The following is a 57,671-nucleotide window of genomic DNA, read 5'->3' as shown; positions in this document are numbered from 1 at the left end:
TCCGCCGCCCGGGTCCGGCGGTACCTGGCCACGCTGATCGCGCTCGCCGTGGCGCAGGGGCTCGCGTTCGCCGTGATCGTGCCGGTGCTGCGCGCCCTGCTCGGCGGCGACCTGGACGCGGCCTGGCCCTGGCTGGGGGCGCTGGCCGGGATGGTCGCGGTCTGCGCCGTCCTGCAGTACCGCCAGGCGATGATGGGCTTCGCCGTGGGGCTCGACCTGTCGCGCAGCCTGTACCACAGGCTCGGCGACCACCTGTCCGCGCTGCCGCTGGGCTGGTTCGACACCGACCGGGTGGGGCGCGTCGGGCAGCTCGTCGTCCAGGGCGTGCGCGCGGTGATGAACGTGCCGGCGCACCTGCTGCAGCCGCTGGTCATCGCCTATCTCACCCCGGCGACCGTGGTCGTGGTGAGCGTCGTGTTCGACTGGCGGCTGAGCGTCGCGCTCGCGGTCGCCGGGCTGCTGCTGGTGCTCACCTACCGCTACACCGCCCGGGTCAACGAGCGATCCGACCGGCGGCTCGACGCGACCGGCGTCGAGGCGGGCTCCCGGGTGGTGGAGTACGCCCAGGCCCAGGCGGTGCTGCGCGGCTTCGGGCGCAGCGGGGAGGCGAACGCCGAGCTGGAGGCGGCGCTGACGGCCCAGCACGCGGCCGGGCGTCGCCAGATCACCTCCCTGGTGCCGGGGCTGGCGCTGAACGCGCTGGTCGTGCAGGCCGCCTACACCGTGCTGATCGCCCTCGGCACGTATCTGGTGCTCGGCGGCTCGCTGGGCGCGGCCGAGCTGATCGCGCTGCTCGCGCTGGCCACCCGGTTCACCGAGCCGCTGATGCTCGCCGCCGAGCTCGGCGGGACCGTACGGGTGGGGCGGGCCAACCTCGAACGCTTCGCCGAGATCTTCGCCGTCGAGCCGCTGCCCGAACCGGCCGAAGGATCGCGCCCCGCCACGCCCGCCGGCGACACCCCGCCGCCCGCCGTCGAACTCGACCGCGTCACGTTCGGCTACGACGCCGCCGCGCCCGTGCTGCACGAGGTGTCCCTGCGCATCCCGCCCCGCACGATGACCGCGCTCGTCGGCCCCTCCGGCTCCGGGAAGACCACCGTCACCCGGCTCATCGCCCGCTTCCACGACCCCGAGTCCGGCGTCGTGCGCGTGGACGGCCACGACGTACGCGACCTGACCACCGAGGACCTGATGTCCCGGCTGTCGCTCGTCTTCCAGGACGTCTACCTGTTCGACGACACCATCGAGGAGAACATCCGCCTCGGCCGCCCCGGCGCCACCGAGGAGGAGGTACGGCACGCCGCCGCCCTGGCCCGGGTGGACGAGATCGTCGAGCGGCTGCCGGACGGCTGGCGTACCCGCGTGGGGGAGAGCGGCGCCACCCTGTCCGGCGGGGAACGCCAGCGCGTCTCGATCGCCCGCGCGATCCTCAAGGACGCCCCCATCGTGCTGCTGGACGAGGCCACCGCCGCCCTCGACCCGGAGAACGAGGCCGCCGTCACCGCCGCCCTGCACGCCCTCACCAGCGGCAAGACGCTGCTGGTGATCGCGCACCGGCTGTCCACGGTGATGGCCGCCGACCAGATCGTCGTCCTCGACCGGGGCCGCGTCGCCGAGTCCGGCGACCACGCCTCCCTGCTCGCTTTGGACGGCCGCTACGCCCGCTTCTGGCGCGAGCGCAGCCGCGCCCAGGGCTGGCGGCTGACCCGCGCCTCGTGAGGGGACGCGATGATGAGCACCATGATGGCCGCCTCCGCTCACCTCCGGCCGGGTCGCCGCCCCGGCCGCCGTCCCGGGTTCAGTGTGGACGACATCGCCCAGGCCGCGCTGGCCGTGGGCTTCGACAACCTGACCATGACGGCGGTGGCCGAGCGGCTCGGCGTCAAGCACTCCTCGCTCTACCGGCGGATCCGGGGCCGCGACGAGCTGGTCACCGCCGCGATGGACCGCGCGGTCCGACAGGTCGACTGGCCGCGCCCGGACGGCGACTGGCGGCGCTACCTGGAACGCACCGCCGACGCCATCTGGAACCTTTTCACGACTTATCCGGGCATGGCCACGCAGATCCGCGAGCTGCCGCGCACGCCCCCCAGCGTCACCCGCCTGTTCTACGCCACGGTCGTGGAGCTGACCCGCCACGGATTCGACGACGAGTCGGCCGTCCTCATCGTCGACACCGTCGTCGACCTGGCCGCCGACGTCTACCTCGGCGGGGAGCGCCTCTCCGGCGACCATGCCGCGGACGACGCCGTCCGCCTAAGGCTGCGCGAGAGCTGGGCGGGCGAGCCCTCCGACGCGTCCGCGGCCCGCTTCGCGCCCATCATCGCCGGCATCATCGAGGGCGACCACCGGGAGTGGTTCCACCGCAAGCTCGCCCTGGTCCTCGACGGCGCCGAAACCCGCCGCAAAACGCGCTGACGATCGGCGTCACGCCAGCGGGCCCGACACCAGAGGCCGCTTCTCCGCCAGGCGCCGGTAAGCGGCCTCGATCGCGTTGTCGGCGTCGATGGACGCCTCCAGCAACGTCATGCCCCGGTCGGTACGCGTGGTCACGGCCCGCCGCCAGCGGTCGAGATTCTCCCTGCTGAGCTCAAGGAACCTGCGGGCCGGCGTGGACAGCGGGCCCGCGGAGGTGATGGCGTAGATCGGGCGCGAGGTCAGCGGCTCGATCATGCGCAGGCTCGCGCCGCGCCGTCCCGCCGCCAGCGCCTGCCGCATCGGCAGGAAGGCGGCCCCCGCGCCGGCGATGATCAGGGGGACGAGACCGGCGGGTTCGCTCACCTCGACGACGACGGCGGGTTCGACCGCGCCGGCGTCCCGGATGGAGTCGATGTAGGCACGCCCGAACCCCTGGTCGGCGATCATGGGCAGGCCGTCGAGCAGGGCGACGGGCACCGGGTCGGGGAAGTCGGTGCCCCAGCCCGGCGGCAGCGCGAGGACGATCTCGCCCTCCCCGATGTGGACGCATTCGATGCCCTGGCGCTGCACGGGCGCGACGCCGTACGCGAGCTCGGCCTCGCCGGACCGGAGCAGGGCGACGATCTCCTCGCTGTCGCCGTCGTGCCGGATGATCCGAACCGTGAGACCGGGATGCCTGCGGCGGAAGTCGCCCACCCAGGCGGCGGCGAAGCTCGCCGTGAGCGAGGTGGAGATCGCCAGATCGACCCGTCCGCGTTCGAGCCCGCGATACCCCTCGGCGACCTGGCGGGCGTGGTGCAGGTCTCGGACGACCTGGCGGGCCGGGCCGACGAGGGCCTCGCCCGCGGGGGAGAGCACGAGACCGCGCCCGACCCGGCGGAACAGCTCCACGCCGAGGTCGGCCTCCAACCGGCGGATGATCTGGGAGAGGGACGGCTGCGCCAGATGGAGCACGGAGGCGGCTCGGGTGATGCTGCCCTGGTCGACGACGGCGAGGAAGCATTCGAGCTCGCGGACGTCCATGTCGTCATCCATACCGGCACCCCACAGCAGGGTCAAGCCCAGTGCGGGCCGTCGGAGTCGGCCCCGGGGCGCGGCACCGCGCGGTCGGCCGGGGGTTCGACGCCGTCGAGGGCGAACGGCAGGGACGGGATCGGGTAGCGGTCGCCGTCCGGGCCGATCCCCGTGGTGAGGACGCCGCCGGCCCGCACGTCCGCCGCGCCGGCCACCTCGCGGTAGGTGCGCACCGCGGCGGCGACGATGCCCTGCTCGCCCAGGAGCTTCAGGCACTCCTCGGTACGCAGGCCGCCGAGGGCCTGCGAGATCTCCGCCAGGAGCGCCTCGCGGTTCGCGACCCGGGCCGGATTGTCGGCGAACCGCGGGTCGTCGATCATCCACTCCCTGCCGATGACGCGGCACAGCCGCGCGAAGCGATCGGGGGTGTAGGCCGACAGGACGATCGTCCCGTCGCTGGTGCGGACCAGGTCGGCGGCGGGGGCCACGGTCGCCTGGCCGTTCCCCTTGCGCCGCGGCTCCTGCCGGGAGACGTGCCATTCGCCCCACATCGCCGACTGCAGGTGGATCGCGGCGTTGAGCAGCGAGACCTCGGCGACCCCGCCCTCGCCGGTGCGCTCCCGGCGCAGGAGGGCGGCGAGCACGGCCTGCACCGCCGCGTAGCTCGCCGCGACGTCGGCGATCGGGAATCCGACCCGGAGCGGATCGCCGCCCTGCTCGCCGTTGATCGACATCATGCCGCTCTCGGCCTGCGCGGCGATGTCGAGGCCGGCCCTGCCCGCCGACGGGCCTTTGGCGCCGAAACCGCTGATCGAGACGTACACGAGCCGGGGGTTCGCCGCGCGCATCTCGTCCGGGCCGAGGCCGAGGCGGGCGAGCGCGCCGGTGCGCAGGTTCTGCACGACGACGTCCGCCCGCGCGATCAGGTCCGCCGCGATGCCGCGGTCGCCGGGCCGCTTCAGGTCGAGCACGACCGAGCGTTTGCCGCGGTTGTACGCCAGGACGATGCCTTCGCCGTACGCGCCGATGCCGCGCGCCTGGTCGCCGGACGGCGGTTCGATCTTGACGACCTCGGCGCCGAGGTCGGCCAGCATCTGGGTCGCGGCGGGCGCGGCGATGTAGTGGCCGAACTCGACGACGCGGATTCCCGCGAGTGGGGTGGTCATGCCGCTTCTCACTCCCCGGTGAACACCGGTCTGCGCTTCTCCAGGAACGCCTGCGCCGCCCGCCGCGCGTCGCCGCTGCGGGCACAGTCCACCATGCGCGGCATCTCGCCCTGAAGATAGTCGGGCAGCGTGGCCAGTGCGGCCTCGGCCAGGTTCCGCTTGGCGTACAGCATCGCCTTCGGCGCCTGCGCGGCGAGCTTGGCGGCCAGTTCGCGGACCCGGGCCCGCAGGTCGGACGTGGTCTCGGTCACCAGGCCCCACTCGGCCGCCCGCTCCGCGGTGATCTTCCCGGGGTCGAGCAGCAGCGCCCGTGCGCGGGCGTCGCCCACCGCGCGGGTCAGCAGCCAGGCGCTGCCGAGGTCGCCCGACACCCCGGCGCTGACGAACGCGGTGTTGAACGCCGCGTCCCGGGCCGCGATCCGGAAGTCGGCGGCGAGCGCGAGGGAGAGCCCGGCCCCCGCGCAGGCTCCGTTCACGGCGGCGATCGTCGGCATCGGGAACGCCACGAGCGTCTCCACGACGGCCGAGGCGCGCGTCAGCCGTTCCAGGTCGTCGGCGACCGAACGGCCGCGCAGCGTGCGCGTCTCCTGGTCCCGCGCGTCGTCCGAGCCGACCTTCGCCAGGTCGGCACCGACGCAGAAGTCGCGTCCGGCGCCGGTGACGACGAGGACCCGCAGGCCGCGTTCCGCGCGGGCCCGCGCGAAGGCGGCCAGCAGGTCCTCCACGAGCGACCAGGAGATCGCGTTGCGCCGCTCGGGCCGGTTGAGGGTCACGGTGCCGACGCCGTCGCGCAGCTCGAACAGCACCGTTCCCGAGCCGATCGCCTCCCCGCTCAGCACCATGCCGTGGACCACCCCATTGTCCGGTTTCGCCCGCTTCCCGGACGCCAGGCCCATCTTGGGCGTCGCCGTTCCCGGGCGTCAAAGAGCAGAACGCAGACCGATTCATTGCCGTACGCAATGAGCGACTCATTGCGTTGCGCAATGGATCACGTTGGCGACCCGTCTTTGACGTACGGCGTGGGGGCGCTGTGGACTGTGTGGCACTCTCGCGAGTGAGTCGGCCGCGGCTGCCATGGGAGCGGACGGCACGCCACACACAGGAGGTGTCCCATGAGCGCTCGTCCGGTAGGCAAGCGCGACCGCGCCGGGCTGCGCGCGTCGGTCGCCGTCGTCGTCGGCGTCGTCGGCGCGCTCGTCCTGGCCGCGTGCGGCGGGTCGGGCGGCCAGGCGGAGTACCCGACGCGGGACATCCAGATCATCGTGCCCTATCCGGCGGGCAGCGCCATCGACACCACGTCCCGCGCGCTCGCCGAGGTCATGAACGAGGAGGGCAAACTCGGCCGGCGCGTCCAGGTGGTGAACCGGGCGGGCGGCGCCGGCTCGGTCGGGACCACGGCGGTGCTCAACGCCAAACCGGACGGGTACACGGTCGGCATCGTGCCGGACGGGCCGCTGACGCTGATTCCGCGTACCGAGAAGGTCTCCTACGATCCGACGGCGATCACGGTGATCGGCGAGGTCACCACGTCGCCGATCCTGTTCGCGGTGCCGGGGGACTCGCCGTACAAGGACATCGGCGACCTGGTCGCCGCCGCCAAGGCGCAGCCCGGGGCCATCACGATCGCCGAGGGGCCGCTCAACTACGCGATCCCGGCGCGCAAGTTCGAGCAGCTCACGGGCACGCGGTTCAAGCACGTCAAGTTCGACGGCGACCAGGCGACGGTCACGGCCATGCTCGGCGGCAACGTCGACGTGGGCGTCATGCAACTCGCCGGAGGCATGGCGCAGATGGCGTCAGGCAAGATCCGCGGGCTGGCGATCGCCTCCGCCAAGCCCGTCGGGCTCGCCCCGAACATCCCGACGTTCACCGCGCAGCAGATCGAATTGCAGTGGGAGGCGTACAACGTGATGATCGCGCCGAAGGGGTTGCCCGCGGACGTCACGCGCAAGCTCGGCGAGGCGTTCGGCTCGGCGGTCAAGAGCCAGAAGTTCGCCGAGGCCGCGCGGCGGCTCGGGCTGGTCGTCAGCGGGGCCGACGCGGCGACGGCCAAGGTGCGCCTGGACGAGAAGACCGAGGCGGCCGAGTTGCCCGCGTCGTCCCAGTGAAGGTCGCAGTGAACGCGGTGCGTTCCCCCCGGCGCGGGCCCGCCTCGCAGGTGATCGCCGCCGGGGCGCCGGTGGTGCTGGGCCTGGTGTACGGCGCGCTGGCCGTCGGCGAGGGCCTGGGCACGTTGGCCGACACCGGTGCCGGGTTCTTTCCCCTGCTCGTCGCGATCGTGCTGGTCGCCGCCGGCGTCGTCGTCCTCCTACAGAGCCGCGGCGAGCCCCCTGCCACGGACGCCGAGCCAGCCGACGACGCGAGCGACAGGGACGACGACACGGACGACACGGACGACAGGGACGACGACGTGCATTGGTGGCGCATCGCCGGCGTCCTGGCCGCCGCGCTCGTGGTGCCGGTCGTGGGCGAGACCGTGGGGATGATCACGACGCTGTCGATCTCCCTCATCGTGATCGCCAAGATCATGGGCGTGGCCCGGTGGAGCAACGCCGTCATCCTCGGAGCCGCCTTCGGCGCGGCCACCTGGTTGATCTTCGTGCGCTGGCTGCTGGTCCCCCTGCCGAGCGGCGTCCTCGGCCTGGTCTGAACGGAAGGAACCCCGTGGCGGACGTGATCGACAACCTCGGCGCGGGCTTCGCCGCCTTCGCCGACCCGGTCTATGTCGTCCTCGCACTGGTCGGCGTCGTCCTCGGCACGGTGGTCGGCGTACTCCCCGGCATCGGCCCGATCGGCGCGATGTCCGTCCTGCTCGGGGTGTCCACGCAGCTGGGCCCCACCGGATCGCTGATCCTGTTCGCCGGCATCTACTTCGGCTCCACCTACGGCGGTTCGACGACCTCGATCCTGCTCAACGTGCCCGGCGAGGCGTCGTCGGTGGTCACGGCCCTCGACGGGCACGCGATGACGCGGCGCGGCAGGGCAGGACCCGCGCTGACCGTCGCGGCGGTCTCGTCGTTCCTCGCGGGCACCATCGCGATCTTCGGCCTGATGATGTTCGCCCCGTGGCTGAGCGGCGTGGCCGTCGAACTCGGCCCGCCCGAGTACCTGGCCCTGTGCGTCGCGGGCCTGCTGCTGCTCGCCGCGCTCTCCGAGGGCTCCACCGCCAAGGCCATCGTCATGATCTGCGCCGGCCTGGCGATCGCCACGGTCGGCACCGACCCCGCCGGCGGCGACCTCAGATTCACCATGGGATCGAGCGACCTGGCCGAGGGCTTCAGCTTCATCGCCCTGGTCATGGGCGTGTACGGCGTCGCGGAGGCGCTCACGATGGCCGGCCGGCGCTGGCACCCGGAACCCGTCCGCGCCCCCAAACTCCGCGAGCTCCTGCCCAGCCGCCAGGAGGCCCGCGCCGCGGCTCCCGCGGCGGTCCGCGGCTCGGTGATCGGCTTCCTGCTCGGCCTGGTGCCCGGCCCCGCCGCGGTGCTGTCCACGTTCGCGTCCTACGTGGCCGAACGCAGGATCTCCAAACATCCCGAGACGTTCGGCAAAGGCACCGTCGAGGGAGTGGCCGGACCCGAGGCCGCCAACAACGCGGCGGCCGGAGCGGCGTTCGTCCCGCTGCTCGCGCTCGGCATCCCCTTCGCCCCGACGATGGCCCTCGTGCTCGCCGCGCTCCTGCTCAACGGCATCGTCCCCGGCCCGACGTTCGTCACCGACCAGCCCGAGCTGTTCTGGACCGTCATCGCCGCCATGTACATCGCCAACCTGATGCTGCTGGTCCTCAACCTGCCCCTGGTGGGCATGTTCACCCGCCTGCTCGCCGTCCCACCACAGGCCCTGATGCCCCTCGTGATCGGCCTGTGCGTCGTCGGCGTGTACGCCGAGGGCAACTCGATGTTCGACGTGGCCGTCATGCTCGTCGCCGGCCTACTCGGCTTCGTGCTCCGCCGCGCCGGCTTCAACATGGCCCCCCTCGTACTCGCCGTCGTCCTCCAGCCCACCCTCGAGACCTCACTACGCCAAACCCTGGCATACTCCGACGGCGACCCCGGCTACATCCTCGGACGCCCCATCACCATGGTCATCCTCGGCCTCGTCGCCCTCGCCATCGCGCTGTCGGCACGACGCGCGATCGCCGCACGCCGAGCCCCTCAGCCGGCCAACCGGGCCCCGAACTCCGCCTGATCGGCGTCCGCCGATCGTGAGCGCCCACATCATGTGCGCCGGCAATCCTCTACCGCCACTTATCCACATTCGGCCCTGACATCCGGCAATCGTCAAGCGACAAATGACCCACGACGGATGGTGCCGATCTCAGTGGTCTTGTGTCGGCCGCCGCCGTGAGAATGGCGTCGGCGGGCGTCCGGCGTCGCGGGCGTGTTCGAGTAGGCGAGGCACGAGGAAGAAGGCGGGCACGGTGGAGATCTCACTTGAAGGTAAGGTCGCGCTTGTCACCGGAGTCGGGCCGAACATCGGCAGTGGCCTCGCACTCGCGCTGGCCAAGTACGGCGCCAAGGTGGCCTGCAACGACGTGTCCGACGACTCCATCAAGGCGTGCATCGCCCGGATCGAACGCAATGGCGGCGAGGCGATGGCCGCGCCCGGCGACGTGACCGACGAGGAGGTCGTCAAGGGCTACATCCAGAGCGTGCTTGACCGGTGGGGGCGGCTCGACATCGTGGTGAACAACGCCGCGCTGCTCGGTGGCCGGGGTGTGCTGGACGAGTCCGCCGAGACGTTCGAGAAGATGGTGAAGGTCTCCGCGCTCGGCACTTTTCTCAACACCAAGCATGGCGGCCGGGCGATGGCCGAGCGCGGCATCAAGGGCTCGATCATCTGCGTCTCGTCGTCCAACGGCTGGAACGGCTCCGCCGGTGTGATCGCGTACGCGTTCCACAAGGGCGGCGTGAACAACTTCGTCCGGGCCGCGGCGATGGACCTGGCCCCCTACGGCATCCGGGTCAACGGCATCACCCCGACCGCCCCGAACCCGGACAACCCCGAGCTGCTCGCCGAGCGCGCCCGGCAGGGACTCGGCCCCGGCGGGGTTCTGGTCACCGGCCCGGGACCCGGGCTGGGCGGGCCGACCGGCGACGAGGAGTGGCGTCGGCCCAGCCGCTGGACGGGGCAGCGGCCACCGATGGTCCCGATGGGCACCACCGGCACGCCGACCGACCTCGGGCACGCCGTCGCCTGGCTGTGCTCCGACTACGCCCGCCTGATCACCGGCACCGATTTGGTCGTGGACGGCGGCGCTCGGGCCAAGAACTTCGCTTACTTCCCCGCCGCGCCCGAGGACCTGGCCGGGCCGCTTCCTTTGATCACGCTGGACGACACGCCCCCGTTCGAGGGCTGAGCTCCGGCCGCCGCGGTCGTACGGCTGCGGAATCACCGGGCGGCGCTGGGACATCACGTCTGCCCAGGTCATCCGGTGGGTCGCGTACTGTCGAGGGTGACATGCCGCGGTGCCGGGTGGCGGGCCTCACCGGCCCGCCGCCGCGCGGACGACGGGTCTGTCCTGGGGTGAGACCCGCTTCGAGCCCGAGAAGTTGTGTGATCTATGCCGCATTTTCGCGCTGAACTCCGGATGACTCATGCGCATCAAAAGCGACGGATTCGCCATTACGGAACGGATTACCGGCCAGGAAATCAGCTGAAAACGGAGAAGACGAAAATGCGTAAGGTTCTCGCCGTCGCCGCCGTCGCCGGCATCATGGCTGTCGGCTTCGCCGCGTCCCCCGCCCAGGCGTCCACGACCTCGCAGAACGGCCGCTCGTCGAACTCCGCCTGCGCGGCCCTGCCGATCGTCGCGGGGAACTTCAAAATCGTCGAGGTGGCGGGCGAGGGCAGCGTCAGGGACGGTCTGCTCAACAGGAACGACCTGCGGGCCGTCATGGACGACCCCGCCGCGTGGTCGCGGCTCCGGCAGGCCGCGGCCCACCTGCACGGTCCGCTGTTCGACAAGGTGGACGCCGCCGCGCCCGGCAGCCGAGTCGACGGTCTCATCCGGCCCGCCGACCTGAAGGCGTTCTTCAACGACGTATGCGTCTGAGCCCGCACCAGGGCGGCACGGAACCCGGCGCCCAATCGACGTCTCCTTGCGGACGGCAGCGGAGGCCGACGCGTCGGCAGAGGGCATCGCGTAGGTAGATCCCTGGTCATCGGCCGTTATGTAAGAAGTGGTGCTACGTTCCGTATTTGGTGTGGCACGATTGGTGACATGTCAAGTCCTGAACAGCTCCGGTCCCTCACCGACGTGCCCGATCACGGGCTCGGGCCGCTCGGCAGGCTGGCCCATGGTGTGCTCACCGAGTGTCTCGCCGCCCCTCCGGCGGCCCCCAGGCTGTACCTGGGGCACAACATCCTGCCGGATCCGCCGTTTCCCCTGTCGGGATACATCGCCTTTCCAGCGGTGGATGACGCCTGGCGGGCCAGCGGGCAGGATCTGTCGATCTTCCTCACCTGGGCGGCGGAGTCGCTGCGGGCCCAGCCGAGGCCGTCGGCCGCCTCCTTCGGCGAGCAGCATCAGATGCTCAACCGGCTGCTGCGCATCGACGCGATCGCGCTGGTCTGGGAGGTCCGCGTGGTCGTGCCGACCGAAAGCATGGCGGGGTGGACGCTGGCCGCCGACGTCCTGGCCGGAAGGGTGGGGCGGGAGGAACTGGCCGACGCTGCCGCCGCCGAGCCCGCCCTCGCGGTCTGGACGGTGGACCGCGCGGGTTCGGCTGTGCTCATGTTCGCACCGCCGGGCGGCACGGCCGACGACATCGCGTACGCGGGAGACCTGCTTGACTCCTCCGATCCCGTCGTCGCCCGCCTCGCGGACGTGCTCGATGCCCAGTACGAGTGGACGTCGGCCGTTTTCGGAGCGGACGCCTGACCGGGTGACGGGGCAGGGCGGGCGGCTAGTTCGCGGCGGACAGGATCGGTTCGGGGTCGGGGACGCTTCCGCTCAGCAGGTCGTTCTCCTCGATGACCATGTGGGCGGGCGGGGCGGCGATGGCGGGCGGGCGGCCCCAGCGCGAGTAGCGCGTGTCGGCTCGCAAGACCACCGCGGACCTGCTCCCGCCGAGGGTGTCGGTGGTGATCAACCGAGTGGGCAGGCCGTCACGGCCGGTCCAGAGCCGCCACGCGATCTTTCCCGTGCTCTTGGCGGTCAGGCGGGTATTCGTCAGCGGATCGACGTAGGCACCCTTGAAGATCTTGGCCAGCGTTCGGTAGGTCATGGCGCCCTGGTAGCGGAAGCCGCCGGGGACGGGCGTTTTCGTCGAGCGCCGGAGCACGGCTTTGATCATGGCCTGGTCGTACACGTTGATCGGTTGCAGGCCGCCGGTCCGGGCCATGGTCCAGCACAGCCCGGCGCGGTGGTTCAGCCGGACCCACGTCTTGCCGTCGGGAACCGGCACCGAATACTGGCCGCTGTCGCAGTAGACGCTCGCGCCGACGCGGATCGTCCGGTGGGGGCGGTTCGTCGTCGCGGAGGCCGCATCGCCGCCGGTGCCCGGCTTGGGGATGTCCCGCCAGGTGAAGTCGACCGCCGCCACGCCCGACGGCGACAGCCGTACCTTGCCGTCGAACCGGATCCCGCTCCCGGGCCTGTCGCCGTACGTCACGCGCACGGTCTCCGACGTCCGCAGGCCATGTCCGCTCCTGAGCTGCCGCTTGAGCGCGTACGCCGGATCGGTACCGGTATCGGCGGCCTGGGCGGCGACGGGAAGGGCCACACTGGTGCTCACAGCCGGAACGGCCGCGAGCACCACCGTGGCCGCCAAAACAACCCGTCGCATCATGGGCACGTATCCTATATTCGGCCCATAAGCCGTCATCCTCCAGCCCACGCTCGAAACCTCGCTCCGCATGCAGGGCGCTCACCGCACGTCGGCGTAGGTGGCGTCCCGCGTCAAGGACTCCTTAGCCGGATTCGCACGGAAGAACCCACGCGAAAATCACACTGCCGAAGTTCACCAGCATGGTGTGCGGCTGCTGTATGGCCGTTTCGGTGATCTGAAGCCTGACCACCGCGCCTTCCTGCATCCACATGGCCACGTCGTCCTCCGATGGGGTGTCACCGTGCACCCGCAACGTCAGATCATGGGGCTGCCCGGCTATCCGCAGGTGGAGTTCACTCGTCGGCTCGAATTCCGCCATCTTTCACCTCCGGGGTGAGGTGGCCACGACGCGAGGCGTACGCCCGTGCCGGAGCCGAAGCGCGCGACAGAGTCAGGGCCGATGGCGGGCGACCGGCCGCGGCCGGGACCGGCCCGCGTACGCCTCACTGTCAGTGAGCCGATGTGCCCACTCGGGAGGAAGGTATTCCGCAAGCAGGCGACAACCTCGACGGCCGACTGCTGGCTACACACTCGCAACCAGGTCACGATCCCGAGCGCGGCTGCCACGCCGACAAGGCCGTCAAGGTCGGCGGGCGGTGGCAATTCGCGATCGCGCGGCGGAAATTGCCCTGCTATCGTCGGCAATCTGGTCGGCCGCGGGACTTCGGTGCGACTTCCGGAACCCGCCTTTGAAGCGATGCTTCGCAGTTCGTGCCTTCATTCCCCGGCCGGCCGTCCGTCTCGGAGGGGTTGATGGAGAACCGCGCCGACTTCGTCGAGTGCGAGGATGTGCTGCTGTTCGCCAATGCGGCGATCACATCCACCGGGCAGCGCGAATTCCGGGATTCACCGGACGAGCAGCGACTGTCCTTGGAGTTTCTGCACACCTGACCGACCTGCGCACCGTCGCGAGCGACGGCGACGAGTATTTCCGCCTCCGGCTGGCCGTGGCCCGCCTGGCCGGCCCGTTGTTCGACCGGGTCGACACCGCCGGGCACGGCGGCAACGCCGACGGCCTCATCTCCCACGACGACCTGGAGGCGTTCTTCACCCAGGTGTGCGTCTGAGCCCACCGAGCCTAACCGCCCTGATGCGCACGCACACCGTGATCCCCGCCGGCGAGCTCGTCCGCCTTCGCCTGGACGAGCCGCCGGACGATCAGGGCCGAGCGAGAAGGCAGACCGTCCTGACGCCGCGCCAGGCACACGTGAACCGGGGGCGCGTCGCGCAGCGGAACCCAGACCAGGCCGGGGACGTCCGCCGGGCTGTCGAACCGGGCGAGGAAGCCGAGACCGCTGCCATGCCCGACCATCACCTTGACCGTCCGCGCGGACATCGCCGCGACGGCGATGTCCGGATTCGGCACCTGCCGGTGCAGCAGCTCCCACATCACGGTGCCCGGGCGCATGGTGACGATGGGCCAGGCCCCAAGGTCGGGCCAGTCCACGTGATCGCGGCCGGCCAGCGGGTGGCCGGCCTGGAGGTAGACGCCGACGGGGGCCGACAGAAGCGGAACGCGCCGTAGCCCCGCCGCCGCCGGGACCAGCGGCGTGGTGATCACACCGAAGTCCAGTTCGCCGGTGAGCACGGCGGCCTCGATGTCGCTCGAGGCGCCCTCCCGGACGGTGAACCGCAGACCGGGATGTTCCTCGCGAAGCCGCCCCACCACCGGCGCGATGATCGTCTCCGCGGTCACCGAGACCGCGCCGATCCGCACCCGCCCGCGATACGTGCCGCTGGAGTCCATCGCCGCCCCGCGCACGTCGTCCTCGGCGGCCACCAGCCGGCGCAGCGGTTCGAGCAGGGCCTGACCGGCCGGGGTCGGCTGCACTCCGCGCCGGCTGCGGGTGAGCAGGACGACGTCGAGCTCCTCCTCCAGCAGCGCGATCTGCTGGCCGACGGCAGGCTGGCTGACCCCGCACCGGGCGGCGGCCAGCCGCAGCGACCCGGTCTCGACGGCCGCCAGAAAGTACCGCGCCCTCTCCACCCTCATCGCCACACCATAAAAGAAAAACCTTTCACCGGTGAAGCCGATTCGCGGCTTCCTTCCGGGTCCGCGGCGCGTCATCGTGACGTGAGTCCCACTATGGCTCCCGCCCCGGCACCCGCGTGAAAGGAATATGTGTTGTCCCACGGTCCGCTGACTGGAATCCGTGTCCTGGACGCGTCGACGATCCTCGCCGGCCCGCTGGCGTCCTCGCTGCTCGGCGAGTTCGGCGCCGAGGTCATCAAGATCGAGCAGCCCGGCGAGGGCGACCCGGCCCGCCGCTACCCGCCGATCGAGGACGGCGTATCGGCCGGGTGGGCGATGACCGGCCGCAACAAGCGGAGCGTCACCATCGACCTACACCACCCCGAGGCGGCCGATCTGGTCGGCCGGCTGGCCGCGACCGCCGACATCGTCGTCACCAACTTCCGCCCGGCGACGCTGCGCCGCTTCCGCATCGACTTCGACGACCTGCGGGCGTACCGGCCCGACCTGGTGATGGTCCACGTGAGCGCCTTCGGTCGTACCGGCCCCTACGCCGACCGCCCGGGATTCGCCCGCGTCGCGGAGGCCTTCGCCGGCCTGACCTACCGCACCGGCGATCCGGACGGCCCGCCGGTCTTCGCCGGCTATCCCATCGCGGACGGCGTCACCGGCATGTACGGCGCGTTCGCGGCCCTCCTCGCCCTGCGCCAGCGCGACCTCACCGGCGAGGCCCAACTGGCCGACATCCCCCTGTACGAGCCGCTGCTGCGGATGATGGAGGACTTCGTCGTCGAGTATGGCGCCACCGGCCGGATCCGGGAACGCCAGGGCAACCAAAACCCCCACATCAGCCCCAACAACCTGTACCGCACCAAAGACGGCCGCTGGCTCGCCCTGCCCGCCTCCACCGACCAGATGTGGCGCCGGCTGCTCGAGGTCATGGACGCCCCCGACCTGGCCGTACACGACACCATGACCGCCCGGCTGCGGCACCGCGATCAGATAGAGTCCCGCGTCGCCGCCTTCGTCGCCGCCCACGACCTCGACCCCCTGATGTCCCGCCTCCTCGCCGCCGGGGTCGCCGCCGGCCCCGTCAACTCGGTGGCCGACCTCTGCGCCGACCCGCACATCCGCGCGCGCGGCTCCGTCGTCGAGGTCGAGTACGAGATCGAGCACGAGCACCGCACCCGCCTCATGCAGGCTCCCGCCGGTCGGTTCTCCGGCTTCGACGGCACCATCGGCGCCGACGCGCCGCGCCTCGGCGAGCACACCACGCAGGTACTGCGGGACCTCGTGGGCCTCACCGAGACGGAGATCGACGACCTACGCCACCGCGGCGTGGTCTGAAGCAGAAGGAAACCCCCCGTGACGATCGCAGACGTCTCCATCATTGTCCTGGTCGCCCTGTTCGCCGCGACCCTGATCCCCGCGTTCGACCTCGGCCTCGCCGCGCTGGCCGCCGCCTTCTTGCTGGGACTGGCGGCCGGGGTGCCGGTGGACAAGGTGACCGGCTTCTTCCCGGCGGACTTCTTCGTGCTCATCGTCGGGGTGACGGCCCTGTTCGCCGTCGCCCAGCTCAACGGAACCCTCGACTGGCTGCTGGACCTGCTGCGCAAGCTGGTCGCGGGCAGGGTCCTGCTGGTGGTACTGGTCCCGTTCGTCATCGGAGCCGTGCTGACCGCCGTCGGCACCCTCCCTGCGGCCGCCACCGCGATCGTCGCCCCCATCGCCCTGCGCCAGGCCACGCGCTACCAGATCTCGCCGCTCGTCGCCGCCGTCCTCGGCATCACCGGGATCATCGGCGGCCTGCTCTCCCCGCTCGCCGTCTACGGCGTCACCGCCCGCGAGCTCGGCGGCAAGTTCGGCCTCGGCCTGCCCGACTCGGCCCCGATGGTCCTGTTGGCCGGCGGCCTGCTCGCCGGACTGGTCGTGTGCGCCGGCTTCCTGCTCATCGGCTCCCGTACCGGGGCCATTCCCCGAGGCCGGGCCACCGCCCCCGGCGCCGCCGACGCCGCCGAAGGGACCGTCGCCGACGCGCCCACGTCGAAGGCGGGAAACCGCGGCGCTCGCACCCTCACGCTCCTCTGCCTGCTCGCCGTCGTCGTCCTGTCGGTGGGCTTCGACATGAACATCGGCTACCTCGGCATGACCGCCGCGCTGATCCAGCAGGTCGTGCTCCGGCTGGACGCCGGCGCGATCATCTCACGGATCCCGTGGAACGTGGTCCTGCTGATCGGCGGCCTGCTGACCTTCGTGGGCCTCATGCAACACCTCGGCGCGTTCAAACGCATCAGCGAACTGCTCCAGATCGACGGCGCGCCGTTCCTCAGCCTGCTGGTGCTGTGCTACATCGCCGGCGTCACCTCGTTCGCCGCCAGTTCCATCGCGGTCTTCGTCACCACCATGCCCCTGCTGCCCCCGCTGGTGGCCGCCGGCGTCTCCCCACTCGGCGGCGTACTCGCCCTCGCCCTGGCCTCGGTGCTGGTGGACATCAACCCCCTCGGCATCACCGGCGGCCTCATCCTCGGAGCCGCCGACCCCTCGGCCAGAACCCGCCTGTTCCGCCAGCTCCTCACGTACGGCATCGCCTCGGTGTTCATCGCCCCCGCCGTGGCCTGGGCCGCCTTCGGCTGGTGGTGACTCGTCGCCTCTTCGGCATAGCGCTTGACGGGCATCGAGTCGTGCAGGCGCAAACCCTTGGAGTTGAGCCGGGCCACGGTACGGCTGACGCCGGAGGGAAGGGCGGCGAAGGCGCGTTCGTAATCGCCGCCGGCCGCCGCCAGTTCGGCCGAGCTGGGCCTGATCGACACGGTGCTGGCCTGGCGGAGCCGGATGACGCGGCTGCTGTTCGGGCCCGAGCCCACGCTGGCCCAGGCCACCCGCGCGGTGGTGGCGCTCGGCGGGCTGTCGGACTGCACCATCCAGTTCCCCCACGTGCCCGCCGACGAGTTGCGCGAGGCCGCCGTGGACGCGGCCTGCGCCGCCCTGGGCACCTGTTCATGATGTCCGGATGTGTAACGGCTTCGCGGTGGGCATCAGGATTGCCCGCCGGAGCGAAGCGGTGACGGTCTACGATTCCGGGCATGGCCGTCCCTGAGCTGATCCGTATCGTTTCCCGCTCCTCTCCCATGGCGCTCGCCCAGGTGGAGCGCGTCCGGCATGAACTGGCCGAACTGCACCCGGGCATCCGGACCGAGGTCGTACCGGTCACCACCTCCGGGGATCGGTGGCAGGGCGCGCTGTCGGAGCTGGGCGGCAAGGGGGCGTTCACCAAGGAGGTCGACGAGGTCCTCCTGGCGGGGCGGGCGGACCTGGCCGTGCACTGCATGAAGGACGTCCCCGCCGACCGGCCGCTGCCCGCCGGGACGGTCTTCGCCGCGTTCCTCAAGCGCGACGACCTGCGCGACGCCCTCGTCCACCCCGGCGGCCTCACCCTGGACGAACTTCCCGAAGGCACCCGGATCGGCACATCCTCGGTCCGGCGCGTCGCCCAGCTCGCCATCTCCCACCCGCACCTGCGGTGCGTGCCGATACGCGGCAACGCCAACCGCCGCCTGGAGAAGCTGGACGCGGGCGAGGCCGACGCGCTGCTGCTGGCGGTCTCCGGGCTGGAGCGGATCGGCCGCAAGGACCGAATCTCCGAGGCGCTGTCGCTGGAGACGATGTGCCCGCCGATCGGCGCGGGCGTCCTGGCCCTGCAGTGCCGCGAGGACGACACCGACACGATCGACGCCGTCTCCGGCCTGGGACACCCTCCCACCTGGCGGGAGATCACCGCCGAGCGCATGCTGCTGCACGTCCTGCAGGGACACTGCAACAGCCCGATCGCGGGCTATGCCCGCGCCGAACGCGACGGCCGCCTGTCGCTGCGCGCCCGCGTCTTCACCCCGGACGGCAAGATCGTCCTCGACGCCCACGAGTGGGCCGGCCCGCTCGACCCGGCCACGCTCGGCACGTCCGTCGCCGTCGCCCTGCTCCGCCAGGGCGCACGCGAGGTCATCGACTCCATCCCGCACTGACCCGCTGACGCACCCCGGGCGCGGTACTGGTCGCCCGGCCGAAGCCCGTAGTTCCGGGTGCGGTAGTCGGTTCCGTAGCCGCCGCGCTGCTCGTAGGCCCAGTAGGCCGTGCGGGCGGCGTCGGCCCACTTCTCGAAGATCACGACGTGTCGTTCGTCGGGGGACGACCCATGGCGTCGATGACGAGGTCGCCGGGGAGCAGGTCGGACATCGCGATCGGCGTACTGACCGATGGCGCGGCGAGCCCCTGGGTGTTCAGGCCGGGGGGCCGCAGTCCCAGCGCCATCGAGACGTAGCCGGAGCAGTCGGTCCGGTAGCCCTGGCGGTATCCGTTCAGGTTGTACGGCACACGCTGCGGAGTGTGCGGGTTCCAGCTCTTGGCGCGCTCGATGACGCGCTGCCTGGCCGCGTCCGACTGCTTGATCACCTGCGCGCTCACCGTGTGCGACCCCCGGCGACGGGGGCGGCGGGTGCCAGGCCGAGTCAAGCCAGGCGGCCGAGGTGTTCAACAGGGACGCGGACGGACTCGGCCGAAGTCGATCGCCTCTCGGTCAGTCCCGGACGGCGGCGTCGTGGACGATCCCGGACGGCTGCTCCCGGGGAGATCCCAACCGCCGGATCTCCCCGGCGCGGGGCATTAGCGAGCCCGGCTTCCTTGCACGACGGGACGGCCGTTCACCCAGTCGAGGTTCGCGGTGTACATCCAGCGAACCCTGCCCGGCGCCCAGCCGTGGAAGAAGATGCGATCGTCGAGAACGTCGGCGCCGCCGGGGCCATGCACCGCGCCGCCCAGCCCCTCGGTCGTCATCAGGGGCTTGTCGGCCTTGGTGTAAGGGCCGGTGAGGGAGGGGGAGGTGGCGTAACGGGTGTGGTAACGGTCCGTGCCGTAGTTTCCCGCGGAGTAGAAGAGCACGTACCCGGTGGGGCGTTTGACCAGCACCGGCGCTTCGACCACACCGTCCTCGCCGGGGCCGTTGCGGAGGAGTTCCTTGCGGGCGCCCACGAGGGTGACGCCGTCGGCGCCTACCTGCTGCAGCCACAGAATCGCGGGCTTCTGCACGGCGTTGCCGTCGTTCTTGTACAGCAGGTACCTCTTCCCGTGGGCGTCGACCAAGCTCGACGGGTCGATGGCGCCGCCCTCGCTCGGGTTACAGGTCACGGGTCCGTTGCCCAGGGGGCGGAACGGGCCGAGCGGTCCGGACGCCACCGCCGCGCCGATGCACCTGCGCCCGGCCGCGGGGCTCGGGGCGCTGAAGTACATCAGGTACCGGCCGTCCGCGCGCCGGGAGACATCCGGCGCCCACCAGCCGCAGTCGCCCTGGATGCACCCCACCCAGGACGGTTTGTCGGGCATCGCCTCCCCGCGGATCGTCCAGGGCCCGGAGGCGGAGGGGGCGCTCGCGACCGGAACGGTCCTTCCCGAGCTGCTGGTGGAGTAGGCGTAGAAGGTGGATCCGACGCGGATCACGTCCGGGTCGGGGAAGTCGGCGGTGATGACCGCCTGGGGGGACGTCGGGGCCGCCGCGTCGGCTGCGGCGGTGGGCAGCGCGGCCATCAGCAGCGCGGTGAGCACGCAGAGAACCCGACCGGAGTGACGCAACTGAGATCTCCTCTTCCTATGACAGGTGAATATGAGCGCAAGAAGGGTTATGCGTCCTCCCGGCTCTCCGCCCCGGGGGGATAGACGTACGTTCTGCGCCCGGTGAATGTCGCGCCCGTGATCTGGTAATGGTGCGCGGCCTCGCTGGCGGTGTTCTCGGGGCCGACGTCGACGATGTCGGCCGTCGACCACTGACCGTCGATCCGTTGCCGTACGGTGTAGCGAAACTCGTTGAAATCGACGGTGGAGGACACATACGTGTTGACGATGGCGAGCGTCCGCCGACCCGCGGTGATGGCGGCCGGGATCTCGATGCTCTGGTCCGCCCACCCGTAACTGCTGGCGGGTAACGGCTCCCATTCGCCGGCCGGGACCCCGTTCACGGTGACGGTGGCGCGCTGCCTGCCGATGTTGGCGTCCAGGCGGCGGATCAGTCGTACCCCGGTGTTGGCGGGATTGACGGTGACGGTGAACCGGCTCGATCCGCCCTCGCCGAACGCACGACCGTCATCGGTGATGGTGGCGTCCCCCCGCATGATCACGGCGGCGCCCACGGCCGCCACGGCCGTCAGCACGGCAAGCACGATGACTCGATGCCGGCCTCGGCCAGGGAGCCGAGGGTCAGGGAACCAAGTCGGCCTCCCTTCCCCCGGCCTGGCCGCAGTCTCGGCGGATTCGCTGCCATCGCCCGGCGTGGTTCTTCGCTCCAGTTCCGCCAAGGCGGGCATGCGGCCCATCCGCACCCGTTCCCACGCCCGCTCCCACTCCGGAATCTGGTGCTCAGGAACCCCGCAGGCCATCAGGAACGCCACCATCTGCGCCTTCTTCGGAAAACGCCGACCGGCCAACATGTCCGAACAGGTGGACCGCGCCAGCCGCATGCCCATCCTGGCGGTCCGATTCTGCAGGTCCCGCAGCGACAGGTCGGCCCTGGCGATCTCCTCGTTGAGGAGCCTTGCCAGGTCTTCGAGGCAACAAACCGCCTCCAACGGCCGGGAAACCGCGCCGTTTTCAACGTCCTCGCTCATCGTGCCTTCCCACAGACGGCCGTCGTCCGGCCGCACCGGCTCGACCGAACCAACACGAACATTACGTAGAGCATCTGAATGATAACGCAAAGTCTTCGCATGGTCCCTTGCCCCGCCGCTCAGGGGAAGAAAGGCAACCTGCCGCCTTGGCCTCCGACGGCGTACCGACCGTGGTCGGCCGACGCCGTGCGGCCGTCCACCAAGCCCGACCTACAGGCGCCGCCTCTCGGCGGCAGGCCGATGTGCGAGCCTGTGGCGTACTACGGCCTGTTCGCCATGAAGGCCAAGGCCGAGGCCACCCGGGCGATGGAGGGCTGCCGGCGCCCGCCCCGATCGCCGACCCCGTGGCCGAGCCGTACATTCGGCGCGAAACGCGCCGCCTGGGCGACCGCTTGCATCGTGCCTGACGAGTGAGCCGGCATCCGCCACGGTGTGAAGATCATGCGACCCGGACGAATTTCTCGCGGCCGTCGTCGTGGCGCTACTCACTCCTTGCAGCCCGAACCGCACTGGCCGCCCCTCGGTGACCGCCCCGGCCAAACCACAGCACGGCCACTCCGGCCGCCAGCGTGATCAGCGTCCCCACCCAGGCGATCGCGTCGGCGTACGAGTGAAATTGCCACGCCCACCTGCGGGGATCGCCGCCCTCGTGCGCTCCCCAGTAGCCGACCACCACGAAGTCGGCCAGCGGCAGTACCCAGGCCAGCGTCCGCCCGAACAGGCGTGCCGAGATCAGCCCGAGGCCGAGGAAGAGCAGGACGTTGCGCACCGCCTCCGCCAGGGTTCCCGCCGTCACCCGACTGCCCCCGGCGTGCGCCGCCACCGCGAGCAGCGGTTCGATCAATCAGCGTGTCCACCAGTCAAGGGGAAAAGTCCGCTCGCGGCGGGATGTCAGAGCCTGACACAGGTGTAGGTGCCGTACAGAGCACGTTGAAATGACGATTGCACGATCCGGAAACCGGCAGCAGTGATCATCGGTTCAAGCAGCCAGCGGAAAGTGCTGAACTCCGTGCGCACGTGTTCGGCGTAGTCCTCAGCGGTGTACCCGTCCGCCGGATTCTTGGCCGCCTCCGCGAACCAGCGACTAAAGACCTCTTCCGCCTCGCTCGGCCGAAAATCGTAGATCAGGTCGTGAAGACGCAGGATTCCCCCCGGCCGCAGGAGACCCGCGATGCGATCCAACGCGATCGCCTTGAAGAAGTCGGGCAACTGGTGGAGCGCATTCCGGGTGTAGACGGCATCGACCGGCGGGCCGGCATGCTCATAAGACAGAAACCCTGCCCTGACAAAGTCGATGTTCGACACCCCCGCCTCAGTGGCCCGACCCCGAAGATAGTCCTGCATCGCAGGCGAGACATCCACCGCCACCACGCGCCGGAACCGCCGCGCGGCGGCCAACGCGAACTGCCCCGTCCCAGCCGCAAGGTCCACCACGATGGCACTTGCACCCACACCGTGCGCGCCGAGCACGGCCAGATCCTCACTGGGATCGGGATACCCCTGCTTTCGGTCATACCCGGAGACGAAGGTCGGATCGAGATGCTCCGGCCCCGCGTACGCCAGTTCATCGATCATCCACGACTTGGACATCCCCCGATCCTGACCAAAGACAGGACGCTTCGCACCTGGTTTTCCGTGACGCGTGCAGGCCGCTGACGCACACTCCCAGTGCCGCGGACCCGGAACGATGAGCTTGCTCATGAAGACCGATTCCCTGACGACGCTATTGTGGGTGGTCCTGGATGAGGCGGCCGTTGGGAAGTCGCAACCGTACGTCGCAGATCTGGCAGTCGTGAGCGTACAGAGCGGGAGACCGATGTCCAGCGCGAGTCGCTTGGGGGACCCCGCGGGTGGTCACCAGGTGCGTGAGGCTGGCGTCGCAGGACGATGTCGACGGCGGCCAGCACCGTTGGAAACCAAGAAAAAGGGAACCATTTGCGTGACCAATCTTGCGGAGGCGGCGGAGCGGGGCCCGTCGGCATACGTCGCCGAGGCGTCGCGCTTCAAGCGTGACCGGGATCGGCTGCTGGAATTGGTGAACTGGCTGGAGGAGGAGTACGGCCCGGTCACCGATGAAGAGCGTGCGGCGGCAGTCGAGGAACTGGACGATCTCGACGCCGAGCATGAGCGCCGCCGGCACGCTGCAAGCGCGACGCGGGAGAGGCCGCGTGAGCAAGCACGGTGAGCGCGCGCCCGCCGCTGCGGATCTTCGTGCTCGACTGTGAAGTCCTGTCGCTGGCCGTACGCGGCGACCGGAAGATGGTCGCCAGGCTCGACCTCGCGACCCGAGGCGAGGCGGAGGTGGTGACGTCTTCGACGACGGTGGTCGAAGCGTATAACGGCAGAATCACCGAGCAACGCTGGGACTGGGTGCTCTCCAAGCTCAGCGTCGCCGACATCGGCAAGGACGAGGCCCGCCAGGCTCGTCGGCTACTGGCCGACGTCAAACTGCCCACCCCGCTGCGGCGGGCAATCTCGGGTCACTTTCACGTCGTCGAGTGATTCGACATGGACAGCCGAAGGCCAGGACGGCTCACGACGCCTCTGCACCTTCGAGAGGGGCGAGCGTCGGGCGCAGGACAAATGCAGCCAGCGTTGCGTCGAACCGATCCGGATGGTGGTCTCACGCCTAGAGTTCATCCTGGAGGAAACCATGACCACCCCCCAGTGGCGGGTCGATGAGCTCGAGGCACTTGAAGAGCGGCTGGATGACGAGATCGCCGGGCTGGACGAGCAACTCAGTACCGTGTACAGCCAGATCGAGAAACTCACGTTCGGTATTGACGGCTACCTTGCTGAGAACGACTTCATGCAGGTAGAACAGGCGGTGAACGAACTCGTCGGCCTCCTAGGGGAGGACGTCGAAGACGATCTCGAGTTGCTGATCAAGCTCGCCGAGATCAAGAACGGCGAGGGCGATTCCGTGTCGTGTGGCGCGGAGATCCCGACTCTATCCGAAGATCAGCTACCTAAGCGCGACCCTGCCCGATCCGATGACCCTTATGGCTTCGATAACGAGGTCTTGGCCCTCAGGGAACGAGTCGACGCATGCGCAGACCATCTCCGAGACCTCTTTGACCAGGCGTCTGAGCACTGGCAGGAAGCCCGGCAGGCCGCGAACAACGGTTCTGGTGCCGCTGCCCGTACGGAACTTCGCTATGCCAGGAAGGCGGCCGCGCAGGCAGAAAAGGCGTTCGCTCTTTGGCAGGCTTGCTTGTCAGAGCTCTACGTCGCGTCCCCCGGAAGTCTCGGGCCGATCAGCGATTTGTTGATCGCCCCGGTCGAGAGGTGGATCACTTCGGCAGAGTAGCCGTTCCAAACACGCGAGATAGCCCCTGATACGCTGGGTTACTATACGGGTGCAGGGCGTGCGTAAGTCCGCCATGCTGTTGGGGTGCAGGGTGGTCAGACGCAGCCATACCGGGCAGGACGCCCAGGTCGCGTCCGAGATGCGGTGTAAAAGGGAGCAGGATCGGATGGCTGATGCCAGCGGATTGTTCGCTCTTACTGGAGCGCTCGGCGGCGTGATGATCAGCGGCCTGATCGGCATAGGCAGTGCAGCGCTCAACCACAAGTGGCAGAGGCAAGCCGCTGAACAGAATCGCCTCGTCGAGCAAGAACGGCAGTTGCGGCAGGAGCGACGGGAGACGTACGCGAATTATTGGAGGGCATGGAACTCGCTTATCCGGGTGCTCGAGAGCTCAACTGATCGGACAACCGAGGCACGTGAACGCATTGCCGCTGCCGTGACGGAATGGCGTCACGCCATCGACCCCATGTTCATCGTGTGTAGCCGCGAGGTTCTGAACTCCGGCATCGAACATCTGAGGACGACTGAAGCGAGGATCGCCGCCGCGTTGGAAGGGCGGCTGCTTGATGGGGCAGGCAAGACACGTGCCCTGAGTCGAGCCATGCGGGAGGACTTGTGGGCCGATCAGTCGCCTCGGCACGGAACGGGATCGATCCATAGGACGACTCACCCGCACTACTCGTCCGCAGGCAATCGGTACTTGTAGCCGACGGGTGACAGCCGACCCCGGTCTAGCGTCCAAGCGTGCAAGATCGACGCCTTGCCGCCGCCCACGGTGATCTCGCCGTGGCTATCGAGGGCCACAGTGATGTTGCTCAGTACGAACAAGGCCATGTGCGGGTACTCGATGGCACGCTCGACTTCACGCGGTGTGAGGAGGACCTCGTGCGGAGGAAGTGTTCTTGATCTCCCAACCTGTACGGCCGCGACCTGGCCTGCGCGGCCTTCACCCGCCTCCACGTTGACGACCAGGGCCGCAAGAAGAAGGAGACCCGCACCAAGCTCTCCCCGAGGCAGAGCATGCCGCGACCCTGCTGCAACCCGTCGTACGAGGTGGTCCCGCTGGCACGTGCTGCGGCCCCCCGGGCCACTCTCTGTCCATGCGCAACGTAGGACACCGAGCAGCAGTCGCGGACGGCGTGCTGGCTACCCGTTCAAGCCGCTGCCCTTCGCCGCCGTCGCAGAAGGGCTAGCACTGCGACTGCTGCGACGGTCATCCAGACCTTGCCGAGTATCTGGCCCGGAAGAAACTCAAGGGAGTCGAAGGCCAACTTCAGGAACAAGAGACTGTCGCACAGGATGCCCACAGCATTCGAGGCGACCATGGCGATCAGCAGTCCTCGTTGGCGAAGCGGCTCATAGACAGCGAAGTCCGCGAGTTCGGCGACGCCGAAGGCTACAGCTGATGCCAGAGCGAGGTTCGGATCGGCCATGGCGTAGGAGATGACTATGCCCAGCGCTATAGCTCCCAGGACCGCAAGACGGCCAGCAGCTTCACGGCTGAAATCTCGGAGAACGAGTGCCAATCCCACCATGTAGACGCCGGCGGGAGCTAGGTAGCCGAAGCCCACGGGGACCGCGCCAAGGTGGGTCACTGCTAGGTTGGCCGCAGGGATCGTAGCGATGTACGCAGCGAGTACGACGCTGCGAGTAGTTACAGAAGCCTTCACGTTCTACTCTCTGTTCGGGAGGTTGCCGTTCAAGGTGACCAGCAAGGCGAACCTCCAGACAGTACAGCCGCCTATGCCGACAATTGTGTGGATCCTGCGGCTATCGGACATGCCGCGCTTGGCAGACAGAGCCTATGATCTTGTTTGCGGCCGCTGCCAATGACTGACTGCCTGCCACAAGCTTGCGATCTCTCTGGTCACGACTGTCTAGATCACGAGAAACTGCAGCGCCGTGACCAGAGAGATGGGTGCAGTTTCACTTGATCGGCAGCGGGCGCGCCGGGTTCAGGCTCGATGACCTCTAGCCTTCCGGCAGGACGCGTGGACAGGACACACCGAAGCGTCACCGGCGTGAGCCAAGGACCCTGTGGGCCGGTTGGCAAAGCAACTTCGGGAAACTACCCTGCCTGCAGGGCGTAGTGTGGTGTAAGTTTCTCTAAGCTTTCCCGGAAGCAGAGGGTGATGAAGTGACTACAGATGCGCCTAAGGCTGTGGTGCTCCTTAGCGGAGGCCTCGACTCGACGACCGTTCTAGCGATCGCGCGCGAGGAGGGTTACGAGACCTATGCTCTCAGCTTCCGCTACGGGCAACGCCACACCGAGGAGTTGGAAGCAGCTAAGAAGATCGCCGTCGAGCTCGGTGCCACTCAACACGTGATAGCTGACATCAACCTTGCAGTCTTCGGTGGCTCCGCGCTTACCGATCATGCTCTGGACGTGCCCCACCATGAGAGCGTCGACGATCTGGGAAGCGAGATCCCGATCACGTATGTTCCGGCCCGCAATACCGTTTTCCTCTCCTTTGCGCTCGCCTGGGCCGAGACGCTTGGTTCTTCGGACATCTTCATCGGAGTCAACGCCCTCGACTACTCCGGTTACCCCGACTGTCGCCCTGAGTACATCGAGGCATATGAGCGCATGGCCAACCTCGCAACGAAGGCTGGCGTTGAAGGCTCGCAGAAGCTGAAGATTCACGCCCCGCTGATCACCCTTACCAAAGCACAGACGATCGAGCGTGGCCTTGCTCTGGGCGTCGACTATTCCCTGACCCATAGTTGCTACGACCCGATCGACGGGCGTGCTTGTGGGACTTGCGACTCTTGTCTTCTTCGGGGACGTGGTTTCGCCGAGTTGGGTCTAGTTGACCCATCCCTTACGTCGAGGGCTTGATCTGTACATGTATCGGATCAAGGAAATTTTTTATACGCTGCAAGGCGAGGGCAGTCACGTAGGGCGACCGTCCGTATTCTTGCGATTCGCAAGCTGCAACCTATGGACGGGTAGGGAAGAAGATCGTCATCGGGCGATCTGCAAGTTTTGCGATACGGACTTTGTTGGGACAGATGGTCCAGGTGGCGGGCGTTTCATGACAGCAGCCGATCTCGCCGCGGCCGTCGCCAAGACCTGGCTTGGCGCAGATCACCCACGCAGTCGGCCCTATGTGGTGTGTACGGGTGGAGAGCCTCTACTCCAACTCGACGAGGAAGCGGTCGACGCCCTGCACGCTGAGGGGTTTGAGGTCGCCATCGAAACCAACGGCACCCGGGCAGCTCCGGTCGGCATCGACTGGATCTGCGTAAGCCCCAAGGCCGGCACCGAACTGGTCCTCACATCAGGACACGATCTGAAGCTGGTCTACCCGCAAGTCGGAGCCGAGCCGGAACTCTTCGAAGAACTCGATTTTGATCGCTTCCTGCTGCAGCCGATGGACGGAGAGGACCTCATCGCCAACACTAAGGCGGCTATCGAGTACTGCCTTGAGCACCCGCAGTGGCAGTTGAGCGTCCAGACCCACAAGACATTGGGAATCCGTTGATCGAGATCTTTCGTGAATTCACGTTCGAAGCAGCTCACAGACTGCCGAACGTGCCTGAGGGCCACAAGTGTGCCAGGCTTCACGGACACAGCTACCGAGTTGAGGTTCACATCTGCGGTGAGGTCGATCCTGTTACTGGATGGTTGATAGATTTCGGTGATATCAAAGAGGTATGCAAGCCTCTGTTGGATCAACTCGACCATTACTACTTGAACGAGATCGCGGGGCTTGAGAATCCCACCAGCGAGGTTCTCGCCAAATGGATTTGGGACCGACTGGTCGGCTCGTTGCCCCTGTCGGCGATTCATGTCCGTGAGACGTGTACTTCCGGGTGTATCTACCGAGGGGAGGTCTGATGCTCGCCGACGTGCAGGCGGCACCTGACAGCCGCGGGATACAGCTGGATGAAGTCGGTATCGAAGGGCTCCGATACCCTGTCCTCATTGCCGATGGGCAGGGCGGCAAGCGGGAGACTGTGGCAACGGCCGCGATGTCGGTCGTGCTCAGTTCCGGAGCTAGGGGCACTCATCTAAGCCGCTTCATTGAGGTGCTGCATGGTGCTCGCGAGCAACTGACGTCCTCCACCGCGATAGGCCTGGCTGATGAGTTGCGGCAGCGCACGGAGACATCCAGCGCGTGCGTCCGCCTGGTCTTCCCCTACTTCCTTGAGCGAGAGGCGCCGGTTACGCGGTCACGTGCCTTCGTTGAGTACACCTGTGCTGTAACCGCGAGCAGCAACTCGAGCGGTGCCCTGCTGACGTTGAGTGTTCAGGTGCCGGTCACTAGCGTGTGTCCCTGCAGCAAAGCCATCAGCGATCGTGGCGCGCACAACCAGCGTGGTCATGTCACGATCGAAGCCAGGCCGTCCGATCATGCGCTTGATCTATGGTTTGACGAGTTGATCGACGTGGCTGAGGATGCGGCGTCGTCACCGGTCTATACGCTGCTCAAGCGTCCAGACGAGCGTCACGTGACCATGGCAGGATACGATAACCCGGTCTTCGTTGAAGACATGGTTCGTAATGTCTGCCAGGTCCTTTCGGTATCTGACCGCATCTCCGCTTATCGCGTCCGTGCAGTCAATGACGAGAGCATTCATAATCACGCGGCATTTGCGGAGGTCTCCTGGACCTCGCCGAACGGCGCGTAGCCGCCATGGTCACCAGTGATGGCCAGAACGGCCAAGTCGTGCATGTGGTCGTGACGTGTACCAACCGCAAGCGACTCGCCGTCCCCGAACATCTTCATGTTCGGGACCTGAAAGCTAGAACGCCAGCTGAGCGCTGCGACGAATGGGTCGGGCACCTATCAACCGCTGAGACCTCGGTCCCTGCGCGCGATATGTACGCAGGCGAGCACTGGCTTATCGCGCGTGACCTGGCAGAGGTGGTAGGCCAAGAGGCCAGCCTATGGGTGTGCTCGGCAGGCTATGGGCTTATCCCTCAGGACGCGCCTATAGCCCCGTATGCAGCTACGTTCGCCTTCGGGCATGAAGACTCAGTTGCCTCAGATGCCAGTGGTACACGCCAGTGGTGGGAGCGTTTGTCTCGGTGGGTTGGACCTAGTGAGGGGTGCCCACGTTCCTTCGCTGCATTGGCCGGCCTAAATCCCAATGCTTCGATCATCGCTGTGCTCTCAGATCCTTACCTTCGCGCATGCGCTGACGATTTGAGAGAGGCAGCTTCGCGGCTATCCAATAGCGACAGCCTCTCAGTCATCGGCCCAGCAGGGCGCTGCGCAGACATCGATGACCTGGTGGTTCCCGTAAGAGCGGCACTCCGGTCTGTGGTTGGGGGGAGCCTCCTCTCATTGAATGTCCGAGCAGCCGCACATCTACTAAAGGAATCGCGTTTGCGTGGGGACGCTCTAAAGCGTCCACTACTGATCAAGCTTATGGAGGAGACCCTCGCCGCGGCGCCTGCGACCCCGCAAAAGATGGCTGGAATTCGCATGACAGACGAAGAGGTTCGTGCATTTATTCGTCGACGATTGGAATACGGTCCCACCTCAGCCACACCTCTACTACGCGAACTGCGGAGTGCAGGACTATCCTGCGAGCAGGCCCGTTTCAGGCACCTGTTCATTGAAGTGCAGCGTACTTCGGCAGGTGGTTGGCAGTGACAGCATCACAGGTACCGGACATGGTCGAGATCCGTGCTTTGCGGATAATTCAAGTCAAGAACTATCCGCTCTTCGTGTTCATGCTGCGTGCGGGTCAGGTGCTGGAGTTCGCCGATATCTCCAGGGTGAGCAGGGACGAAGCAGGGAAGTTGATCGGTTACCAGCGTCCCCAGGTGAGGAAACACATTCAAGAAATTGTTCAATACCTGGATAGTGACCTGCCGATCTTTCCGAATCCGATCATCATGGCCTTGTCTTCCCGGGTGCAATTCAGGTGCACACGTGGTGGAAATAGGCATCCAGACGACGGTGTCTCGGATACGGGCAGGCTTGTGGTTCCGCGCCCAGCAGAGGGGAGGCCAAAGCCGGCCTGGATTGTCGACGGTCAGCAGCGCGCACTCGCGCTCTCCCAGGCACGCCGCCAGGAGTTTCCTATGCCGATCGTTGCCTTCATCGCCGATACGGTCAACCTGCAGCGAGATCAGTTTGTTCGAATCAATAACACCAAACCGCTACCGCGTGGATTGGTGACGGAACTTCTGCCTCAGGTTGACAGTCCACTCCCCCCGCGACTTGCCATCAGGAAGGCACCGTCACAACTATGCGACATCTTGAACTCGGACAAGGATTCGCCCTTCTTCGGTCTAGTGAAACGGGCCTCCACGGCGGGTAACAGAAATTCCGGTGCAGTAGTCACCGACACAGGGATCGTGGACATGATTCAGGAGAGCCTGACCTCTCCGTCGGGGGCTCTCTACCCCTATCGAGACATCGGCCGAGGAGAGACTGATTTCGACGGGGTCATCAAGGCGCTGATCATTTATTGGACAGCGGTTCAGGAAACTTTTCCTGATGCCTGGGGGAAACCGCCAGAAAAGAGTCGTCTCATGCACGGCGCAGGTATAAGGGCGATGGGTCGCCTGATGGATCGAATTCTGGGTGTGGTGGACCCCACGCGGAGCGACGCGTCTGAGACGGTGAGAAAGCACTTGGAGCTTGTCGCTCCAAAATGTAGGTGGACGTCGGGAACCTGGGAGGAGCTAGGGCATCGCTGGAATGAGATCGAGAATGTGAGTAAACATGTTCACGAACTCTCGAACTATCTCATCCGTGTCTATCAGATCGCACGTAGGGGGCTCGGGTGAAGTTTTATTTTCCAGACAGCCAAGATCAGGTGAGCCCGACCTTCAACTTCATCACGGAGGAACACTCTCCATACCGAGTGCGACAGCGTGATGACAAATATGCGCACGAGATTCTTGAGCCATTGCCCTATGATGGTCTTCTCGTTAGCAAAGCGATCGTCGATGGTTCCGTCAAGGGGGCTGGCAAGTACTCTATGCCGCAGCGGGAGCGACTCTACCGGCTAGGTGTGGCCCGCTATTTCAGACTCCCAGAGAACATTCTGACTCTAGGGGACTGCGGAGCGTTCAATTATGTTGACGAAGAGCTCCCTCCTTACACAATCAATGAGGTCCTTGACTTCTATGAGCGATGTGGCTTCAACGCGGGCATCAGTATCGACCATGTGATCTTCGGCTATGACGCGAAGGGTTCCGACGCCGACGTGAACCCGGCATGGAAGAAACGGCGTGAGATCTCACTTCGGTACGCCGAGGACTTCTATGAGGCGGTTGTACGCAGGGGAAACAAGATCGAGCCTGTTGGAGCTGCCCAGGGCTGGAGTCCTGCCAGTTACGCGGACAGCGTGCGACGTCTGCAGGACATTGGCTACAAGCGTATCGCGCTGGGCGGCATGGTGCCTTTGAAGACGCCCGACATTCTTGCTTGTCTGAAAGAGATTGAGCAGGTGCGTCGGCCGGAGACTGAATTGCACCTGTTAGGAATCACCCGTGTAGCGTCGATGGAAGAGTTCGCTGTGTACGGAGTGACTAGCTTCGACAGCACATCGCCGTTCCGACAGTCGTTCATGGATGACCGTAACAATTACCACACCGAGAGTGCGTCGTATACGGCTATTCGTGTGCCGCAGGTCGACGGTAACCCTGCCCTCAAGCGGCGTATTCTGGCCGGCACGGTATCCCAAGCAAAGGCCAAATCCGCAGAGCGGGAATGTATGAAACGTCTGCGCGCATATGATGCAGGCGCCGAGACCGTGGACCGTGTCATCGAAATCCTCGAAGAGTACGAGCAGTTGGCTGAGCCAGAAAAGAAGAAGAGTAAGATTTCGGACTACAAGGTCACTCTCGAAGCCAAGCCGTGGAAGTCATGTAAGTGCACTATCTGCTCGACGCATGGAATCGAAATAGTCATCTTCCGTGGATCCGAACGTAACAAGAGGCGCGGATTCCACAACTTGTCGGTCTTTGCCACTAAGATGCATCGCATCAAGCGCCCCCTTGGATAGGAGAACTAATGGCCGATCGCCAGATCCTTCGTCTCCCAGCGTTGGAGGTCCGGCAGGGGGCGCGCCGTATATATTGCTTCGCCGTCGACGGGAAGCGACTGCACGAGTTCGCTGCTGTCTCCCGGATACGTCGCAATGAGGAAGACCAACTTCAGGGGTACCAACGCCCCGAGGTTGCCAGCCACATACGGGCTATCCAGCGCTACCTTGAGTCCGAGAACCCCATGCTACCGAACGCGTTGGTACTTGCGTTCGACAGCCGTGTTCGCTTTGAACCCGCAGTCGTCGGCGCCGAGGTCGGCTACTCGGTGCCGGGGGACCTCCTCGTTCCACTAGACGAGACACTTAAGGATGACGAAAAGCCCGCATGGGTGGTCGACGGTCAGCAGCGTAGTGCTGCCATCCGGGATGCCGACATCGGAGAGTTCCCTGTTGCGGTCGTCGGCTTTATAGCGGACAACGACGCCGAGCAGCGGGCTCAGTTCATACTCGTTAATAACACCAAGCCTCTTCCTAAGGGCCTGATTCACGAACTCCTGCCAGACACGAACACGCATCTGCCGCCCACGTATGCTCGTCGTCAACTGCCTGCGGCTCTGATGACCCGCCTCAATGGGACGTTTGGCGGGCCGTTTTATCGAGCCATTGCCACGCCTACGTCGCCCGATGGATACATCAAGGACAACAGCATCCTCAGGATGATCGAGCACAGCCTGTATCAGGGCGCTCTGTACAAATATCGTGACCCCATGGACGGCGCCGGCGATGTCGAACTGATGCTTGCTCATCTCAACACCTACTGGGGTTTGGTACGCGAGACGTTCCCCGAAGCCTGGTCCCTGCCTCCCAGACTCTCGCGCCTCACCCACGGCGTAGGAATCCAGGCGATGGGGTTCGTCATGGATCACCTGACTGAGGACCTACTCCCTGAGAGGATCGCCGGCGCGGTCAACGATGCACTGAAACGAATTGAGGCAGGAGCTGCCTGGACGGGCGGCTCCTGGAGATTCGGATCAGGCGAGGCCCGCAAGTGGAACAGCTTCCAGAACACACCAAACGATGTCCGCTTGCTCACGGACGGTTTGCTCTATCTGATCAATCAGGAGGCTCTCTTCTAAGTAGCAGCCCTTCGTCGGCTGCTCTGCCTTTACGCGTTCACGCAGGCAGATGGACCGCGAGAGCCGACGATAATCACCGAGGCCTTTCCAACCTGGTGGCGTAGGTCATAAGCCCTGCTCGTGCTCGTCCATCTGCGCAGCGGCGACCACCTATCAGCGTCGTAGCCACCTCCTGCCTGCTGGGCTTGTCCACCCGCCGCGTGGACAAGCCGGTCGAGCAGCCGGGCATCACCGGGATCTCCGAAAGCCAGGTCTCGGCCCTGGCCAAGGTGCTGGATGCGCAGGTGGAACCTTCCGCGCCCACGCCTTGGACGGCGGCCCGTACACCTTCGTGGGCTGGACGCCCTCACCCGGAAGGTCCGTGAGCGCGGGCGGATTGTCAACCTGCATGCCCTGGTCGCCACCGCCGTCAACGCCAACGGTCATCGCGAGATCCTCGGCCTGGAGGTCACCAGCCGCGAGGACGGGGCGGGCTGCCTGGCGGTCCTGCGCGGCCTGGTCGTTCCCGGCCTGCCGGGCGTGCAGCTGGTCATCTCCGACGCCCATCCGGGGCTGACAGAGGCGATCGGGGCCACCCTGCCCGGGCGCGGCCTGGCAGCGCTGCCGCACCTTCTACCTGCGCAATCTGCTACATGGGCCTGGACCTGCTGGCCAAAGCCCGCATCAGGGTGATCCGCAGCAACATACCGGACCAGGAACAACTCCAGAGACCCTCGCCGCTTAACCTTCAAAAACGTACCGCGCGATGGCAGTTCGTACACCACTTCGCTGGACGTGACGCGGCCAGCCTTTCGCTGGCGCGGCCCAACTCACGCACTTCGCGTTTCAGTTGAACGCCCGCCTGGTCCAAACGGAGGGAAGCTCCTCGGCCTCCAGGTGGTGGCGGACCAGCAAGGCTGTATCGCCGGGCCGTGGTGCCCTACCAGCATCAGGCCTACCACCGCTCGTCTTTGCGGCGGAGCGCAGCTCTCACCCCTGGAACAGGCCTCCGGCTTACGGTAGGGTTGTGGCCCTAGTTCACAGGTGTCTCGGGAGTAACTCGACCGAACGCACGGCGATCGAGTGGCAGGCTCCACCGGCCAGGTGATCGCACCTGCGGGCTTGAAAAGGATCGTCCGAAAAGCATCAGGAATCCCTAGTCGTGACCCAAAACCAGCACGAATATCAACTGATGAGTTACGGAAAGTAGTCGATATCTGATGGGTAACAATCCACTCGCTAGTCGATCCAAGCGAAGCGGACAAGGGGTGGCGACAGACGTCGACGCCACAAGAGAAGCGGCATTTGTGCAGTTGGTGGCAGGGCGATCTCTTCTCGTCCTGTCCTAGTGGCACAATTCTCCCATTGTGACGATTCAAAGCTAGCCAACTTCCCGTATGGCCGTCAAGGTGCCCAGATCTTGAACACCTCTCATATTCAGTGCCATGTCCAATTATCGACTGCTTTATGTGGCGATGTGCTCTATAGGTGAGATTGGCCATAATTCCGGGGGGAGGTATCTCTATGTACCGTTACCGGAGCAAGTGCTATATCGTGACTGTCTTCCGTCCACAGCTTTCCGAGTGCTTTGAGGGTTGCGATACTCGTACAGGTGGACAGACGATCAGAGGGGCTTACTGTGCGCGGACTAAGTGGGAAGTTGCATCTGGGTAATCTGGTGGTCCTGCCCAACCGACTTGGCATAGGGCGCGTCGGCCAGATCGACAGCACACAAGTCAGGGTCGACTACTTTGATTCTGCTGGCACACCGGTGTGTGAGTCTCTGTGGGTGGACCGTAAGGCATGTAAGCCGGTGGTGCTCGAACGAGAAACTCGGATCTTTTGGCAAGATCCCGAAGAAGGGTACTGGCGCGCAGGGCGCGTTGTTGGCCATGACGGTGACCGCTACTATGTGCGGCCTCCCAACACGGATAGTGACATAATTGTTCCAGAGCGAGACGTTCGTGTGCGATGGGATCGGCCAGCGAAGGACCCTGTCGACACGTTGCTGGCGGGAGCGAACGAGACTCCATATTTCCGTGACGCCCGATTGCCTCTATTGGAGAGTCTGATCACCCAGCGCGGAGCCTGCGCCGGCGCGACCGCTCTACTGTCCTCTGCAGTGGAGATCCATCCCCACCAGGTCAAGGCCGCACTGACCGTACTATCGGATCCGGTGCAACGGTATCTCCTTGCTGACGAGGTCGGACTTGGCAAGACCATCGAAGCCGGCTTCGTCATCCGGCAAACGTTGCTGGATGATCCAGGTAGCCGGGTCGTGATCATTGCCCCAGACGCATTGCGGCGGCAGTGGAACCAGGAGTTGATCACCAAGTTTCACATCGACGACTTCCCAGGTGCAGTGATCAAAATCTCTGCGCATGAGAATCCGGCGGGTTGGAAGGACTACCACGGATTCGATCTAGTCGTCATCGACGAAGCGGACCAACTTGTCGAGGTTGCAGATCCCAAGGACTCTCCCTACCGCGAAGTTCAGGCGCTCGCACACTCCTGCCCCAAGCTTCTCCTGCTCTCCGCGACCCCCGCCACTCGTCGGCTGAACACTCACCTGGGATTGCTGCACTTGCTGGACAAAGACCTATACAAGTGGGAGGACAGGGAAGCGTTCCGCGCACGGTTCGAACAGCGCAAGGAACTCGCCAACCACCTGTACGCCCTCACTGCCGAGGAAGGATTTGAGGTCCTGCTGCCCGCGGTGATCGACGACATCTTGGCACTTACACCGGACGATGTCAGGCTCGCAGCACTGGCCGATGAGGTCCGATCATTCCTCACCGTCGACGGAGAGTTGCGTGATGCCGTAGAACGGCCAAGGTTGGCGGCCGCCGTCGATGCGCTTCAGGCTCATATCAGTGAGACGTACCGACTCCACCGCCGAATGATCAGGCACCGGCGAGCCAAGGTGCTCATGAGGAGTGACGACTCCGAGATCGCGCCTTTCGAGGTCAGGGGACGTCGGCGGCCACACTCACTACCGCTGGGCTCTGCCCAGCAGCAAGCAATTGACGAAGCGCTGCTCGACTGGCAAGCAGAGATGTCGACGTGGCTGCTCGATCATCCGGAGGATGGCACATTCACGGATCTCGGGCGTGCGCTTGCTGTCCTGGTCTCCCGGGCAGGTGGCAGCGTCACGGACCTTATCGATGCATTGCGCTGGCGCGTCGAGAGAGACGCTGGTGCCGCTGACCGTGCCTTCCTGAGCCTTGATGAACGCATTGCGCTGGCCACACCAGTTATCCAGCCCATTGAGCGCCGTCTCCTGGATGAGTTGTCGGGCGCCTTCTCTGGTTCCGCCAGCGGACACGTTCACTTGGCCGAGGTCATCGCCCCCGTCGTGGGCAAGGCGCGTCACGCTGTCGTCTTCAGCGGTCCGGGCAGCCTATGCGCGGAGCTGTGCAGTGCACTGATCGATAGAGGAGCCGACCCGCACGTGCTCGAACACTCTCGCCGAGTGGGCCGGGAGATGTCCGAGCAGGCGGTACGGTTCTGGAGGGAAAAGGGCGGCATCCTTATAGTGGACTCCACAGGAGAAGCAGGATTGAACCTGCAGGAGGCTGACGCGGTAATCCACTGTCGGCTGCCTGCATCGCCCAATCGGCTGGAACAGGTGATCGGTAGAGTCGATCGTTACAGCCAAGACCCCGGAAAACCTGCTCGACAGTACGTCATCGTGGGGACCAATAGCGATCTGGGGTTTTGTAGCGCCTGGCTCACACTCCTAGACCAGGGCTTCGACATCTTCAGGGAGTCTGTCTCAGCACTACAGGATGCCATCGATGGGGCACTGCCCTGGGTATGGCAGTCGGCAGCCGAAAACGGCCCGGAAGGACTGCTCACCATTCGTGAGAAGGTCGTCGACCTCCTGAAGCAGGAGCGCAAGGAGGTTGACGCCATGGACATGCTGGAGTCTATCCATGACTCCCCGGCCGACCTGCGTGACATCGCGGCTGCGATCAACACGTTCGAATCGCAGGAGTGGCGTGACTTTGAAGCGGCTCTGGTCGGCTACGCAGGGTCAAGTCCGGGCGGGCTCAGGTTCGTGGTGCGTCGGAGGGGGTCGGACTACCACCCTGTGGTGGAGTTCGAGCTAGGCGGGAAGCCCCCGTTGATGCCTCCACGAATGTTCACCCTTGCCGGACACCGCATCCAGCCCACGCAAATGCAAGGTCTGTTCAGCCGCACCGCGATGCTGCGTCGGCCAGGAACGCGCCTATTCCGCATCGGTCAACCCTTTGTCGACCTGCTCGCGCAGGTTGTCACCATCGATGACCGCGGGCAGGCAGCCGTCTTGTTTCGGCCGGCCCGACTACGGTCGCCCGAACCACAGGTCTACGTTCGTTTTGACTACCTCGTCGAAGCCGATCTCACGGCGGTCCTCAGCATGACCGGTGGACAGGGAGACGTCGAGCTAGCCCTGAGGCGCCAGGCCGACAGGATCCTCGCTCCCTTCCTCCGCCACGTTTGGCTGGCGGCCAATGGCAGAGCGGTCACAACCCCTTTGCTCCTGGAGCTACTCGAAAGGCCGTATGACCCCCACCGGGGTGACGTGAACCTAAACGTCAACCGGATTGGACCGCTATATGACCTTTATGGCGGACGGGCACAGTTTGCCCTGGACCTGCAGGTCCTTCAGCAGCGATCCCGGGATGAGTTGGTCAGAGTCACTGACCTCGCCGAGGTCTGCCGCAAAGCGCAGCACCAGGCCATGCGAGCCCTCGCGAGCGCTCGAGCACAAGCCGAGGCGAGGCGGGCCGCCGGCCGCCTGGTCAACGACACTGAGAGTCGACTTATGGAAGTCGAAGTCACCGAAGCCCTCGTAACGGGCCTGTCCACCCCACAAATCTCTCCCGTCTCGGTGACCGTTCTCATGGTGGGCATGTGCAAGGAGATCAGTGATGGCTCCGGATGACTGGGCTTGTGCCCAGAGTTTGCTCAGAGCGGCTTCGGCGGAAGAACTCGCCGCGATCCCCGCGGCGGGGACATGCCTGCGCCTGAAGAATACGTTGCAGGGGTTGCGAACCGGCGATGCGGGATGGCGCGACCTGGCCGCTCTGGTTCGGCAGATCCTCCTCGAGACGGAGGCAGCTCGCGGTGTGCAGCCATCACTAGTCGTGCCCACTGCCGAGGGGATGCCCACTAGCGACCAGTGGAGCGAACTGCGCTGCGTCGCCGTTCCAAGCCACAATGGCTTCTCCGTCTCTGCGGCCATCTGGCATCCGCCCATCGGGCCTGACGAAAGACCAGAGTTCGCCCGCGCTGATTTACGGCAGGTCTATCAAAAGGCGCGGCCCGGTACACGCGAACATCGCCAGGCAGATCCCTTCTGGATCACTGCGCTCGGTCATGAGTTCTACGTCTCACCCGGCCAACGGCAGGCCGCTCGGGCTGTGGCGCTCGCCCCGCCCGGAAGCACCACGATCATCTCCCTGCCAACGGGCCAGGGCAAAACAGATGTGGTGCTGGCCTCAATCATCATGGCGTCGGCCGCGAGCCGGACGGTTTCCGTGGTGGTGGTGCCGACGGTGGTGTTGGCGCTCGATATGGAGCGCCGCACTAGAAGACTTGTTGAAGAAGCAAGGATCAAGCTGCCGCCGAGTGGCCGCTTCGCCTACACCGGCAGTCTTTCAGAGGACACCAAACAGGAGATCCGCCGAGGAATCAGAGAAGGAACGCAGAAGTTAGTCTTCACTTCCCCTGAGGCCTTGGTCACGGGGCTGAGCGTAGCCGTTATGGACGCCGCTGTGAATGGCTACCTTCGTTATCTGGTCATCGACGAGGCACATCTGGTCGAGCAGTGGGGCTCGGAGTTTCGTCCAGAGTTCCAAGCCATGGCAGCACACCGCATGGCTTGGATTAACAAGGCTCCGCACGGCAAGCAGCCGATCACCATCGCAATGAGCGCGACGCTGACCGAACGTCAGATTCGTACGATTTGCGATCTTTTCGGTGCAGGGCAGGAGGATACCGCGCTGATATGGGCATCGGCCTTGCGAAAGGAACCCAGCTACTACGTCCATCGATTGCCCACAGAGGAGGAGCGGACCGAAGAGGTACTACGCGCGGTCAGCCTGCTACCCAGGCCTTTAGCGCTGTACACCACCCTTGTGGATGACGCGCACAAGTGGGTTCGATTGCTTCGCCAGGCCGGTATCCGCCGAGTGGCCGAAGTGACTGGCAACTCGAGCGAGGAGCAGCGCCAGGCGGTCGTCGCCGGCTGGCGCAACGACGACACTGCCGGTTCTCAATACGACATTGTGGTTGGAACGTCTGCCTTTGGACTCGGCGTGGACCTGCCGGACGTCCGGAGCGTGGTGCACGCCTGCCTGCCCGAAACCATCGATCGTTACTACCAGGAGGTCGGCAGAGGCGGTCGGGCAGGTCATGCCTCCATCGCTCACCTAGTGCTCGCCCCGAAAGACTTCGAGCTCGCCGAGCGAATGAACACGCAAACCATCATCGGAGTGGATAAGGGGTGGGACCGCTGGCAGCACATGTACCGCAACGCTCAAATCCGTCCTGATGGCACTGCCACAATCGATGTCGACCTCTACCCCCCGCATCTGATGGAAAGCAGCAAGCAGGGACGGCAGTGGAACGTGCGGACGCTCAACCTGATGAAGTTGGCCAAGCTCATCACAATTCAGGCAGTAGAGCCTCCGCAGCGGGAGAAACACGAACCCGACGCGGACTGGGAGCTACGCATGGAGCGCTTTCTTAGTTCTGCGGCCGCTCGCCTGGACGTTTCAATAGTGGATGGTGGAACGAACGACTTTGCCAAGTGGTCCTCCGCGATCACTGCACAGCGCGGTGACATCATTGCTGCCCAAAAGCAGGCCCTTGCGGATATGCATGGAGTCTTGAGTCCGGTTCGTTGTGTAGGAGAAACACTGGCTCAGGCATATCGCACCCGCTGGAATGGTGGCCGACTCGGCACGGTGGTGAACTGCCGAGGATGCCCACATTGCAGGAAGGCACAGAACACTCCGCGTCGCGGCTTGATGCGCGGCGGCTACGATCCCAACCCTGCGATCCCCTCATGGCCGGCGAGGCCCGACCCGCTCGCCCGCCTGCGTGGGAATTCCGGTGGACTACGCATACAGTGGAATGGAGATCAAGAACGCCGAGATTTGTTGCCGGAGCTGCTGGCGAACCTGGTCCGGCGTGGCATGCCCGTGGTCGCCGGTCCTGGGGCCGACCGTGAATTGCTGAGGCAGGTCCAGGAGGACGTCTATCCGACTCCGTTAATCTTGGACGACGACGAGGACTTGATAACCTACTCCGACCTTCCTGTGGTGTGGGTGGCTAAGGATTTTGGAGCGATCAGTAGTGTAATCTCTCACCGAGTAGGCAGCGGCGAGATCACCTATGTTCTACGCCCTGCCCCCTCGCACAAGGAAGTGCCCTTTGAAGACCACCGACTGTGGAGCGGTCGGGCAGCCGTCTCCGTCCGCGTTGCCCTGGGAGAATTCTGATGACACTGATAAATACAAGTGCGTCGATCCCCAATGCCATGTGGGCGACCGTACGAATGTTCACCACGCCATCCACTCGATATCAAATAGATGACTTGCTGCTGCTGCTCAGCCCTCCATCAGTGCATAAACAGGAAGAGGATGCCAGGGAAAAGTCCCCTGCCCGGCGCGCGGTCGACACACTGCAAGAATTGGGAATCTTGGAGAAATCCGGCGATGAGATCAAACTATCTGTAGAACATCAGGAGTTGGCGGGAGCCACCCTGCGCACCTTTTTGGATAGGCTGCGCATGGCATGTCTGGCGACCAAGCACAACGATGGCCTCCTAGGCGAGAGCGACCGGGGTGCACTCGACCTGACCAGAGCCTTGGCCTGGTTCCTGACGCAGGACCCGATGGGTCGGCCGCTTGGATGGGCCGAGGTGCAAGTGTTGCAGTCATCCGTGGATTGGCCATCGGGACTCGTGTTCTCGAACGACACACGGTGGGTCCGATTTACCCATTGGGCCCCAGCTCTGGGATTCTCCGCTCAGTCGACACTATTCGGCAACGACGTGGCGCGCACACTTATCCCAGACTGCACCGCAGCGGTCCGGGCGACGTGCGAACGCCTTTGGCCGACGGGTGCGCGGCTACAAGCCGAAGACTTCGTCGCTCACTTGGCCGCGGAACTTCCGGTATTGCCCGAAGGAGAGTACGCCAGACAGTTGGGCCTATCGGCGAGCGATCCAAGAAGGCTGTCACCAGTCTTGTCGTTCGCCCTGCTTAGCGGGCGCGATGAAGGCTGGATCAGTTTGATCCGGCGTCAGGATTCCCAGCGCGACGTAGTGCTCGTCGACGCAGATCGAATAGACCGCGCCCAGCGTGTCACCGATATCGAAGTTCACGGGAGCAACGGTGAGTGAGTTCGCAGGACACCTCTGCTGGGACAAAGTAGAGGCGGGAAACGTCATCAGCACCGAGGCGGTGAGCCCATCGCGCGCGGTGTTCTTCGCCACTCACGCACCCCTGCGGATCAGTCGCCGGGCGTCCGACAACGTCGACCAGGAGTACGGCGGCGAGGTGGTTGGAGAAGAGGACGTACGCCGGGACTTCCTAGGAAGGACGATGGCCAATGGCGTTCTCCTGATGCCCGTCGTCGGCGGATCTGGGAGTGGCAAGTCGCACCTGGTGCGCTGGGTAAAGGAATGTACCGAAAGCACTCCGCAACGTCACGTCATTTATTTGGAAAAGGCCCGAACAAGCCTCAAATCAATTGTGGACGCCCTTCTTGCCGAGGTAGAAGGGTCTCAGTTCGATCAACTCCGGTCAGACGTACTGCGTATGGGCGCGGAGATCACTCTCGCCGGGCTCAAACAGCGTCTGCTGAACTACCTACAGGAGGCACTTACCGAGGCGGAAGCCCGTAGTGGCCCGGAACGGTTGCTTGTCGGCCCTGGGAAGCTCGAACTAATCCTGCTCGACCCCGTCTTGCGTGAACACATGCTCCAGGAAGGCCGGCTTATACCTAGATTGGCCGAGCATCTGTGGGCGGACCGCGGCGCAGGAAACCCTGAACGGCAACTCTCGTTCACCGAAGACGACCTGCCGTTAAATCTGCTCAATATCGACGACGCTGCCGTCGCCACAAAGCGCTTGTGCACCCTGATCCAGACAAGGCCGGATCTTCAGAAGGCTGCCCTGGATCTACTGAACCGGCATCTGGATGTCGCGGTGATGAACGCCACAAATATGGGTGTGGGCCGCCTCCAGAACGCCATGATCGACATACGCAAGGAGTTCGCCCGACGTCGGCAGGAGATAGTCCTGCTCATCGAAGACTTCGCATTGATTCAGGGGATTCAGCGTGACCTGCTGGAATCAATCATCGAGGTGGGGGTGCGTGACGGCAGCGAAGTCCTCGCTCCTATCAGGACACTTCTCGCGATCACGCCAGGTCCTTATCGAGACCTTGTGGACACGGTGACCACCCGTATCAAGGCTACTACACCCTATGCCTACTACCTTGAGCAGCAATTCGATGGTGGTCCCGACGCTATCGCAGACGCCGCCTCGTTCGTGGGCAGGTATCTCAACGCCGCACGTGTCGGGGTGCAAGGTCTCGAAGGAAGGGCGGACCCAACCAACGCAGTCCCCAACAGATGTGACGACTGCCGTTTCAGAGAGCAGTGTCACGCGGGCTTTGGGGTCTCGCGAGAGGGTCACGGTCTTTACCCGTTCAATGAAAAGGCTCTCGAGAGGTTGATCCGCAGCAGGGCGCGACTCGACTCCAGTGGCAACCTGCTCTTCAACCCCCGGTCAGTGGTGGGCGAGGTTGTCCGAAACGTGCTTGTTGAGCATGCGGATGCAATTCGCTCGGGGGCATTTCCGGAACCCCGCTTCCGGGAGGAGTATCCCGCCGGAGCGAATGGAAAACGCATGCTGGCAGCGGTACGCGAGGAGTTGACCGAACTCGACCCCACGGATGCGGACCGTCGGATCACCTTCGTGGAATTCTGGGGTGGAGCGCCTGACAGACCAGTCAACCTTCACCCCAGCCTGCACGACGCCTTCAGAATCAGACGACTTGAGGATCTGGAAACTACTGACCAAACGAGCCCTCGGCGGAAGCAACAGGACAAACGTCCGGACCCTGACAGGACTCAGGACCCCGCGCCTCGCCCGGATGAAAAAATGCCCGCTTCGTTGGTGAAGTTTATGAACGATATCGAGCGGTGGGCGAACGGCGGAGCGGAACTCTCCCAGGGCACTGCACGTGAGCTACGGTCCGTTATTTCACAGGCAGTGGTTCGGCGAGCCCAGTGGTTGGATCCATTGGCGCCTGAACCGTCTAGCGAGCTGATGAAGAAGGTCTGGCCGAACAGATCTACGATCGTATCCATCGAAGGCGCCGTCGGAGAGGCCCTAAACGTCTCAAATGCTGCGATACGTTTCACGCGCAGCGACAGAAATGCGGTCTTCTTCCAGGGGATTCTCAAAGCCCGAGCCGGGATCATCGAGGGCAACGTAGCCCACATCCGTCGACTCAACGAGATAGCCGAAACGAATCGGAAGCGACTCCAGGACGCTATATGCGCGGCGAGGGAAGCGAATGAAAATCATCTTGCCACAGCCGTCAGGGTAGCGTTGTTCGGTGCTGCGCTAGCAGGCCGAGCGCTTCCAGGAATGTCCCTCACCGGACTGCTCAATGCGTCACTCGACCCTGGCCATGGGTGGGTGCGCCACGATCAAGACATACGCACCACTGCCTGGCGCAACGCTTGGGACCAGCACAGGAGGGGACGTCCGCAACTCGTCGCCGGCATCCGCGAAGCCATTGGGGTCGCGCAAGGTCGCGGTGCAGTGACGATGCTGGACACAGCGCGCATCCTGCCCTACTTGCATGACGCCGCTGACTCTTGGGCCTGGGATGTTCAGGAGGACGACGTGCCTGAGTGGGCTAAGACTGCCGCCAAAGGACTCGCCGACTGGAACCTCCTACTAGAGGAACAAGCAGCTGCGCTGCATGAGTTGCTACAAGGTATCCGAGCACTGCTCCCGAAGGGAGCGCGCGGACGCGAGACTGTCGAATCGGTGAAGGCCGCACTGGAGTCCGCGGTGAAGGTGGGGATCAAGGTACCAGATGACCTTCGGTCCGTCCGAGAGATGAACGAGCGTGCCCTCAACTGCGAGTGGTCTGTGGTTCACCGTCTGGAACAAGACCTGGATCGCCTAAATCAGACCTCAGTTGATGACCAGACCCGGCAGCGAAAACTAGTCGTCGCCGCGGCAACCGATAGAAGCGAGCACCTCCAGTTCTCGATGGATTTCCTGTCCGACAGCCACACATGGCTCAGCGCCAGCCTCGAGGAGGCGCGAATGAGAGAAAGCAACAGCGGCGAGGGCGCCCTCCGAGAACTTGATCGGTTGCTGGAACGCTGGGCTACTGCAGCAGGAGTGGATATGCCATGAGCCCGACCACCACCGTTGCTGAACTGGCAGATGCACTACGCCGTGAAGCAGTTCGACTAGACGAGGGAAAAGAGGCCGAAAGCGAGGCCGAACGCATCACCAAGAAGACTGAACTTTTGAAACCAGCGCTCGGGAAGCTTGAGAGAGCGGTCGACGCTGCACGTCAGCTGCACCGACTGGCAGGGACCCCAAATCTCATCGACCTCAGCGTGGCCGCCGACGGACTCGCCAATTTCGCCGCCCACGTCCGACGCGGCCGCCCAGTGGATCAGGCTTTCACTGCCGCCCGAAACAAGATTGAAGGCGCTGCGTCTGCCATTCTACGAGGAGTTGAATCTGCCTGGACGGAGTTCACTCAGGGCCGTCTGAGCGAATTACCTCTTCGCAGGATCGCTCTACTCCCTGCTGCCGAGCGCAGGAGCCAACGCCACCGTCTGGACGATCTACGCAAGTTGGCGCAGATGAAGCAGCCGACAAGCTCGGATATGCAAATATTCAACCAAACATTCACCATCCTTCGCGAAGCTCTCGAGCAACTGCCAGACCCTGAACCCGCGTTGGACGTTCTCTTCCGAAAATTCGAATCTGCCCGGGTGACGCTTGCGAGCCTGACAGATGAGGAAATTGCGCTACTCAGACGAGCTCAGGTGGACGATCAATTTGAAGTACTCAGGAGGGACATTTGACTGGTCAGGCGCCGACTAAGGACATCATCCCCGTCATACTTGACGCCCTGGAAGATCTGGAACTTCCGCTGCTTTCCTGGGGCGTCACCTCAGTGGAACTTTCCGACCAAGAAGTACGCGACACCATTGAACGTCATGCTCAGGGACAGATAGATACGCAGAAGGCGCTGAGTATCCTCGTCACTCGAGGATTGCTGCTGAAGATTCCAGGGAGTTCGCCGCCCACGTACCGGACCAGGCTTGCCGAAACGGTTCGCTTGGCTGCAGGGCTGCGCCAACTCTTCGCACCCAAAGATCTGGCGAACCCGCCCGCCAGGTGGTGGAGTCAAGGCAAGAAGCTGGTCGCTGATTACCGCTTGCTCGTCTCGCCGCGACGCTATCCGAAGCGAAATATCCCACCGGATAAGGTTCTGTCGGAGCTAGGTACGCTTCGCAGGTGGGGGAGCCTACAGTCGGCAGTGGCAAATGCTCAAATTCAAGGTCGCCCGCTGTCGCGTTTCCAGGTTGCCGCGACTCGTGCGATCTTCGAGGCTGCCGGCGACGACCGGAGCCGAGGCATTATCGTGGGTGCCGGGACCGGTAGCGGTAAGACCATGGCCTTCTACTTACCGGCCTTCTGTCTTATGGCGGAACAGGCCAGGCGCGGCAATGATCGCGGGGTCCAGACGCTGGCCTTATACCCGCGCACTGAGTTGCTGCGGGACCAGATGAAGGACGCTGTCGCTGTCGCCCTCCAGGTCAACAAGGTGCTCAAAAAGGGCGGTCTCCGGACTCTTCGCATCGGTGCCTTGTACGGAGACGTCCCACAAGATCACAACTTCAAGCACTTGAAGCACATGGCCAAAGCGTGGCGCCCAGGGCCGAACGGGTCCACGATCTGTCCTTACCTACCGTGTCCTGAGTGCGGTGCGGACCTGGTCTGGCCCGAGGCGGAGCGGCGGAAGGAGATTGAGCTACTGGCTTGTATCAAATGTCCGGTCAAACTCGATAAATCTGTGATCGCGCTTACGAGGAAGTCTCTGCAAGAGAGCCCCCCAGACCTCCTCTTTACCACCACCGAGATGCTCCATCGCAACGCCACCGATCGAGCGATGGGAACGCTTCTTGGATGGTACGGTCGTAAGCCGCCTCGCCTCGTATTGTTTGATGAAGTTCATACGTACAGTGGTACACACGGTGCGCAGGTCGCGTTAATGGTTCGCCGGTGGAGGCATCGGACAGGTTCACAAGCGACATTCGTAGGATTAAGCGCTACGCTGCGTGACGCCGGGCGCTTCTTTTCGCAACTTACTGGGCTTGAGGAGAGCACAGTCGATTACATCGAGCCGCAATTCGACGAGATGGAGGCTGAAGGACGCGAGTACGCAATCGCCTTGAGGGGCGATCCTGTATCCGGAGCGGATCTGCTTTCGACCTCTATACAGACCGCTATGTTGTTTGGGCGAGTCATGGATGTGCCCGGCAACGAATACCTTTATGGATCCAAGGGATTTCTTTTCACCGATGCCCTGGATGTGGCCAATCGCTTCTATGACAACCTAAGGGACGCCGAGGGCGGTCAATACCGTGCAGGGCGGTACCGTCGCCAGACGAAACCAGTCCTTGCTGCTCTTCGATCCTCAAGCGCGCCACAGGCAGACGAGCGTTTTCGCGATGCTCAGGCATGGCATCTGGTAGAGCGCATCGGCCGATCACTGCCGCCGGAAGCGGACGACGGTTGGTTGACAGTGACGCGTACCTCCTCACAGGACTCAGGCGTGAATCCGAACGCGGATCTCATCGTTGCCACAGCGTCCCTGGAGGTCGGCTTCAACGACCCGACTGTCGGATTCATTCTCCAGCACAAATCTCCTCACGACCCCGCTGCTTTCATCCAGCGCCGCGGTCGTGCAGGACGAGACCGGAGAACCCGCCCCTGGTCGGTGGTCACACTTTCCGATTACGGACGGGATCGACTGGCCTACCAGGCGTATGATTCGCTGTTCAACCCCGAGTTGCAGGCCCGTAGCCTCGCCATCGGGAACCGTTTCATCCTCAAGATGCAAGCTACGCACGCCCTTCTCGACTGGCTCGGTGAGCAGCTGGCCACCGAGGGCTCCAATGCCGACCCGCGTAAACTGCTGACCGCTCCACGGGAGCGCCCGCGCAATCTCCCGGTGAACGAGAAGAAATTGCTGGATATCCTCCAGAAAGTGCTCAGAGATCCTCAGTATCGAGATGGTCTTGCCAGCCACCTGCAAGATGCGTTGAGCATCGATGAGGAGGAGGTACGCGCAGTCCTGTGGGATCAGCCGCGATCCTTAATGCTGGCCGTGATCCCTACGGCTATTCGCAGGCTGCTATCCAATTGGACGCCGCTCATCCGCGATCCTGGCGCTAAGCCGGGTGACATGCTTCCTGAATTCGTAACGCGGACTCTGTTCCAGCAGTTGAACGTACCGGAAGTAGTCATGAAGCTCCCGTTCGAGTGGGACGAGGACGAGGAGACCCTCACGATCGAGCAAGCACTGCGGGAGGCTGTGCCGGGCAAAGTAAGTCGCCGATACGGTTACCGTCGAGACAGCGATCGCACCTGGCTGCCTATTCCCCAGACAGGGGACACGCTGGACGTTGCCACCATAGCCCCGGAGTATGCGAGCCTAGGCCAGTGGCAGATAGACGGCGGGACTCCGGTCGATGTCGTCCAGCCGTTCTCGTTACAGCTCGACAAGCCCTCCCCTGAGGTGAGGGATTCCGCGCAGGGGTTCCCTATCTGGGCTAGCCAGTTCCTGCCGGCCGAGTCACTCGACGAGGCCGATGTGCCCGCGTGGTGGCAAAGCAAGGTCGTTGGCATGGCGTTCGCCACGCACGCTAATGGTGCCCCGTTGGAGGCCCGGCGCATGACCACGGGAGCACAGGTCGAAACGTCGTTCAAAAACGGCAAGACGCAGAATCGTCGGGTGCGTTACGTACTTGACGGCAACCCTGCCGCCTTAGGGTTCTCGCTCGCAGTAGACGCTGTACGGTTCGACCTTGCCCCACTGGACCTCGATAATCCCGAAGTATGCCGCTACTTGAGCAGTCCATCCTGGCGTAGCCTAGCCTTTACCACTAGCCTCGCGGAAGACACCGAACTGGACGGCATTGTCAATACTTTTCAGCGTGGATGGCTAAGCCTTGTATATCTGGCGGCGTTCGCGCTTCGCGGACTAGACGGCAGTGCGACGGGCAGGCAGATCCACGCTTCTTTGGCGAACGGCGCCTGGAGCGGCGATCTTGATGAAGTCCTAAAGGTGCTCTATCGAGAGCCCGAAATCAACGGCACAAGTGTGGCCCCGGAGCGCTTGGTTTCCGCATTGACCGAACTGGGTCACAACCCCAAGGTCAGAGAACGCCTCGACAAACACGGCGAGTTGCTTGTCGAACCTGACATTCGCGACCGCACCAGCACCCTGGCCCACCGGGTGTATCACGAGACCATGGCGGCAGCACTTCTGGCGGCGACCCAAAGGGCCTGCCCGGATGCTCACGACCGAGACCTGATCGCCGATGTGCTAGCTACCGACAATGATTGCGCCACGGTGTGGCTCAGCGAGACTTCAATGGGCGGGCTGGGGGTGATCGAGCAGTTGGCCCGATACTACAGCGCCGACCCACGCCGCTTCTGGGGCTTGGTCTCGAACGCACTCACTCCGACCGACTACGAGTACGTGGATGCAACAGTGACCGCGCTGTTGGTGGAAGTCACCGAACATCCCGCAGGTGCCGCGGCCTCGGCGGTCCAAGATATTCGTCGCGCTTCAGCGTCACACGAAACCCAAAGGGCACTCAGTGAACTCCGTGCAGCGTGGTCGAAGCTGACGGGTCCGCCGCGGCATGCCGCGGTCGCTGCTCTTTCCACACGGCTACTTCGGCCTGGTTCCACATCAGCAACAGATCACACTGCGCTTGGTCTCATCAAAGCCTGGACCGCTCTGGAGGATCGCCTGGGTTTCGAGATCGACGCCAGGGTTTTGGCCTTCGCGGTCGGTTCGAAGAGGCTTCAGGTGCCGGGTGCCCAGCAAACGCTCTCCAGCGACCAGGCCTTCAGCCTCCTTTGGCCGAGGGGGGCCCAAGCGCGCCGCCAAAAGCTCGATCATTATCAACCGTACTCCGGTTCGCCTGTCCTTGACCGGCTACTCGCTGTCGCTGCGCTCGACGAACGGCATCCCGAGATCTCCGTTATGGAGGAGGAGTGGCAGGAGCGGTACCGAGAGGGGATCACCTCGTCTCAGGTAGTGTACCTGGTTACTCCAGCCGAGAACGGCAAAGAGTTGGCGGCCGCTATCCGACGTACATTGGCGTTCCAAATCGACGTCGGTACCTTGCCGGCATTCGGCACACTACGTAGTTTCATTAACGATGGGCAGCAGGTGCGCGCGCGCATAGAACTCGAGCAGATCGGTGACGAGGCTACCGGACCCTTCGAACGGATGTTGCACGTTGCGGCAGGTAGTACGGAAGCCATCGACGCACTGCTCCGAGGAGTGATCTGTGCAGAACTGATCTCACCCAGCGATCAAGTGCTTCTAGAGTGCCCCGCCCTCGACGACATGCTGGTTCTCGACAATCAAAGTGGCAACTTCGACGACGTCTTCCCCGATGCCAACCCTCAGGTTCTCACCCTGACAGAGGCGCTCGCTATGGCGACCGGCAGGGGGACACAAGTCGCGATCATCACTCGGCCCGGTGAGCGCAGCGACGCGTTTCTTGAACGTGTATACCGATACGCCGACGCAAGTCGCCTCAAGGTCCATAAAAGGGATGATGTATACGGAACAACGTTCTGTGGCGACGAATGGGTGCTGACCGGACCGTTGAATGCGGTGGTTCGCGATGCAGGAACCGACCGAGGGCCAACCTCTTATCGGGTGGATGCTGCAGCGTCAAGCCACACTCTCATCAGTAAAAGGAAAGAGATCGAAGACGCATGAACGAGTCCCCCCTCGGGCGTAACTGGTCTCCGCTCGAACTCGCCTTTCTCCAAAAGTTCTTCGGCCCAGGCAACGTGATCGGTCACGGTGTCGATACCCCGTCTGACGAGAATCTAGGTCCTCTGCTAGAGGAGCTGCGCACTCCTCGTGCGAACCGACTCCCGGTGGTTCTGCCACGGCGAGTTCCTGGCGACGAAAACCTGATCAGTTATGTGATCACTTGGACTCCAGCACAAGCGCGTCAGGTCAGTGAAGTGATCACAGCTTTCGTCGGGTACAGCGTCAGTCACTTCAATGGTAAACCCACTCGTCTGGACTCCTCCGACCCGCCCGAGCAGGCCATTTTGCAACTGGCGGGCCCCAATCTCACATTCAAGATTCAAAGCGGACAAAACTCGGCGGCTGCCTCGCGGGCTTGGAACCTGCTGATGCTCATGCTGACTACGATGCGTCAGCGTCCACGAGCAAGCTTGTCCTTCCACCACCGCTCGGTTGCACGCCTCCTGGAGGACTTTGATCTCTCACTTGCCGCAGGCGACATCACCAGTGCCGGACGCTGCCTAAACCACATCACTCTCTCCGGCGGCCTGACGGATGCCAACCTCACTCGACTCCGTGCGCGACTCCTCGTGCAGCAGGGACGAGACGACGATCTCCTCAATCTGGCAGGGCTACGAAGAGTAGTGGCCGATGGAGCGCCGGAATGGCTGAGGGACGCTCTGCTTGCATCAATGTACAGGTCGGCAGATCCTCACCCTCACTTGGATGCCGGTGATCTGGAAGAGGCATGGGCCGGAATCTGTGACCACTCACGAAACCTGCCGTTGGCTAATCTCCTGGCTGGAGCACCTGAGACTCTGGGTGCCGAAGCCTTGTCCGTGTGGACTCTCAACGCGATTCTCAAAGAAGATCGAACATCCCTACGCCAACTGATCAGCAACCGAGAGCTTGTCAGCCGGTTGTCTTCGAGCTCTCCCAGCCTGGTCGAGTTGGTCCAGAGTCTACCTTCGATCAAGGACGATGTTCCGGAGCAACCTGCTGAAGGGCATACGGCTGCGCCGGCTTCGATCGACAATTGGTTGAACCTCATGCGCCTGGTGGCAGATGGCGATCAGGAAGCCGAAAGCACATTGCGTGACAGGGACACCTGGTCAACCTGGGATCCACCTGTCGTTCACGACAGCGAGATCGCCGACTTCTTGCTTGGTCTCGATAATGTCCGAGCCGACAAGATCTGGTGCGTGGTCGGTCCCTTTGTCGAGGCCGACGATTATCGTGAACCGGCCTGGCGGAGTGCTCGTGAGTTCCTCCGCAATGCGCTCATCAACGACCGGTTCACTCCCGCCGACCTCGCTGGCATCGTAGCCCTCACCGAAATAATGCTGCGGGGGGCCCCGGACGTTGAGGACTACAGCGCTCTGCTGAACGACCTCGGGGCGGAGGCTCAACGCTGGGTCAGCCCAGATAGGGCCACGGTCGCACTCGACCTCGCCGATCTACTCGCGCGGTCTGCAAGTCCGGATCCGGAGGCGCGTCTTCGACTCGCCATCGCGCTACTGCAACCCCTCTCAGCGCACCAGAAGCGCTTGAAGCCAGAAGAACGTTCCTTTGCCCGACGACTATCCACTGAACTGCGGACAGATCTTTCTTGGCCGGAGGACCCGGCCGATGCCGCAGGTCCACATGTGGACCTGCGTGCGCTGACGATGCTGCTTTACTCGCTCGATGAGGCTGTCCTAAATAGGACGGAGGACGCGCTTAAGCCTATGGCCCCCAACGTGAAAGTGGTCAAGAGCGCGAATCGCGTAAATAGTGACCAGTTACGTCAGCATGCCCATAACGCAGATATCATCGTGCTGGCCACTCGCTGTGCCAAACATGCTGCCACTGGCGCAATTCGGGAAAACGCTGGCAATGACAAGGTCATAATGACTGCGGACGGTTCTGGGTCCGCGTCACTGCTGCGAGCGGCAGTGGAAGCACTGCAACGATGCGCTAAAGGCCGTCACTAAGCCTAAAGAGTGATGTCGTCATAATCACGCGGACGCTGATGAGAAGGCATTTCAGTGGGCACCTCGCCCGTAGCAGACCGCCGCAGCCGCCTAGATGCGCTGGGCCAGAGCGGGCTCGCCGACATCGTCGCCCGAGGGCGCCAACTCAGTGCCTGTTCTCAATGCCGAACTCCACCATGACGAACTCGCCCATGAGTTGGAGCCTTCGTGACCGGAGGACGTACAAGAGCCAATGGATGGTCGTACGTCGCCTTACGTTCGCTTTCCCGGCGGCGTCTTCTTGACCTTCTTCTTCGACGGCAGGACAGGCGGCGCGCTGATCGGTCCGATGGCCTTTCGCGCCAACTCCGTCCACTGCGGCACGTCCACGCCGTCGAAGTCAGAGGTGAGGATGAGTGCGCCCTGTGGACCGCCGCCCTTTTCATGGAGGAGCACCCCGCCTTGTTCGTACCAGCGCGCTTTCCGCTCCCAGGATTCCCGGTAGGTAGGGCTTTCGATCATGCCCAGGTGTTCCCAGTAGAGCGTTCGCCCGGGGAGTTGAATGGTGAAGTCAGGGCGGTATGTCTTCCCATTCAGAGTCAGCGGCGCCTCATAACGCCAGTAGCCGGGGACCAGTTCGTCGAGGATCTCGGCGATGATCACCTCATTCTTGCTGCGGACAAGGGTGCCATTTCCCGTGAGGTGGATGAGCCTGGAGTCCAGCGTGCCTGCTGGGGACCCGTCCGGGAAGAAGACGGGCTTCGGGGCCGGCAGGAAGAATAGGTCGGTCAGCCGACGGGCCGTTTCCGAACTCGTCGAGACGGTGAGATCCAGCAGTTCGTCGATCGAGCGCTCGTGCAGGAGGATTACTTGGTCCTGCTGCCTGGTGAGTGCGGTGTAGAGCATCTCTCTGGACAGCCTTCGGGCCGAACCGGGAAGCATGACGAAGACTTTCTTGAACTCCGAGCCCTGTGACTTGTGGATCGTGATCGCCCAAGCCAACTCAAGTGTAGGGTCATCTTCATCGTCCCCTCGATAGCTGTAGGTCGTGCCGAGCTGGGAAGAGAATTCGATATGGGTCCATCTGGGTTTCCCGCCAGGCTTGGTGATCTGGCCGACGACCACGCCGATCTCACCGTTGGCCACATAATCCAGGCCGCTACCCTTCGGGTAGCCGGCGCGGTTGCCGTTCCGGTTGTTCAGCACCTTGTCGCCTAGCACGATCTGTTCGGCCCCGATGGGTCTGGGGGTGGTGCGCTGCCAGTCAGGTTTGGTCGAGGCCTGAAGCGCCTGCTGCCGGTGCGCTCGTTTCAAATGCCGGTTGATCTCCACTGTTCCCCAGCCGTGACCGCGGGTAGGAGAGAGGATCTGCCACTCTTCGCACCGTGACGCGGCCCCATCCACGCCCCCCGTGCTTTTGGGGAATTGGACCCACTGCCCGGCCACGCGGCCTCCGTAGGAGACTTCGAAGCGGGCGGAGGCATCCGGCCCGTCCACACCGAGTTTGTCGGCCAGTGCCCGGTCCACCACGTTCAGGGGACGGGCGTTGTCCCATGAGAGGGCCGCCAGTCGATCCATCGGCACACCGGTACGGAGCCGTTCCCAGACCTCTTCGAACCCCTGAGGAACCTCGTCCCCGGAGAACCAGGCCGCAAGCATCAGATCATCGCGAATCTGTCCCTTCTGGCGGCGTAGCTCGGTCAACTCCGCATAACCAGGCGCGACCCGAGGAAACCGGGGGACGTCGGCATTGGCGACGAGGCGTTGTATCAGATCGACGAACGGGCGGCCTGCCCCAATCGGTGGAAGCTGGCGGGGGTCTCCGACCAGGACCAGGCGATCGGGGAGTACAAGTGCGTCAAGCAGAGCGCCGAACTGTTCTTCAGTGAGCATGGAGGACTCATCGACCACCACCGTGCCGTAGAACGGCGCCTTACGCGCCGTACCACCACGGATGCGATAGAGGCCGGTCTCTGGATCGTATCGATCATGCTTGGTCAGGAACTGGGCGATGGTTTGGGCTTCCAGCCCCACCTTGTTCTGCAGTTGTACCCGCGCCTTTCCGGTGGGAGCGAGCAGCAGCACCCCCTTGCCATGAACTTCCTGCCGGGTAACCAAAGCCTTCACGAGGGTGGTCTTGCCGGTGCCGGCCCGGCCGTTGAGCACGCTCAACGGCGCCGCGTACAGTTCGGTGAGGGCGGCCTCCTTCTCCTTACGCGCCCGCTGCTCAGTTTCGGCGTCGGAGTCGTTTTCCGCCTGATACGGGCCGAGTACCTGATGAAGTTGGTCGCCCAGTCCTGCCGGAACGGGTAGGCGGGGACGGTCCATGAGGTAGTCAACCGCCTGCCTGATCACGTATGCGGTGGTCTCCAGTCGGGCGAGTTTGAACGCCGGCGTTCCATCCTCGAGTTTGGTGCCGGTCACCGGCGGCCAGGAGGGGGAGTCGGCGTCGAACCGGAGCATGTCAGGGTGGAGGCCGTGCGCTCGCAGGAGTTCTTCGGAGACCGGGCAGGGCTCGGGAAGTCGGCGGGACTCGATTCTCTCGAGGACGGTTGGCAGCGTGACCAAAGTATCGCCATCGGCGGCGGCCTCTTCCAGCACGGCTACCAGCAGTGCCTGCACACGCCGGGGGTCTCCGCCGTCGCTCATGGCGCTTGGCGCATGGAGGGGAAAACGAGTCCGAATGGCGGCCCGCGGGAAACAGCCGCGATCCACCACATCGAAGGGGACGGACGCCTTCCCGTCAATTGTGCAGATTTGCGCGAGATAGGGGTCTTCGAGTAGTTCGTCGTGGTCCAGTTCAATTTCAGTGGTGCGGCGGAAGAGCGCCTCGGCCTGCTCTGTGGTCAGCTGGAAACGCGAGAGAAGTCGCAGAACAGCGATCTGCTCGTCGCTGAACGTGAACCAGGCTTGGCGATGGGAATCCGACAGATGGTTGCTGATGTCCGCGGGGAAGCGGTCTGGGTGGGCCATCGCCTCGGTGAACAGGTCCCATGGATCTGCGTTCTCAGGAGTACGCCGCGCGATGGCCCTCGCGATCATCTTGCTGTGCTTGAACTTCAACGCGCCGAGCACGGCCCCGAGGCCAGGGGCCGGACCGCGCATCCGCCACAACTCGCCAATGCGATCGTCGAGCCACTTCAGGGAAGACTCCGGCACGTCAATCCCGAGTTCTCTGCATCGGAGGGCGGCCTGATACAGCCGCTCCAGCGCGTCGATCGCGGTGTCGTGCGCGATGTGCTCGGTGACGTAGGAGAACTCGCGCCCTCCGGTCGCCGGCGCCCAGGCCAGGGCGTCTGTCACGTCCTCGCCTCGTGCGTCGCGTTCGGCTAGTTCCGCCACCGGCAGCAGGACGCCTCCAGAGCCATCAGGCCGAAGGGAGTGCAGAACCGTCGTCTCCCACATGTGGTTAGGAAACGCGGTCCTGCCCTCCGTCTTCCACGGTCCAGGCAACTGGATGTCCGTGATCCGGGCGGCGCCCACCAGCAAGGGGCCGCCGATCCGGACATCGTCAAAGGGCGAGTGCTTGACGTAGAAGAAGACCAGCGACTGCATCGGACTCACGTCGTCGAAGAATCGCTTGATCACTGCCTGCTGGTTGTCGCCGTGGATCACCCATGTCGGTGTGAACCCCAGCGCATCGTCGACCTTGTCCTCGAGTTCCTCGTCGTAGTCGACGTCGAACTCGCTGAGGACGTCGGCGATGCCCTTGCGGAGCAGCCAGTAGTAGGGAATCGCGTGAGCTCCGTAGGCAGGAACCGTCAAGGGAGTGGGTTGGATCCGTCCTTTCAGCGCCGAGGAGTATCGGTAGGGATGCTCGCTGATCAACTGGTAGGGGACAGGGCTGAGAAAAGTGCCACGCTCACCCACACAGCCAATGCGAGACACGTCCACTTCGCTCAGGGGCTTCCCCGCGTTGGCAACCTCATAGTCGTCCTGCCTGCGCTCCCCCACGTTGCCGAGCAGGATGCAGGACGCGTTTCCCAGCGGGTCTCGGCATACTTGCCCGGACCAGCCGGAGTCATGCCAGGGGACACGAACCGAGAGGTGGACGTTGCTGCTCATCGTGTGCGCACTGCTTTCAGTCCAGAAGGCCTTGGTCCTCAAATTGATCAATCTTAAGGTCTGGTAACAGATTCCCGGGTTCTCGTTACATCTTTGAGATGATCGAAAATCTGCCCTAAATGCTCATTAGTGGGAGTTTTCCGGCGACGGTGACCGAGACTGCGGATGTCGATGGCGCGGAGCGGAGGTGACGCTCTGGGCGAGACTCTTTACCTGATGTGAAGGCGTCATCGTGCTAAGCGACAAGCCAGGGTGAAACGCTCGAAAAAGCGAAACGTCTCTGGATGAATCGCCTGCAACCCCGGGGCAACCGGGTCCGCGGTTCGGTGCTCGTCCGAATTGCGCTGGCCGGCTGCCTGGATCAAGAGGACGCGCTGCCCGCAGCCCAGGTCTTCGACCAACTGGCGCGGATGCCGCTCGCGGCCAGGTCGCCGAAGTCCAGCCCGGCGAAGGAGTCGGCGACGTATCGGCCGGCGGCGGGGTCGCCGTCTGCGGGCGTGTCGGGGAGCTCGAATCGAACCTGTCCTGCGCGGTACTCGGAGTCCCAGACACGGATCTGTTCAGCTACCGACTCCGCCAGGCCCTGACCGGCGGGCCGGTGGCCGATGATGCCGACCTCGTACAGTCACGCCGTGCTTAAGTCGAAGGAGGAAGGCGTTCCAGTCCTCCGAGGTGAAGGAGAGCGTGGCGCCTGAGGGGTTCTTGCTGTCCCGTACAACGACGACTCCAGGGCGGAGGGCCGCCACTTCGACACAATCACCGCCGCTCACGCCGCTGTGGCTGCTCTTGATCCACTTAACGTTGCTCAGGTCCATCTCGCAATGGCCTTCCTGATTCGCTTAAGCGATGCGTGCTGGGGGAGCGCCAGGAGTCGGATGGCATCGAAGCGGCCCGTCAGCGACAGGACCTCCTGGCGTCGGTGATTTCTCCCCTCGCTCCCAGGGCTCCGGCGTAGTCGCAGTTTGAGGCCTGATGTCCGGATCTTGTGAGGCGGCGGCCGGAATACGCGAGCAGGCACGACCTTCGCGATCATGAGGTTGTCGAAGCCTTGATCGTGAGAGAAGACCGTGCCTGCCCCCTCATCATCCCCGATCTGCGCCGTC

Annotated in this window: 46 protein-coding genes and 1 pseudogene (1 of these 47 running past the window's edge); 32 read left to right on the top strand and 15 right to left on the bottom strand. The window is 64.6% G+C overall.

Annotated features, from left to right (window positions below; genetic code table 11):
* Together AB0K60_RS29810 and AB0K60_RS29805 are read left to right on the top strand one after the other, a co-directional pair.
* Positions 1 to 1,719, top strand: partial view of an ABC transporter ATP-binding protein gene (locus tag AB0K60_RS29810; RefSeq protein WP_364062417.1) — the 3' portion only. Its footprint begins 36 nt before the window's first position; 1,719 of the gene's 1,755 nt are visible here — the last part of the coding sequence; its start codon lies beyond the left edge, outside the window; its stop codon occupies positions 1,717 to 1,719.
* 9 nt (positions 1,720 to 1,728) lie between these two features.
* Positions 1,729 to 2,418: a helix-turn-helix domain-containing protein gene (locus AB0K60_RS29805; RefSeq protein WP_364062414.1), complete on the top strand. Its 690-nt coding sequence runs from the start codon at positions 1,729 to 1,731 to the stop codon at positions 2,416 to 2,418.
* Between the two features lie 9 nt (positions 2,419 to 2,427).
* Here AB0K60_RS29805 and AB0K60_RS29800 read toward each other — a convergent pair whose 3' ends face one another.
* Genes AB0K60_RS29800 through AB0K60_RS29790 form a run of 3 tightly spaced genes read right to left on the bottom strand, consistent with a single transcriptional unit; the run spans position 2,428 to position 5,440 of the window.
* Positions 2,428 to 3,453, bottom strand: coding sequence for a LysR family transcriptional regulator (locus AB0K60_RS29800; RefSeq protein WP_364062411.1), 1,026 nt, complete (start codon positions 3,451 to 3,453; stop codon positions 2,428 to 2,430).
* A gap of 20 nt (positions 3,454 to 3,473) precedes the next feature.
* The gene (locus AB0K60_RS29795; RefSeq protein WP_364062408.1) at positions 3,474 to 4,598 is read right to left on the bottom strand and encodes a CoA transferase; all 1,125 of its coding nucleotides are present in this window, start codon (positions 4,596 to 4,598) and stop codon (positions 3,474 to 3,476) included.
* An 8-nt stretch (positions 4,599 to 4,606) separates the two neighbouring features.
* Positions 4,607 to 5,440: an enoyl-CoA hydratase-related protein gene (locus AB0K60_RS29790; RefSeq protein ID WP_364062405.1), complete on the bottom strand. Its 834-nt coding sequence runs from the start codon at positions 5,438 to 5,440 to the stop codon at positions 4,607 to 4,609.
* A 270-nt stretch (positions 5,441 to 5,710) separates the two neighbouring features.
* Between AB0K60_RS29790 and AB0K60_RS29785 the strand changes: the two genes are divergently transcribed.
* The 6 genes from AB0K60_RS29785 (at position 5,711) to AB0K60_RS29760 (ending at position 11,481) form a co-directional block, all read left to right on the top strand.
* On the top strand, positions 5,711 to 6,706 hold the full coding sequence (locus AB0K60_RS29785) for a tripartite tricarboxylate transporter substrate binding protein (protein WP_364062402.1): 996 nt from the start codon (positions 5,711 to 5,713) through the stop codon (positions 6,704 to 6,706).
* Positions 6,703 to 7,248, top strand: coding sequence for a tripartite tricarboxylate transporter TctB family protein (locus AB0K60_RS29780; RefSeq protein ID WP_364062399.1), 546 nt, complete (start codon positions 6,703 to 6,705; stop codon positions 7,246 to 7,248). The genes AB0K60_RS29785 and AB0K60_RS29780 overlap by 4 nt, the downstream gene beginning before the upstream one ends.
* Before the next feature lie 14 nt (positions 7,249 to 7,262).
* The gene (locus AB0K60_RS29775) at positions 7,263 to 8,786 is read left to right on the top strand and encodes a tripartite tricarboxylate transporter permease (RefSeq protein WP_364062396.1); all 1,524 of its coding nucleotides are present in this window, start codon (positions 7,263 to 7,265) and stop codon (positions 8,784 to 8,786) included.
* 232 nt (positions 8,787 to 9,018) lie between these two features.
* Complete coding sequence (locus tag AB0K60_RS29770; protein WP_364062393.1) at positions 9,019 to 9,957, top strand: SDR family NAD(P)-dependent oxidoreductase; 939 nt, start codon at positions 9,019 to 9,021, stop codon at positions 9,955 to 9,957.
* Positions 9,958 to 10,275: 318 nt separating this feature from the next.
* Positions 10,276 to 10,653, top strand: coding sequence for a hypothetical protein (locus AB0K60_RS29765; RefSeq protein WP_364062390.1), 378 nt, complete (start codon positions 10,276 to 10,278; stop codon positions 10,651 to 10,653).
* A gap of 168 nt (positions 10,654 to 10,821) precedes the next feature.
* The gene (locus tag AB0K60_RS29760) at positions 10,822 to 11,481 is read left to right on the top strand and encodes a hypothetical protein (protein ID WP_364062387.1); all 660 of its coding nucleotides are present in this window, start codon (positions 10,822 to 10,824) and stop codon (positions 11,479 to 11,481) included.
* Positions 11,482 to 11,506: 25 nt separating this feature from the next.
* Here AB0K60_RS29760 and AB0K60_RS29755 read toward each other — a convergent pair whose 3' ends face one another.
* Both AB0K60_RS29755 and AB0K60_RS29750 read right to left on the bottom strand, forming a co-directional pair.
* Positions 11,507 to 12,391 (bottom strand): hypothetical protein, encoded by an 885-nt coding sequence (locus tag AB0K60_RS29755; protein WP_364062384.1) that lies wholly within the window; start codon positions 12,389 to 12,391, stop codon positions 11,507 to 11,509.
* A gap of 121 nt (positions 12,392 to 12,512) precedes the next feature.
* On the bottom strand, positions 12,513 to 12,749 hold the full coding sequence (locus tag AB0K60_RS29750; RefSeq protein ID WP_364062381.1) for a hypothetical protein: 237 nt from the start codon (positions 12,747 to 12,749) through the stop codon (positions 12,513 to 12,515).
* A gap of 434 nt (positions 12,750 to 13,183) precedes the next feature.
* On the opposite strand from AB0K60_RS29750, the gene AB0K60_RS29745 reads away from it, so the two are divergent.
* Complete coding sequence (locus tag AB0K60_RS29745) at positions 13,184 to 13,321, top strand: hypothetical protein (protein WP_364062378.1); 138 nt, start codon at positions 13,184 to 13,186, stop codon at positions 13,319 to 13,321.
* A gap of 187 nt (positions 13,322 to 13,508) precedes the next feature.
* On the opposite strand, the gene AB0K60_RS29740 is transcribed toward AB0K60_RS29745, so the two are convergent.
* Complete coding sequence (locus AB0K60_RS29740) at positions 13,509 to 14,423, bottom strand: LysR family transcriptional regulator (protein ID WP_364062375.1); 915 nt, start codon at positions 14,421 to 14,423, stop codon at positions 13,509 to 13,511.
* 132 nt (positions 14,424 to 14,555) lie between these two features.
* Between AB0K60_RS29740 and AB0K60_RS29735 the strand changes: the two genes are divergently transcribed.
* The 4 genes from AB0K60_RS29735 (at position 14,556) to hemC (ending at position 18,421) form a co-directional block, all read left to right on the top strand.
* The gene (locus AB0K60_RS29735; protein ID WP_364062372.1) at positions 14,556 to 15,749 is read left to right on the top strand and encodes a CoA transferase; all 1,194 of its coding nucleotides are present in this window, start codon (positions 14,556 to 14,558) and stop codon (positions 15,747 to 15,749) included.
* Positions 15,750 to 15,767: 18 nt separating this feature from the next.
* Positions 15,768 to 17,042 (top strand): SLC13 family permease, encoded by a 1,275-nt coding sequence (locus tag AB0K60_RS29730; RefSeq protein WP_364062369.1) that lies wholly within the window; start codon positions 15,768 to 15,770, stop codon positions 17,040 to 17,042.
* A gap of 192 nt (positions 17,043 to 17,234) precedes the next feature.
* Complete coding sequence (locus AB0K60_RS29725) at positions 17,235 to 17,405, top strand: hypothetical protein (protein ID WP_364062366.1); 171 nt, start codon at positions 17,235 to 17,237, stop codon at positions 17,403 to 17,405.
* An 80-nt stretch (positions 17,406 to 17,485) separates the two neighbouring features.
* On the top strand, positions 17,486 to 18,421 hold the full coding sequence (hemC, locus tag AB0K60_RS29720) for a hydroxymethylbilane synthase (protein ID WP_364062363.1): 936 nt from the start codon (positions 17,486 to 17,488) through the stop codon (positions 18,419 to 18,421).
* Positions 18,422 to 18,560: 139 nt separating this feature from the next.
* Here hemC and AB0K60_RS29715 read toward each other — a convergent pair whose 3' ends face one another.
* The 5 genes from AB0K60_RS29715 to AB0K60_RS29695 all read right to left on the bottom strand — a co-directional run bounded on the left by AB0K60_RS29715 (position 18,561) and on the right by AB0K60_RS29695 (position 22,750).
* Complete coding sequence (locus tag AB0K60_RS29715) at positions 18,561 to 18,860, bottom strand: hypothetical protein (RefSeq protein WP_364062360.1); 300 nt, start codon at positions 18,858 to 18,860, stop codon at positions 18,561 to 18,563.
* Between the two features lie 198 nt (positions 18,861 to 19,058).
* Positions 19,059 to 20,021, bottom strand: coding sequence for a glycoside hydrolase family 43 protein (locus AB0K60_RS29710; RefSeq protein WP_364062357.1), 963 nt, complete (start codon positions 20,019 to 20,021; stop codon positions 19,059 to 19,061).
* Positions 20,022 to 20,068: 47 nt separating this feature from the next.
* A complete protein-coding gene (locus AB0K60_RS29705) occupies positions 20,069 to 21,049 on the bottom strand; it encodes a hypothetical protein (RefSeq protein WP_364062354.1) in 981 nt (326 codons plus the stop codon).
* 481 nt (positions 21,050 to 21,530) lie between these two features.
* Positions 21,531 to 21,893, bottom strand: a complete 363-nt coding sequence (locus AB0K60_RS29700; RefSeq protein ID WP_364062351.1) for a hypothetical protein — start codon at positions 21,891 to 21,893, stop codon at positions 21,531 to 21,533.
* A 47-nt stretch (positions 21,894 to 21,940) separates the two neighbouring features.
* A complete protein-coding gene (locus AB0K60_RS29695; RefSeq protein WP_364062348.1) occupies positions 21,941 to 22,750 on the bottom strand; it encodes a class I SAM-dependent methyltransferase in 810 nt (269 codons plus the stop codon).
* Positions 22,751 to 22,988: 238 nt separating this feature from the next.
* On the opposite strand from AB0K60_RS29695, the gene AB0K60_RS29690 reads away from it, so the two are divergent.
* The 4 genes from AB0K60_RS29690 (at position 22,989) to AB0K60_RS29675 (ending at position 25,065) form a co-directional block, all read left to right on the top strand.
* On the top strand, positions 22,989 to 23,234 hold the full coding sequence (locus AB0K60_RS29690) for a CopG family transcriptional regulator (protein WP_364062345.1): 246 nt from the start codon (positions 22,989 to 22,991) through the stop codon (positions 23,232 to 23,234).
* Entirely contained in the window at positions 23,231 to 23,551 is a 321-nt protein-coding gene (locus AB0K60_RS29685) for a hypothetical protein (RefSeq protein WP_364062342.1), read from the top strand. Before AB0K60_RS29690 ends, AB0K60_RS29685 begins: the two co-directional genes overlap by 4 nt.
* A 151-nt stretch (positions 23,552 to 23,702) precedes the next feature.
* Entirely contained in the window at positions 23,703 to 24,359 is a 657-nt protein-coding gene (locus tag AB0K60_RS29680; protein ID WP_364062339.1) for a hypothetical protein, read from the top strand.
* A gap of 166 nt (positions 24,360 to 24,525) precedes the next feature.
* Complete coding sequence (locus AB0K60_RS29675; protein ID WP_364062336.1) at positions 24,526 to 25,065, top strand: hypothetical protein; 540 nt, start codon at positions 24,526 to 24,528, stop codon at positions 25,063 to 25,065.
* 448 nt (positions 25,066 to 25,513) lie between these two features.
* Here the strand turns inward: AB0K60_RS29675 and AB0K60_RS29670 are convergent, their stop codons facing one another.
* The gene (locus AB0K60_RS29670; RefSeq protein ID WP_364062333.1) at positions 25,514 to 26,029 is read right to left on the bottom strand and encodes a VUT family protein; all 516 of its coding nucleotides are present in this window, start codon (positions 26,027 to 26,029) and stop codon (positions 25,514 to 25,516) included.
* Positions 26,030 to 26,496: 467 nt separating this feature from the next.
* Between AB0K60_RS29670 and queC the strand changes: the two genes are divergently transcribed.
* From queC to dpdD, 15 genes and pseudogenes are all read left to right on the top strand, one after another.
* Positions 26,497 to 27,198 carry a 7-cyano-7-deazaguanine synthase QueC gene (queC, locus tag AB0K60_RS29665; protein WP_364062330.1) on the top strand — a complete coding sequence of 234 codons (702 nt, stop codon included), beginning with the start codon at positions 26,497 to 26,499 and terminating at the stop codon, positions 27,196 to 27,198.
* A 7-nt stretch (positions 27,199 to 27,205) separates the two neighbouring features.
* A complete protein-coding gene (gene queE / locus AB0K60_RS29660; protein WP_364062327.1) occupies positions 27,206 to 27,844 on the top strand; it encodes a 7-carboxy-7-deazaguanine synthase in 639 nt (212 codons plus the stop codon).
* Positions 27,844 to 28,200, top strand: coding sequence for a 6-carboxytetrahydropterin synthase QueD (queD, locus tag AB0K60_RS29655; RefSeq protein WP_364062637.1), 357 nt, complete (start codon positions 27,844 to 27,846; stop codon positions 28,198 to 28,200). Before queE ends, queD begins: the two co-directional genes overlap by 1 nt.
* A complete protein-coding gene (gene folE2 / locus AB0K60_RS29650; RefSeq protein WP_364062324.1) occupies positions 28,200 to 28,994 on the top strand; it encodes a GTP cyclohydrolase FolE2 in 795 nt (264 codons plus the stop codon). The genes queD and folE2 overlap by 1 nt, the downstream gene beginning before the upstream one ends.
* 991 nt (positions 28,995 to 29,985) lie before the next feature.
* Complete coding sequence (dbpB, locus tag AB0K60_RS29645) at positions 29,986 to 31,110, top strand: DGQHR domain-containing protein DpdB (protein ID WP_364062321.1); 1,125 nt, start codon at positions 29,986 to 29,988, stop codon at positions 31,108 to 31,110.
* Positions 31,107 to 32,333, top strand: a complete 1,227-nt coding sequence (gene dpdA / locus AB0K60_RS29640) for a tRNA-guanine transglycosylase DpdA (protein ID WP_364062318.1) — start codon at positions 31,107 to 31,109, stop codon at positions 32,331 to 32,333. Before dbpB (AB0K60_RS29645) ends, dpdA begins: the two co-directional genes overlap by 4 nt.
* A gap of 8 nt (positions 32,334 to 32,341) precedes the next feature.
* Positions 32,342 to 33,451: a DGQHR domain-containing protein DpdB gene (gene dbpB, locus AB0K60_RS29635; protein WP_364062315.1), complete on the top strand. Its 1,110-nt coding sequence runs from the start codon at positions 32,342 to 32,344 to the stop codon at positions 33,449 to 33,451.
* 155 nt (positions 33,452 to 33,606) lie between these two features.
* Positions 33,607 to 34,082: pseudogene (locus AB0K60_RS29630) on the top strand (transposase); the annotation flags it as partial.
* Positions 34,083 to 35,042: 960 nt separating this feature from the next.
* Positions 35,043 to 38,360 (top strand): protein DpdE, encoded by a 3,318-nt coding sequence (gene dpdE / locus AB0K60_RS29625; protein ID WP_364062312.1) that lies wholly within the window; start codon positions 35,043 to 35,045, stop codon positions 38,358 to 38,360.
* Entirely contained in the window at positions 38,347 to 40,923 is a 2,577-nt protein-coding gene (dpdF, locus tag AB0K60_RS29620; protein WP_364062309.1) for a protein DpdF, read from the top strand. The genes dpdE and dpdF overlap by 14 nt, the downstream gene beginning before the upstream one ends.
* Positions 40,923 to 41,828: a protein DpdG gene (dpdG, locus tag AB0K60_RS29615; RefSeq protein ID WP_364062306.1), complete on the top strand. Its 906-nt coding sequence runs from the start codon at positions 40,923 to 40,925 to the stop codon at positions 41,826 to 41,828. The genes dpdF and dpdG overlap by 1 nt, the downstream gene beginning before the upstream one ends.
* The gene (dpdH, locus tag AB0K60_RS29610; protein WP_364062303.1) at positions 41,821 to 44,874 is read left to right on the top strand and encodes a protein DpdH; all 3,054 of its coding nucleotides are present in this window, start codon (positions 41,821 to 41,823) and stop codon (positions 44,872 to 44,874) included. Before dpdG ends, dpdH begins: the two co-directional genes overlap by 8 nt.
* Positions 44,871 to 45,560: a hypothetical protein gene (locus AB0K60_RS29605; RefSeq protein ID WP_364062300.1), complete on the top strand. Its 690-nt coding sequence runs from the start codon at positions 44,871 to 44,873 to the stop codon at positions 45,558 to 45,560. Before dpdH ends, AB0K60_RS29605 begins: the two co-directional genes overlap by 4 nt.
* A complete protein-coding gene (gene dpdJ / locus AB0K60_RS29600; RefSeq protein WP_364062297.1) occupies positions 45,557 to 50,512 on the top strand; it encodes a protein DpdJ in 4,956 nt (1,651 codons plus the stop codon). The genes AB0K60_RS29605 and dpdJ overlap by 4 nt, the downstream gene beginning before the upstream one ends.
* Complete coding sequence (dpdD, locus tag AB0K60_RS29595) at positions 50,509 to 52,524, top strand: protein DpdD (protein ID WP_364062294.1); 2,016 nt, start codon at positions 50,509 to 50,511, stop codon at positions 52,522 to 52,524. Before dpdJ ends, dpdD begins: the two co-directional genes overlap by 4 nt.
* Positions 52,525 to 52,776: 252 nt before the next feature.
* Here dpdD and AB0K60_RS29590 read toward each other — a convergent pair whose 3' ends face one another.
* The 3 genes from AB0K60_RS29590 to AB0K60_RS29580 form a co-directional block, all read right to left on the bottom strand.
* Complete coding sequence (locus tag AB0K60_RS29590; protein WP_364062291.1) at positions 52,777 to 56,568, bottom strand: AAA family ATPase; 3,792 nt, start codon at positions 56,566 to 56,568, stop codon at positions 52,777 to 52,779.
* A 560-nt stretch (positions 56,569 to 57,128) separates the two neighbouring features.
* Positions 57,129 to 57,383 (bottom strand): DUF397 domain-containing protein, encoded by a 255-nt coding sequence (locus AB0K60_RS29585; protein ID WP_364062289.1) that lies wholly within the window; start codon positions 57,381 to 57,383, stop codon positions 57,129 to 57,131.
* The coding region (locus tag AB0K60_RS29580; RefSeq protein WP_364062286.1) for a hypothetical protein at positions 57,374 to 57,671 on the bottom strand (298 nt) is incomplete at its 5' end. The genes AB0K60_RS29585 and AB0K60_RS29580, both read right to left, overlap by 10 nt.

The organism is Thermopolyspora sp. NPDC052614 (assembly GCF_040678635.1).
GTDB lineage: Bacteria > Actinomycetota > Actinomycetes > Streptosporangiales > Streptosporangiaceae > Thermopolyspora.
Note: the sequence above shows the minus strand (reverse complement) of the source record. Positions and strands in the feature narration are given on the sequence as shown.

Excerpts from the sequence above, each read along its gene's own strand:
- dbpB (WP_364062321.1), top strand. The coding sequence starts at position 29,986 with ATGGTCGAGATCCGTGCTTTGCGGATAATTCAAGTCAAGAACTATCCG.
- AB0K60_RS29725 (WP_364062366.1), top strand. The coding sequence starts at position 17,235 with ATGACGCGGCTGCTGTTCGGGCCCGAGCCCACGCTGGCCCAGGCCACC.
- AB0K60_RS29755 (WP_364062384.1), bottom strand. The coding sequence starts at position 12,391 with ATGATGCGACGGGTTGTTTTGGCGGCCACGGTGGTGCTCGCGGCCGTT.
- AB0K60_RS29760 (WP_364062387.1), top strand. The coding sequence starts at position 10,822 with ATGTCAAGTCCTGAACAGCTCCGGTCCCTCACCGACGTGCCCGATCAC.
- AB0K60_RS29795 (WP_364062408.1), bottom strand. The coding sequence starts at position 4,598 with ATGACCACCCCACTCGCGGGAATCCGCGTCGTCGAGTTCGGCCACTAC.
- AB0K60_RS29590 (WP_364062291.1), bottom strand. The coding sequence starts at position 56,568 with ATGAGCAGCAACGTCCACCTCTCGGTTCGTGTCCCCTGGCATGACTCC.
- AB0K60_RS29585 (WP_364062289.1), bottom strand. The coding sequence starts at position 57,383 with ATGGACCTGAGCAACGTTAAGTGGATCAAGAGCAGCCACAGCGGCGTG.
- AB0K60_RS29790 (WP_364062405.1), bottom strand. The coding sequence starts at position 5,440 with ATGGTGCTGAGCGGGGAGGCGATCGGCTCGGGAACGGTGCTGTTCGAG.
- AB0K60_RS29740 (WP_364062375.1), bottom strand. The coding sequence starts at position 14,423 with ATGAGGGTGGAGAGGGCGCGGTACTTTCTGGCGGCCGTCGAGACCGGG.
- AB0K60_RS29765 (WP_364062390.1), top strand. The coding sequence starts at position 10,276 with ATGCGTAAGGTTCTCGCCGTCGCCGCCGTCGCCGGCATCATGGCTGTC.
- AB0K60_RS29675 (WP_364062336.1), top strand. The coding sequence starts at position 24,526 with ATGGCTGATGCCAGCGGATTGTTCGCTCTTACTGGAGCGCTCGGCGGC.
- AB0K60_RS29800 (WP_364062411.1), bottom strand. The coding sequence starts at position 3,453 with ATGGATGACGACATGGACGTCCGCGAGCTCGAATGCTTCCTCGCCGTC.
- AB0K60_RS29750 (WP_364062381.1), bottom strand. The coding sequence starts at position 12,749 with ATGGCGGAATTCGAGCCGACGAGTGAACTCCACCTGCGGATAGCCGGG.
- AB0K60_RS29705 (WP_364062354.1), bottom strand. The coding sequence starts at position 21,049 with ATGAGCGAGGACGTTGAAAACGGCGCGGTTTCCCGGCCGTTGGAGGCG.
- folE2 (WP_364062324.1), top strand. The coding sequence starts at position 28,200 with ATGCTCGCCGACGTGCAGGCGGCACCTGACAGCCGCGGGATACAGCTG.
- AB0K60_RS29745 (WP_364062378.1), top strand. The coding sequence starts at position 13,184 with ATGGAGAACCGCGCCGACTTCGTCGAGTGCGAGGATGTGCTGCTGTTC.
- AB0K60_RS29605 (WP_364062300.1), top strand. The coding sequence starts at position 44,871 with ATGAGCCCGACCACCACCGTTGCTGAACTGGCAGATGCACTACGCCGT.
- dbpB (WP_364062315.1), top strand. The coding sequence starts at position 32,342 with ATGGCCGATCGCCAGATCCTTCGTCTCCCAGCGTTGGAGGTCCGGCAG.
- dpdG (WP_364062306.1), top strand. The coding sequence starts at position 40,923 with ATGACACTGATAAATACAAGTGCGTCGATCCCCAATGCCATGTGGGCG.
- queE (WP_364062327.1), top strand. The coding sequence starts at position 27,206 with ATGTATCGGATCAAGGAAATTTTTTATACGCTGCAAGGCGAGGGCAGT.
- dpdF (WP_364062309.1), top strand. The coding sequence starts at position 38,347 with ATGGCTCCGGATGACTGGGCTTGTGCCCAGAGTTTGCTCAGAGCGGCT.
- hemC (WP_364062363.1), top strand. The coding sequence starts at position 17,486 with ATGGCCGTCCCTGAGCTGATCCGTATCGTTTCCCGCTCCTCTCCCATG.
- AB0K60_RS29805 (WP_364062414.1), top strand. The coding sequence starts at position 1,729 with ATGATGAGCACCATGATGGCCGCCTCCGCTCACCTCCGGCCGGGTCGC.
- AB0K60_RS29785 (WP_364062402.1), top strand. The coding sequence starts at position 5,711 with ATGAGCGCTCGTCCGGTAGGCAAGCGCGACCGCGCCGGGCTGCGCGCG.
- AB0K60_RS29680 (WP_364062339.1), top strand. The coding sequence starts at position 23,703 with ATGACCACCCCCCAGTGGCGGGTCGATGAGCTCGAGGCACTTGAAGAG.
- AB0K60_RS29695 (WP_364062348.1), bottom strand. The coding sequence starts at position 22,750 with ATGAGCAAGCTCATCGTTCCGGGTCCGCGGCACTGGGAGTGTGCGTCA.
- dpdD (WP_364062294.1), top strand. The coding sequence starts at position 50,509 with ATGAACGAGTCCCCCCTCGGGCGTAACTGGTCTCCGCTCGAACTCGCC.